The sequence below is a fragment of the Isoptericola sp. BMS4 genome, assembly GCF_011634835.1.
Taxonomy (GTDB): Bacteria; Actinomycetota; Actinomycetes; order Actinomycetales; family Cellulomonadaceae; genus Isoptericola.
The window spans coordinates 455,058-512,728 of record NZ_SIRP01000001.1 but is presented as its reverse complement, the minus strand read 5'-3'; the positions used below and the strand labels follow the sequence as shown (position 1 = coordinate 512,728).

37 protein-coding genes (2 of these 37 cut by a window edge) are annotated in these 57,671 nt (G+C 72.7%); 11 read left to right on the top strand and 26 right to left on the bottom strand.

What is annotated here, in order from left to right; all coding sequences use genetic code 11:
• Window positions 1-502, top strand: partial view of a substrate-binding domain-containing protein gene (locus EYB28_RS02225; protein ID WP_166844475.1) — the final stretch only. It extends 620 nt beyond the left edge of the window; the window shows 502 of its 1,122 coding nt (coding positions 621-1,122); the start codon falls outside the window, past its left edge; its stop codon occupies window positions 500-502.
• A gap of 20 nt (window positions 503-522) precedes the next feature.
• On the opposite strand, the gene EYB28_RS02220 is transcribed toward EYB28_RS02225, so the two are convergent.
• Window positions 523-1,818, bottom strand: coding sequence for an ATP-binding protein (locus EYB28_RS02220; protein ID WP_166844474.1), 1,296 nt, complete (start codon window positions 1,816-1,818; stop codon window positions 523-525).
• A 113-nt stretch (window positions 1,819-1,931) separates the two neighbouring features.
• On the opposite strand from EYB28_RS02220, the gene hrpA reads away from it, so the two are divergent.
• Complete coding sequence (gene hrpA, locus EYB28_RS02215; RefSeq protein ID WP_166844473.1) at window positions 1,932-6,638, top strand: ATP-dependent RNA helicase HrpA; 4,707 nt, start codon at window positions 1,932-1,934, stop codon at window positions 6,636-6,638.
• 31 nt (window positions 6,639-6,669) lie between these two features.
• On the opposite strand, the gene EYB28_RS02210 is transcribed toward hrpA, so the two are convergent.
• From EYB28_RS02210 to EYB28_RS02145, 14 genes are all read right to left on the bottom strand, one after another.
• Window positions 6,670-8,061, bottom strand: a complete 1,392-nt coding sequence (locus EYB28_RS02210; protein ID WP_166844472.1) for a GH1 family beta-glucosidase — start codon at window positions 8,059-8,061, stop codon at window positions 6,670-6,672.
• A 26-nt stretch (window positions 8,062-8,087) separates the two neighbouring features.
• Window positions 8,088-9,626, bottom strand: coding sequence for an arylsulfatase (locus EYB28_RS02205; RefSeq protein ID WP_166844471.1), 1,539 nt, complete (start codon window positions 9,624-9,626; stop codon window positions 8,088-8,090).
• A 91-nt stretch (window positions 9,627-9,717) separates the two neighbouring features.
• A complete protein-coding gene (locus EYB28_RS02200) occupies window positions 9,718-11,025 on the bottom strand; it encodes a right-handed parallel beta-helix repeat-containing protein (RefSeq protein ID WP_205710816.1) in 1,308 nt (435 codons plus the stop codon).
• An 83-nt stretch (window positions 11,026-11,108) separates the two neighbouring features.
• Window positions 11,109-11,984, bottom strand: a complete 876-nt coding sequence (locus EYB28_RS02195) for a carbohydrate ABC transporter permease (protein WP_166844470.1) — start codon at window positions 11,982-11,984, stop codon at window positions 11,109-11,111.
• Window positions 11,981-12,931 (bottom strand): carbohydrate ABC transporter permease, encoded by a 951-nt coding sequence (locus EYB28_RS02190; protein ID WP_240930351.1) that lies wholly within the window; start codon window positions 12,929-12,931, stop codon window positions 11,981-11,983. The genes EYB28_RS02195 and EYB28_RS02190 overlap by 4 nt, the downstream gene beginning before the upstream one ends.
• Entirely contained in the window at window positions 12,928-14,223 is a 1,296-nt protein-coding gene (locus EYB28_RS02185) for an ABC transporter substrate-binding protein (protein ID WP_166844469.1), read from the bottom strand. The genes EYB28_RS02190 and EYB28_RS02185 overlap by 4 nt, the downstream gene beginning before the upstream one ends.
• Window positions 14,224-14,280: 57 nt before the next feature.
• Window positions 14,281-15,366 carry a Gfo/Idh/MocA family protein gene (locus EYB28_RS02180; protein WP_166844468.1) on the bottom strand — a complete coding sequence of 362 codons (1,086 nt, stop codon included), beginning with the start codon at window positions 15,364-15,366 and terminating at the stop codon, window positions 14,281-14,283.
• Between the two features lie 3 nt (window positions 15,367-15,369).
• A complete protein-coding gene (locus tag EYB28_RS02175) occupies window positions 15,370-16,104 on the bottom strand; it encodes a DUF1080 domain-containing protein (RefSeq protein ID WP_166844466.1) in 735 nt (244 codons plus the stop codon).
• Between the two features lie 69 nt (window positions 16,105-16,173).
• On the bottom strand, window positions 16,174-17,160 hold the full coding sequence (locus EYB28_RS02170) for a LacI family DNA-binding transcriptional regulator (RefSeq protein ID WP_255461441.1): 987 nt from the start codon (window positions 17,158-17,160) through the stop codon (window positions 16,174-16,176).
• Between the two features lie 200 nt (window positions 17,161-17,360).
• Window positions 17,361-18,248, bottom strand: a complete 888-nt coding sequence (locus tag EYB28_RS02165; protein WP_240930350.1) for an endo alpha-1,4 polygalactosaminidase — start codon at window positions 18,246-18,248, stop codon at window positions 17,361-17,363.
• 36 nt (window positions 18,249-18,284) lie between these two features.
• Window positions 18,285-19,517, bottom strand: coding sequence for a hypothetical protein (locus EYB28_RS02160; protein WP_166844465.1), 1,233 nt, complete (start codon window positions 19,515-19,517; stop codon window positions 18,285-18,287).
• 29 nt (window positions 19,518-19,546) lie between these two features.
• Window positions 19,547-20,245, bottom strand: a complete 699-nt coding sequence (locus EYB28_RS02155) for a hypothetical protein (protein ID WP_166844463.1) — start codon at window positions 20,243-20,245, stop codon at window positions 19,547-19,549.
• On the bottom strand, window positions 20,242-21,489 hold the full coding sequence (locus EYB28_RS02150; RefSeq protein ID WP_166844462.1) for a putative T7SS-secreted protein: 1,248 nt from the start codon (window positions 21,487-21,489) through the stop codon (window positions 20,242-20,244). Before EYB28_RS02150 ends, EYB28_RS02155 begins: the two co-directional genes overlap by 4 nt.
• A gap of 2 nt (window positions 21,490-21,491) precedes the next feature.
• Entirely contained in the window at window positions 21,492-21,782 is a 291-nt protein-coding gene (locus EYB28_RS02145) for a hypothetical protein (RefSeq protein WP_166844460.1), read from the bottom strand.
• Between the two features lie 160 nt (window positions 21,783-21,942).
• On the opposite strand from EYB28_RS02145, the gene EYB28_RS02140 reads away from it, so the two are divergent.
• Window positions 21,943-22,866: an aminoglycoside phosphotransferase family protein gene (locus EYB28_RS02140; RefSeq protein WP_166844459.1), complete on the top strand. Its 924-nt coding sequence runs from the start codon at window positions 21,943-21,945 to the stop codon at window positions 22,864-22,866.
• 27 nt (window positions 22,867-22,893) lie between these two features.
• Here the strand turns inward: EYB28_RS02140 and EYB28_RS02135 are convergent, their stop codons facing one another.
• Window positions 22,894-24,186 (bottom strand): ABC transporter substrate-binding protein, encoded by a 1,293-nt coding sequence (locus tag EYB28_RS02135; protein WP_166844458.1) that lies wholly within the window; start codon window positions 24,184-24,186, stop codon window positions 22,894-22,896.
• Window positions 24,187-24,333: 147 nt separating this feature from the next.
• On the opposite strand from EYB28_RS02135, the gene EYB28_RS02130 reads away from it, so the two are divergent.
• The 3 genes from EYB28_RS02130 (at window position 24,334) to EYB28_RS02120 (ending at window position 28,916) form a co-directional block, all read left to right on the top strand.
• The gene (locus tag EYB28_RS02130) at window positions 24,334-26,388 is read left to right on the top strand and encodes a heparinase II/III family protein (RefSeq protein WP_166844456.1); all 2,055 of its coding nucleotides are present in this window, start codon (window positions 24,334-24,336) and stop codon (window positions 26,386-26,388) included.
• Window positions 26,385-27,503, top strand: a complete 1,119-nt coding sequence (locus EYB28_RS02125; RefSeq protein WP_166844454.1) for a substrate-binding domain-containing protein — start codon at window positions 26,385-26,387, stop codon at window positions 27,501-27,503. The genes EYB28_RS02130 and EYB28_RS02125 overlap by 4 nt, the downstream gene beginning before the upstream one ends.
• Before the next feature lie 168 nt (window positions 27,504-27,671).
• Window positions 27,672-28,916, top strand: coding sequence for an ATP-binding protein (locus EYB28_RS02120; protein WP_240930349.1), 1,245 nt, complete (start codon window positions 27,672-27,674; stop codon window positions 28,914-28,916).
• 76 nt (window positions 28,917-28,992) lie between these two features.
• Here the strand turns inward: EYB28_RS02120 and EYB28_RS02115 are convergent, their stop codons facing one another.
• Together EYB28_RS02115 and EYB28_RS02110 are read right to left on the bottom strand one after the other, a co-directional pair.
• Window positions 28,993-31,791 (bottom strand): discoidin domain-containing protein, encoded by a 2,799-nt coding sequence (locus EYB28_RS02115; RefSeq protein ID WP_166844450.1) that lies wholly within the window; start codon window positions 31,789-31,791, stop codon window positions 28,993-28,995.
• Window positions 31,788-35,501 (bottom strand): Ig-like domain-containing protein, encoded by a 3,714-nt coding sequence (locus EYB28_RS02110; protein WP_166844448.1) that lies wholly within the window; start codon window positions 35,499-35,501, stop codon window positions 31,788-31,790. Before EYB28_RS02110 ends, EYB28_RS02115 begins: the two co-directional genes overlap by 4 nt.
• A 342-nt stretch (window positions 35,502-35,843) precedes the next feature.
• Between EYB28_RS02110 and EYB28_RS02105 the strand changes: the two genes are divergently transcribed.
• The 4 genes from EYB28_RS02105 (at window position 35,844) to EYB28_RS20570 (ending at window position 38,688) form a co-directional block, all read left to right on the top strand.
• Window positions 35,844-36,062 (top strand): PspC domain-containing protein, encoded by a 219-nt coding sequence (locus tag EYB28_RS02105; RefSeq protein WP_166844446.1) that lies wholly within the window; start codon window positions 35,844-35,846, stop codon window positions 36,060-36,062.
• A 10-nt stretch (window positions 36,063-36,072) separates the two neighbouring features.
• The gene (locus EYB28_RS02100; RefSeq protein ID WP_166844444.1) at window positions 36,073-36,597 is read left to right on the top strand and encodes an O-acetyl-ADP-ribose deacetylase; all 525 of its coding nucleotides are present in this window, start codon (window positions 36,073-36,075) and stop codon (window positions 36,595-36,597) included.
• A gap of 164 nt (window positions 36,598-36,761) precedes the next feature.
• Window positions 36,762-38,027 carry a beta-ketoacyl synthase gene (locus EYB28_RS02095; protein WP_370459428.1) on the top strand — a complete coding sequence of 422 codons (1,266 nt, stop codon included), beginning with the start codon at window positions 36,762-36,764 and terminating at the stop codon, window positions 38,025-38,027.
• 175 nt (window positions 38,028-38,202) lie between these two features.
• The gene (locus EYB28_RS20570; protein WP_370459427.1) at window positions 38,203-38,688 is read left to right on the top strand and encodes an excalibur calcium-binding domain-containing protein; all 486 of its coding nucleotides are present in this window, start codon (window positions 38,203-38,205) and stop codon (window positions 38,686-38,688) included.
• A gap of 79 nt (window positions 38,689-38,767) precedes the next feature.
• On the opposite strand, the gene EYB28_RS02080 is transcribed toward EYB28_RS20570, so the two are convergent.
• The 8 genes from EYB28_RS02080 to EYB28_RS02045 all read right to left on the bottom strand — a co-directional run bounded on the left by EYB28_RS02080 (window position 38,768) and on the right by EYB28_RS02045 (window position 54,119).
• Window positions 38,768-42,622, bottom strand: a complete 3,855-nt coding sequence (locus EYB28_RS02080) for a LamG-like jellyroll fold domain-containing protein (RefSeq protein WP_240930347.1) — start codon at window positions 42,620-42,622, stop codon at window positions 38,768-38,770.
• Window positions 42,623-42,770: 148 nt separating this feature from the next.
• Complete coding sequence (locus EYB28_RS02075) at window positions 42,771-45,440, bottom strand: LamG-like jellyroll fold domain-containing protein (protein WP_166844438.1); 2,670 nt, start codon at window positions 45,438-45,440, stop codon at window positions 42,771-42,773.
• A gap of 236 nt (window positions 45,441-45,676) precedes the next feature.
• Window positions 45,677-47,794, bottom strand: coding sequence for a TIM-barrel domain-containing protein (locus EYB28_RS02070; RefSeq protein ID WP_240930346.1), 2,118 nt, complete (start codon window positions 47,792-47,794; stop codon window positions 45,677-45,679).
• 54 nt (window positions 47,795-47,848) lie between these two features.
• Complete coding sequence (locus EYB28_RS02065; protein ID WP_166844436.1) at window positions 47,849-49,822, bottom strand: glycoside hydrolase family 127 protein; 1,974 nt, start codon at window positions 49,820-49,822, stop codon at window positions 47,849-47,851.
• Between the two features lie 12 nt (window positions 49,823-49,834).
• Window positions 49,835-50,653 carry a carbohydrate ABC transporter permease gene (locus EYB28_RS02060; protein ID WP_166844434.1) on the bottom strand — a complete coding sequence of 273 codons (819 nt, stop codon included), beginning with the start codon at window positions 50,651-50,653 and terminating at the stop codon, window positions 49,835-49,837.
• Complete coding sequence (locus EYB28_RS02055) at window positions 50,650-51,633, bottom strand: carbohydrate ABC transporter permease (protein ID WP_166844432.1); 984 nt, start codon at window positions 51,631-51,633, stop codon at window positions 50,650-50,652. The genes EYB28_RS02060 and EYB28_RS02055 overlap by 4 nt, the downstream gene beginning before the upstream one ends.
• Before the next feature lie 29 nt (window positions 51,634-51,662).
• Complete coding sequence (locus tag EYB28_RS02050; RefSeq protein ID WP_166844430.1) at window positions 51,663-52,922, bottom strand: extracellular solute-binding protein; 1,260 nt, start codon at window positions 52,920-52,922, stop codon at window positions 51,663-51,665.
• A gap of 174 nt (window positions 52,923-53,096) precedes the next feature.
• Window positions 53,097-54,119: a LacI family DNA-binding transcriptional regulator gene (locus tag EYB28_RS02045; protein WP_166844429.1), complete on the bottom strand. Its 1,023-nt coding sequence runs from the start codon at window positions 54,117-54,119 to the stop codon at window positions 53,097-53,099.
• 440 nt (window positions 54,120-54,559) lie between these two features.
• Here EYB28_RS02045 and EYB28_RS02040 point away from each other — a divergent pair, with 440 nt between their 5' ends.
• Window positions 54,560-57,671, top strand: the 5' portion of a protein-coding gene (locus EYB28_RS02040) for a discoidin domain-containing protein (protein ID WP_240930345.1). The gene runs 158 nt beyond the window's last position; the window shows 3,112 of its 3,270 coding nt (coding positions 1-3,112); it begins with the start codon at window positions 54,560-54,562; its stop codon lies beyond the right edge, outside the window.

Sequence of the window (57,671 nt, the reverse complement as noted above, 5' to 3'; positions counted from 1 at the left end):
GCACCTGCACGGGCAGGGGCACCGGCGGATCGGGCTGCTGTCGCTCGCCGGCACGACGACGTCCCGCGCCCTGCACCACGGCTGGCACGACGCGCTGCGCACGCTCGCGATCGCGCCGGACGAACAGGTCGTCGGGCACACCGACGGCTTCGTCAGCCCCGGCCGCACCGCCCTCATGGCCGCGGTGCTCGACGACGTGCGCCGCACCGGGACCACGGCGCTGCTGGTGCACTCGGACCCCTTCGCGCTGAGCTTCACCCAGTACTGCCACGAGGTCGGCGTCGCCGTACCGGACGACCTCGCCGTCGTCGCCTACGACGACGAGGTCGCCGACATGGGCGACCCGCCGCTCACGGCCGTCCGCCCGCCGACCTCCGAGGTGGGGCGGCTCGCTGTGGAGAACATGGTCGCCCGGCTCACCGAGGGCGCGCGCCGCCCGACCCACCGGGTGATGCTCGACCCGACGCTCACCGTGCGCGGCTCGAGCGTGCGCCGGCGGTAGGGGGCGCACACGGCCGTCACTCAGGGTCCCAGCAACGCCAGCGGAACGACGGCGATGCCGTCCTGTCGGCGCCGGTAGGCGTGCTGACCGGTCGTGATGACGACCGAGTCGAGCAGATCGTCGCCCAGCTGTTCCTTCAACCAGCGCAGATGCCTGAGGTCCTTGTCGTCCGGGACCGCTGTGAGCTTGACCTCGACCGCGACGACGCGACCGTCGCGTCGCTCGAGGACGAGGTCGACCTCTCGGTCCCCGCCCTTCGTCCTGAAGTGCCCGACCCGCGCCTCGGCCGCCTCGGCGTAGACGCGGATGCTCAACGCGGCCAGGTGCTCGAAGAGGGCGCCCAGGACGGTCCCGTCGCGGAGGTTCCCGCCCGGCCCCTCGTCACGCAGCAGCCGGTCGGCGTCGAGCCCGAGCAGCACGGCCGCCAGGGCCGGGTCCGCCAGCTGATGCTTCGGCGCCTGCGTGAGCCGGTCGAGGTGGTTGCGTGCCGGCACCCAGGCCTCGACCGGGTCGAGCTGCCACAGCTGCGCGAGCACGTCGCGGTACACCGTCGTCGTGGTCCGTCCCGGCTTGCCGCTCTCACCGGCCGTCGCGGCGTCCAGGATCTTGTTGTACGACGTCGACGACGACGTGGCCGCCGCGTAGGCGCGCAGCCACGCCTTCAGCGTCGCCGGGCGCCGGACCGGGTAGCCATGCTCGGCGAACTCCCGCTGCACGATGTTGTCCACGTAGGCGTCGAGCCGTTGTCGCCGCACCCGCGGCGACAGGCTCCGCACGCCAGGGAAGCCCGAGGCCAGGATCTCGTCGACGTACTCGGTCAGTCCGACCGCGGTCTCCCCGCCGACATCCGCGCCGCCGGCCAGCAACGACGCCGTGCTGACCGTCGTCGCGGCGATCTCGCGCTCGAACAGGCTGAGCGGACGCATCCGCACGTCGACGAACCTGCCGGCGCCGGAGTGAACCGTGACCCCGCGCGGTGTCGTGGCGCTGCCCGTCAAGAGGTACGCACCCGGCGGGGCGCCGGCGTCGACCGCGCGGCGCACGTAGTCCCAGGACTCGGGCCTGCGCTGCCACTCGTCCACGAGCAGCGGGAAGTCGAGCGAGGTCAGGAGCCCCGGATCCGCGTCCAGGCGCGCGCGGTCCGCAGGCAGGTCGAACGACACGACGGCGGCCGCCCGCTGCAGCGCCGTCGCCGTCTTGCCCACGCCCTTGGGCCCCTGGATGGCGACCGCCGGTGACTCCGGGTGGATCTCGTCGAGGACGTCGTCGACGACGCGCCGCCGATAAGGACGTTCATCAAAGCGCTGGTCACGCATCCGGCAATCCCTCCCGTGCGATCGATACGGTCCCGCTGGCCAGACTCCTACCGTACCGTTGGTCAGATCTCTACGGTACCGTTAGTCGCAAATCTACGGAACCGTTCGGCACGATGAGATTCGCCTTGCCGACCTTGGGACAATGGGCTCCCGTGAGCACCGACCACTCCCCCGCCCCGCAGCCCGCCGCCGACGACGGCAGTGCGCGCGGCGACCGTCCGCAGGGCCGGCGTCGGCGCGGACGCGGCAAGGGCCGGCAGCTCGGTGCCCGCCGGCCGGCGCGGGTGAGCCGGGAGCAGCTCGCGCGGGCCGCGGAGGCGCGCGCCGCCGTCGAGGTCCCGCCGATCACGTACCCGGAGCAGCTGCCCGTCTCCGCGCGGCGCGACGACATCGCCGCCGCGATCCGCGACCACCAGGTGGTCGTCGTCGCGGGTGAGACCGGGTCCGGCAAGACCACGCAGCTGCCGAAGATCCTGCTGGAGCTGGGGCGCGGGCGCGCGGGCCAGATCGGGCACACGCAGCCGCGCCGGATCGCCGCGCGCTCGGTGGCGGAACGCGTGGCCGAGGAGCTCGGCACCGAGCTCGGCGGCGTCGTCGGCTACCAGGTGCGGTTCACGGACACGTCGTCCGAGGACACCCTGGTCAAGGTCATGACCGACGGCATCCTGCTGGCCCAGATCCAGCGGGACCCGGACCTGCTCGCGTACGACACGATCGTCATCGACGAGGCGCACGAGCGGTCGCTCAACATCGACTTCCTGCTCGGCTACCTGTCGCGGCTGCTGCCGCGCCGCCCGGACCTCAAGCTCGTCATCACGTCCGCGACGATCGACTCCGAGCGGTTCGCGGCCCACTTCTCGCCGTCCCACCTCGCCGAGGTCGGCGGGGCGCCAGCCGACGTCGTCGACGTCCTCCCGGACGCCGCGCCCGTCGTCGAGGTCTCCGGGCGCACCTACCCCGTGGAGATCCGCTACCGCCCGCTCTCCCCGGACACCGACCCGGACCGGCCGAAGAAGGCCAAGGGCGAGGAGAAGGACCTCGTCACCGGCATCGTCGAGGCCTGCGACGAGCTGATGCGCGAGGGCCAGGGCGACATCCTCGTCTTCCTCTCCGGCGAGCGGGAGATCCACGACGCGTACGACGCCCTCGAGGGGCACCTCAAGGAGCGCGTCCGCGACCCGAAGCACCCGCAGCACGTGGAGATCCTGCCGCTGTACTCGCGGCTGTCGTCCGCCGAGCAGCACCGCGTCTTCCAGCCGCACCCCGGGCGACGCATCGTGCTCTCGACGAACGTCGCGGAGACGTCGCTGACGGTGCCCGGCATCCACTACGTCGTCGACCCGGGCACCGCGCGCATCTCGCGCTACTCCAAGGCGACCAAGGTGCAGCGCCTGCCGATCGAGCCCATCAGCCAGGCGAGCGCCAACCAGCGCTCCGGCCGGTCCGGGCGTCTCGCCGACGGCGTCGCGATCCGCCTGTACTCCGAGGACGATTTCCTCGGCCGCCCCGAGTTCACCGAGCCCGAGATCCTGCGCACCTCGCTCGCGTCCGTGCTGCTGCAGATGATCTCCGTCGGCGTCGTCACCACGCCCGACGACGTCGCGAGGTTCCCGTTCGTCGAGCCCCCGGACACCCGCGCCGTGCGCGACGGCGTCCAGCTCCTCACCGAGCTCGGCGCCCTGTCGACGGGCGGAGCCACCCGCGACGGCGCCGCCCGCCTCACCGACGTCGGCCGCACCCTCGCGCAGCTCCCCATGGACCCGCGCCTGGCCCGCATGATCATCGAGGGCGCGAAGCACGGCGTCGCGCGCGAGGTCGCCATCATCGCCGCCGCCCTGTCCATCCAGGACCCGCGCGAGCGCCCCGCCGAGCTCCGCGCCCAGGCCGACCAGCAGCACGCCCGCTTCACCGACCCGACGTCCGACTTCCTCAGCTACCTCAACCTGTGGGAGTACGTGCGCTCCCAGCAGCACGAGATGGGCTCCTCCGCCTTCCGCCGCCTCTGCAAGGCCGAGTACCTCAACTTCCTGCGCATCCGCGAATGGCAGGACGTCGTCGCCCAGCTCCGCGAGATGTCCAAGCCGCTCGGCATCGACATGCGCTACCAGCCCTCCACCCCGGGCCAGGAACGCGGCAACGGCGGCCCGACGCACGAGGCCGGCGCGGCGACGTCGGATGCGAAGAGCGTGGTGGGTCTGGCAGGCGCGAGCGAGGAACGAGCGAGTGCGGGTAGCTCGAGCACCGACGTCGCCGCGCCGGGCGCCGCAACCACGGACGCCGACCTGAAACGAGCCTGGGACGGCGACACCATTCATCGCTCGTTGCTCGCCGGGCTGCTGTCGCAGCTCGGGATGCAGGAGACGGCAGAGATCAAGGCCTCGTCCGTGGCGCACCTGCGCGGCGAGGCGCGCGCCCGCGCGCTGCGGCAGGCGGCCAAGCGCGCCCGCAACGAGTACCTCGGCGCCCGCGGCGCCCGGTTCGCGATCTTCCCCGGCTCGCCGCTGAGCAAGAAGCCGCCGGCGTGGATCATGGCCGGCGAGCTCGTGGAGACGTCCCGCCTGTGGGCGCGCGACGTCGCCCGCATCAAGCCCGAGTGGGCCGAGGACCTCGCGGGGGACCTCGCCAAGCGGACCTACTCCGAGCCGCACTGGTCCACCAAGCAGGGTGCGGCCATGGCGACCGAGAAGGTGCTGCTGTACGGCGTCCCCATCGTCGCGGACCGCAAGGTCCTGTACGCCAAGGTCGACCCGGAGGCCGCGCGCGAGATGTTCGTCCGCCACGCCCTCGTCGAGGGCGAGTGGACCACCCACCACCGGTTCTTCGCCGAGAACCGGCGCCTCCTCGCCGAGGCCGAGGAGCTGGAGGCCCGCTCCCGGCAGCGTGGCCTCGTCGCCTCCGAGGACGACCTGTACGCCTTCTACGACGAGCGCGTCCCCGCGTCCGTCGTCAGCGCCCGCCACTTCGACACGTGGTGGAAGCAGGCGCGGCGCGAGACGCCCGACCTGCTGACGTTCAGCCTCGACCAGCTCGTCGACACGTCCGCCGTCGACACCGACGAGTTCCCCGAGACCTGGACGCAGGGCGAGGTCACGCTGCCGCTCACGTACCAGTTCTCCCCCGGGACGGCGGCCGACGGCGTCACCGTCCACATCCCCCTGTCGATCCTCAACCGCGTCACTCCCGACGGGTTCGACTGGATGGTGCCCGGCCTCCTCGACGAGCTGTGCGTCGCCACCATCCGCTCCCTGCCCAAGGCCGTGCGCCGCGAGCTCGTCCCCGCGCCCGACGTCGGCGCCGCCGTCGCCGCCTGGCTGCGGGAGCACACGCCCGCCTGGGAGGACATGACCCGCGCCGGGGACATGGCCGAGCCGTTCCACGTCGCGTTCACCCGCGCCGTCCGGGCACTGCGTGACGTCGACATCCCCGACGACGTGTGGGACGCCGAGCGCGTCGAGCGCCTGCCCGCGCACCTGCGCATGACGTTCCGCGTCGAGGACCCTGCCCCCGCCCCGTCCAAGAGCAAGGGCAAGGGCAGCCGCCGCGGTCGCCCCGCGGAGCCCACACCGCTCGACGAGTCCAAGGACCTCCTGTCGCTCCAGAGGCGTCTGGCCCCCCAGGCCGAAGCGGCTGTCCGTGCCGCGGTCAAGGGTGCAGTGGGGATCGCGCTGGAGGAGGCTGCTCGGACCGCAACCGGCTCGGCGTCGGGAGAGGGGACGGGGCCGGGCACGCCCAGGCGTCCATCCGCCTCGGTCGTTCCTCCCTCGGCTCCCGCCAGTCCCAGCCAGCCTGGGCTTTCGCCCGGCCCCGTCCCCTCACCCTCGTCTGCCTCGTCACGGCCTGGGTCCGGCGGCGCCTCCGCGCCTTCCGTCGTCGCCGAGCAGGTGGGGCTGAGCACCTGGCCGTCGTCACTGGCCGACGGCGGCCTGCCGCGGGCCGTGTCGACGGACCTCGGAGGCGGCGTCGTGGTGCAGGGGTACCCGGCGCTGGTGGAGGAGCGCGCCGCGAAGGGGGCGCCGACGGTGGCGCTGCGGGTGCTGGCGGACAAGGCCGAGCAGGACGTGGCGCACGCGCGCGGGGTGCGGCGGCTGCTGCTGTCGGAGACGGCGCTGCAGCCGGGGCGGGTGACGTCGCGGTGGACGTCGTCGCAGTCGCTGACGCTCGCCGCCGCGCCGTACCGGAACACCGACGCGCTCGTGGCCGACCTGCAGCTCGCCGCCGTCATGGCGCTGACCAGCCCCGACGGGGAGAGGGCGCCGGGCACGCCGACCGGCGGGCCGGTCGCCGTGCAGATTCGCGACGCCGACTCGTACGCGGCCGCGGTGGAGTTCGTGCGGCGCCACCTGGAAGACGAGGTGCACCGGATCGTCGGGCACCTCGTCGCGGCGCTGTCGGCCTGGCGCACCGTCGAGGGCGAGGTCCGGGCGTCGTCGTCGCTCGCCCTGCTCAACACGCTGCAGGACGTGCGCGACCACGTGGCCGGGCTGATCCACGACGGCTTCGTCTCGGCCACGCCGCCGCGGCGGGTGCCGCACCTGGTGCGCTACCTGCGGGCGGCGTCGTACCGCCTGGAGAAGGCGCAGACCAATCCCGCGCGGGACGCCGAGCTCGCCTGGCGCGTGCACGACGTCACCGAGGCCTACGACAAGGCACGCGCCGCGTACGCCGCCGGGCCCGCCGATCCCGCCCGCGCGGCGGAGCTCGCCGAGGTGCGCTGGCTCCTGGAGGAGCTGCGCGTCTCCCTGTTCGCCCAGCAGCTCGGCACCGACGGCCCTGTGTCGGAGAAGCGCATCCGCAAGATCCTCAGCCCCGGCGGCTGGTGACGGTCGGTCGCGGCGGCCCGGCCGCGGCGGCTCAGGCGCCGCGGCCGGCAGCGGACGCGTGGAGCACGGCCCGGTAGAGCTCCCCGCTCCGCTTGATCGTGCGACGCTGCGTGGCGTAGTCCACGCGGACGAGTCCGAACCGCTTCCCGTACCCCTCGGCCCACTCGAAGTTGTCCAGCAACGACCAGGCGAAGTACCCGTCCAGCGAGACGCCCCGCTCGACGCACGCCGCCGCGCTCTCCAGGTGCGCGGCGAGGTACTCGGTCCGGTCGTGGTCCTCGACCCGCCCGTCCGGGCCGGCCTCGTCGTCCCACGCCGAGCCGTTCTCCGTGACGTAGATCGAGCGCGGCGCGTACCGGTCGTGCAGCTGCGCCAGGATCTCCTCCAGGCCGGCCGGGTACACCTCCCAGCCCATGGCCGTGTAGGTGCCGGGCGGCGCGGTCTCCCGCGCCCGGGACAGCGGCACCGCGTCGTCCTCGACGACGACGCTGCGGTGGTAGTAGTTCACCCCGACGAAGTCGACCGGCGCCGAGATCACGGCCAGGTCGTCGCCGACGACCGGGGGCTCCGCGCCCAGCAGCTCCCGCGTCCCCTCGCGGTACGCCCCGCGCAGGATCGGGTGGCAGAAGAGCCAGTTGCGGTACAGGTCGTGCCGGGCCGCCGCCGCGACGTCCTCCGGGCGGTCCGTGGCCGGCATCGTCGGCATCATGTCGAGCGCGACCCCGACCCGGGCGTCGGCGGGCAGGGCCTCGCGCAGCACGCGCACCCCCTGCCCGTGCGCGAGGAGCGCGTGGTGCATGGCCCGCACCGCCGCGTCCGGGTCGCGGAGGCCGGGTGCGTGCGCGCCCTCGAGGTGGCCGGCGAACACGAAGACCCACGGCTCGTTCAGCGTGGTCCAGTGCCGCACCCGGTCGCCCAGCCGGGCGGCGACGTGCCCCGCGTACTCGGCGAACAGCTCCGCGGTGTCACGGGCGGGCCAGCCGCCGCGGTCCTGCACCCACTGCGGCAGGTCCCAGTGGTACAGCGTGACGAACGGCTCGATGCCGCGGGCCAGCAGCGCGTCGACCAGGCGGTCGTAGAAGTCGAGCCCGCGCGGCTCGACGCGGCCGTCGGCCGCCGGCACGATGCGCGGCCACGCCAGCGAGAACCGGTACGCCTGCAGGCCGAGCTCCCCCATCAGGTCGACGTCGGACCGCCACCGCCGGTAGTGGTCGTCCGCCGTGGACGGCGTCTCGCCGCCGCGCACCGTCCCGGGGCGGCCCGCGAACGTGTCCCAGATGCTGTCGGCGCGCCCGTCCAGCCGGCGTCCGCCCTCGATCTGCGGGGCCGCCGTCCCGGCACCCCACAGGAAGGACGGGGGCACCCGCCGCGCGATGGCGGCCGCACGCTCGGCGGCCGTGACCTGCGATGTCGACATGCTCATCCTCCGCTCCGTCGCTCCGTCGTCCATCACCCCGCCCGCCTCGCTGCCGCGACCTGCGCCCAGGGGATGACCCCCACCTCGTCGGCCCACGCGTCCCAGCGGCCCGCGAGCTCGTCGGCGAGACCCGGGAAGACGGCCGCCAGGTCGTACCGCTCGCCGCGGTCGACCGTGAGGTTGTACAGCTCCCAGGGGCGGTCGAAGTCCCGCACCGCCTTCCACTGGCCGAGCCGGACCGCCGCGTTGCCCATGTGCTCCCAGAACAGCGGGCGGGGCCCGCCTGCCGGCCCCGACACCAGCGAGACCCCGGTCAGCGACGGGTCGCCCGGGACTCCGGCCACCTCCAGGACCGTGGGCAGGATGTCGGTCAGCTGCCCCGGCTCGTGCCCGATGCTCCCCGCCTCGACCGGGCCGCCCGGCCAGGACACGATCAGGGGCGTGGCGATCCCGCCCTCGTGGACCCAGCGCTTGTACCGCCGGAACGGGGTGTTCGACAGGGTGGCCCAGTCCTCGCCGTAGCTCGCGAAGCTGTTCGGCGGCCCCGGGACGATCTCCGGCTCGTTGCCCAGCAGCATCGGCTCCCCGTCGACCGTCGTCGTCGGGTGCCGCTCGCGGAACCTCGGCGCGTCGTGCGGGGGCAGCTCCTCCGCGCTCGCGCCGTTGTCCGAGAGCACGAGGATCAGGGTGTCGTCCTCGGCCCCCGCCTCGCGCAGCGCCCCGAGGATCCTGCCCACCGCGGCGTCGAGGAGCTCGACCTGCGCCGCGTACACCGCCATGCGCTCGATCTGCCAGTCACGGTCCGGCGCCGAGTCCCAGGGCTGCAGCTGGTCGTCGCCGCCCAGCTCGGCCCCGTAGGGCACCAGCCCCTCGTCGACGAGGCGCCCGAGACGCTCGAGGCGCGCGGCGTCCCACCCGCGGGCGTAGACCTCGCGGTAGCGCTCTACCGTCTCGGCGGGTGCGTGGAGCGGCCAGTGCGGGGCGGTGAAGGCCGCGAACAGGAAGAACGGCTCGTCCTGGGCCGAAGCCTTCGCGACGAAGTCCGCGGCGCGCTCCCCGATCTCCGTGGTCAGGTAGTAGCCCTCCCCGGGCACGGGGCACCTCGTCTCGTTCTCCCACAGCCCGCGGGGGTGGAAGTAGTCGTCCGCACCCCCGAGGATGCCGTAGAACTCGTCGAAGCCGCGGCGGGTCGGCCAGCTCTCGTCCGGTGCGGCCGTCCCGGCGGAGAGATGCCACTTGCCGATGAGGGCGGTCGAGTACCCGGCGCCCTTGAGATGCTCGGCGATGGTCGGGACCGACGTCGACAGCGTGCCCGGGTACCCCCACGGGCGCTGGTCGTCGGTGAGCACGGCGACCCCGGTCTCGTGCGGGTGGCGGCCGGTGAGCATGCTCGCCCGGGACGGCGAGCAGCGCGCGGTGTTGTAGAAGGCGGACGACCGGCGCCCGGAGGCCGCGAGCGAGTCGATGTGCGGTGTGCTGATCTCGCCGCCGTAGCAGTGCAGGTCGGAGAAGCCGAGGTCGTCGGCCAGGACGAGGACGACGTTCGTCCTCCCGGGCGCCGCTGATTCCATGGTGTTCCTTACGTGGTCGTCGAGACTGCCCGGTCGTGCACCGGGCCGGCCCGTCCAGCGAACGGGCCGGCCCGGGGCCTGTCCCGGGGCCCTAGATCCCGGAGCTCACGGTCACGTTCGCGTTGATCTGCTGCGGCGTGCTCACCTTCGCCACAGCGTTCCCGGAGGACGTCACCGTCAGCGACTGGCCCGAGGCGCCGTTGTTGTAGTGGAAGGCGGTGCCGACGGCCGGGTCGCGCCCGACGATCGAGTTGCCGACGACGTTGAGGAAGCCGGTGCCGTAGTTGACCTTGCCCACCGAGATGAACCGGTACGTCGAGCCCTCCACGTAGGGGTGCAGGTGCAGGACGCGGTTGTTCGCGATCGTCGACTCGGCGTTGCCCTGCACGGTGACGAAGATCCCGTGCCACGTGCCGCCGTCGGGGTCGTTGCCGAAGCCCTCGATGTAGTTGTCGCTGATGCTGGTGCCGAAGACCCGGTTGGCCCAGATGGCGTTACCGTTAACGCCATAGATGTGGTTGTTCTTCACGTACCAGCCGGCGGCGTTCTCCAGGCGGACGCTGTCCGCGCCGGAGCTCGCGATGTAGTTGCCGACGAGCTGCCAGTCCGTCACCGAGTTCCCGATCTGGGCGGGGCCGGTCAGGCCGGTCGTCGGCCCGGTGCCGTCGTCCTCCCGCTCGACGAACGGCTCGGCCTCGCCGCCCTTGTCCTCGACGTACACGCCGTAGCGGCCCGAGTGCTCGATGAAGTTGTTGCGGATGACGCCGTTGACCTGCGTGTTGTTGAGACGGGTGCCGTCCGCGCTGAGGTTCGTGACGCGGATGCCGTCGCCCGGCATGCTGAAGACGTGCAGGTCCTGGAAGAAGCTCTGCCAGGACCGGGCGATGATGCCCGCCGTCGACGCGCCGGCGTTGTTCGCCACGTTGCCGTTGATGGCGATGTTCTGCACCGTGATCGGCAGGCCGGTCGTCGAGGAGTTGTCGACCCAGCTGTCCGAGGCGAGGATCGCCGGGAGCCCCGCCCCGTCCGCCTGGACCAGCACCGTGCCGCGGCTGTCGCCCTCGTACGTGCGCCCGCCGGCCAGGCGGACGACCTCGTTGATGCTGCAGGTGCCGTGGATGCGGATGCGGCTGTCCTCGGGGCTGTTCTCGATCGCCGTGTTGATCACGGCGGCGTCGTCGACGGCGTCCTTGCAGGCGACGTCGACCGTCGCGGTCTGCTCGCCCCCGACCGTGTACGACAGCTGGTTCTTCCCCGACGTCGGGTCCGACGGTGACGTCGCCTTCGCGACGACCTGCCCTTCGGCGACGGCACCCGTCGCGACGGCGGACCCGCCGACCACCGTGCTGGTGGCGACGGCTGCCGCCGCGACGGTCTTCCAGATGGATGTGCGAATCATGCGGAACTACCTCTCTCTCCGTTGAAAGCGGACGCAGGCCCATGAGGTCGTCATGGGAGAGGAAGGGACGGACCGGCGCGTCCTTACTTGATGCCGGTCGTCGAGACGCCGTCGAGGATCCACCGCTGGAAGACCGCGAAGAACGCGACGACCGGGATCAGGGAGACGACGGACATGGACAGGAGCTGACCCCAGGAGGACGACGTCGTCGCGTCGATGAACGAGGCGAGTGCGACGGGCACCGTGAAGAGGCCCTGGTTGGACCCCAGGTAGAGGAGCTGGGAGAAGAAGTCGCTCCACGTCCACAGGAAGGTGAAGATCGCCGTGGTGACCAGCGCCGGGACCATCAGCGGCACGATGATCCGGGAGAAGGTCCGGAACGGGCCGCACCCGTCGATGCTCGCCGCGTCGTCGAGCTCCCGCGGCAAGGACCGCATGAACTGCACCATGAGGTACACGAAGAAGGCGTCGACGGCGAGCAGCTTCGGCACGATCAGCGGCAGGAACGTCCCGACCCAGCCGAGCTGGTTGAAGACGATGTACTGCGGCAGGATCGTCACGTGCAGCGGCAGCATGATCGTCATCAGCATCAACGGGAACCACAGCCAGCGCAGCGGGAGCTCCATCCGCGCGAACGCATAGGCGGTCACGAGGCACGAGGCACAGTTCGCCACGACGGAGACCACGCACACCACGAGCGAGTTCCACAGGAACACCCCGAACGGCATCCCCAGGCCGGTCCAGCCCTCGGTGTAGTTGTCCAGCGTGACCTCTGACGGGACCAGGCTGAGGTTGTTGAAGATCTCCGCCTCGGGCTTGAGCGAGGACGAGAGCATCCACAGCACCGGGTAGGCCATCAGCAGCGCGCCCGCGATGAGCGCGACGTGCGAGACGATCACCCGCGGCCGGGGAGCCCGGCGGATCGTCGACGACCCGCGGGTCGATGTCAGTGCGGTCATGTGTCCTCCCCCGCGTAGAACACCCAGCGTCGGGACGTGGCGAAGATCCCGGCGGTGAGCAGTGCGATGCCGATCAGCAGCACCCAGGCCATGGCCGCGGCGTATCCCATGTGCAGCGACCCCCAGCCCTGCTGGTACAGGTACAGGGTGTAGAAGAGGGTGCCGTCGAGCGGCCCCCCGGTCCCGCCGGAGATCACGTACGCCGGCGCGAACGCCTGGAACGACCCGATCACCTGCAGCACGAGGTTGAAGAGCACGATGGGGCTCAGCAGCGGCCAGGTGATCTTCCAGAACTGCATCCAGCGGGATGCGCCGTCGACGCGCGCCGCCTCGTACAGCTCGAGCGGCACCTGCCGCAGGCCCGCCAGGAAGATGATCATCGGTGCGCCGAACTCCCACACGGCCAGGAAGATCAGTGTCCAGATGCTTGCCGACGGGTCGCTCAACCACGACGGCGGATCGCTCATCCCGAGCCCGCGCAGGACGGTGTTCACCACGCCGTCCTCCGTGAACAGCTGCCGCCACACGATCGCCATCGCGACGCTCGCGCCGATCAGCGACGGCAGGTAGTAGATCGCCCGGTACGTGTTCGCGCTGCGGATGCCGCGGTTGAGCACCACCGCGACGAAGAGCGCGAACGCCAGCTTGAGCGGCACGGAGATCAGCACGAACGTGAGGGTGACCTTCACGGACTGCAGGTACCGCGGGTCGCTGAACAGGTCGCGATAGTTCTCCCACCCCACCCACGTCGGGTCGCTCAGCACGTCGTACTCGGTGAACGACAGGTAGAGCGAGATCGCCATCGGCAGGAGCGTCATGCCGAAGAAGCCGATCAGCCACGGCGACAGGAAGACGTACGACAGCCAGCGCTCCTTGCGCCGCCGCGGCCGCCGCACCACCGGCACGGGCGCACGAACCGGCTTCTTCGGCTGGACGGCGATACTCACGCGGACACTGCCTCGTTCGCCTCGTCGAAGAACGCCGCGGCGGCCGCCTGGGGTGCGGTGTCCCCGAGCGTCACGGACTGCGCTGCGCGGATGAAGGCGCCGTCCACGTCGTTGGCCGTCGAGGGCTCCTGCACACTCTTGTCGCGGGTGAGCGGCAGGAGCTGGTCGTAGAAGTCGAGCTGCGCGACGTCGTGCTCCGGCAGGCCCATGTCCTTCAGCTCGGCGCGAGCCGCGGCGGCGACGGGCACGCCGCGCTGCACGCCGAGCGTCTCGAGCGAGGCGGTGTCCGTGAGGAGGAAGGTGATGAGGTTCGCCGTCTCCTGGGCGACCTCGCTGTTCGCCGCGATCGAGGCGAGCACGGAGGCGTGCGCCCAGTCCCCGGCCTGCCCGTCGCCCTGGGGGACCCGGGCGAGGGCGACAGTGTCGTCCATCAGTGTCTGAAACTGGCCGATGAGGTTGGTCCAGTTGAGGGCGAACACGGCCTTGCCCGTCGCCAGCGGCGCCGCGGCGTTCGTGCCCACCTGCTTGGCCTCCGCGACGACCTCCGGCGGCACGAGGATGCCGGCGGTGCGCAGGTCGGCCCAGTACCGGAACCAGTCGGCGACGTCCTGTTCGGTGAACGCGAGCTTGCCGTCGTCGGTCCAGGCCTCGTCGTGGCGCTGGCGGACCCACACCTCGAACGTGCCGAACAGGCTGCTGCCGTCGTCGACGGCGTACATCCCGGACGGGAGCTTCTTCGCGAGCTTCCCGGTGAAGGTGGCGAACGAGTCCCACGTGAGGTCGTCGGGCACCATCCCGCCGCCGGAGTCGGTCACGGCGGTCTGGTTGTACAGCATCGCCTGGATGTTGCCGCCGAGCGACAGGCCCACGAGGGTCCCGTCGACGGTGCCCTGGGCGAGCTGGCCCTGGTCGAACCCCTCGAGGTCGGCATCGGAGACCAGGCTCGACAGGTCCGCCAGCTGGCCGTTGCGGGCGTAGCTCGCGATGTTCAGGGTGTTCATCTCGACGAGGTCGGGCAGCGACTTGCTCGCGACCAGCGTCGTCAGGCGCTCCCAGTAGTGGGGGAACGACTGGAACTGGCTCGTCACGGTGACACCCTGGTTGGCCTCCTCGAAGGCCGTGAGCGCGGCCTTCGTCCGCTCCATGATGTCGCCGGCGCCCCACCACATCGTCTCTACCGTGGCGCCCCCGGCGGCCCCGCCCGTGGCCCCGCCCGAGCAGCCCGCGAGGGCGGCCAGGGCGACCGTGGCGAAGCTTCCGCCCAGGAACTCACGTCTTCCGATCGCAGTCATCGTCGACTCCTTTTCTCCGCTGTGGCGCGGAGCTCTCGGTGGTTGGTGAGCCGCGCTTCAGTGCGCGGCGGTGGTCGTGCGTGTCGGGGCTGCGCCGGCCGCGGGGAGCACGACGGTCTCCCCGGTCTCGGCCGACCGGTAGGCGGCGTCGACGACCCGCAGCGCGGCGAGGCCGTCGGCGCCGGTGGCGCTCTGGTGCTCGTCGAGCCGGACGTCGTCGACGAAGCGCTGGTGGTGGAAGAGCCCCTTGGGCTCGTCCGGGACCTCGAGGTACTGCCAGGCTCCGGGCTCGGGCGCCTCGGGGTCCGAGAGGGCCAGGGCGAGCAGGCTCGGCGCGTGGTCCGCGCGGACGGAGATCGCCCCGTGCGTGCCGTACAGCTCGGTACGCCACGGCGGCACCCCGCCCTGGGACGTCCACTGCACCTCGTGGCTGACGACGACGCCGGACTCGGTCGTGTAGTTCATCGCCGCGACCAGGTCGACGGGCCAGCCGCGAGGGCCGGTCGCGGGCCGGTCACCGCCCGCCCCGAACCCGTCCATCCGGCACTGGACCGCCAGGATGCGCTCACCGAGCAGGTGCTCGATCATGGCGACGCCGTGCGGCCCGATGTCCCAGGTCGCCCCGCCGAGGCGGACGGCGCCGGCGACCTTGTTGCGGGTCGCGTTGCGCTGCCGGTACCCGACCACGTCGCCGATCCGGCCCTGGGTGAGCAGCTCCCGCGCCAGGCGGGTCTCGGGGAAATAGTTGTGCATGAAGCTGGGGACGAACCGCACCCCGCGCCGCTCGGCGAGGGTGACGAGCTCCTCGGCGTCCGCGACGCTCCCCGCCAGGGGCTTCTGGGTGAAGACGTGCGTCCCGGCGTCGATCGCGTCCGCGATGATCTGCTTCTTCGGGTGGTAGGTGGTGAGGACCACCACGGCGTCGACGTCGGGCGACGCGAGCAAGGACTCGTGGCTGCGGTGCACCCGGGGGACGTCGAACTCCGCGGCGACGCCGCGCGCGGCGTCCTCGTCGACGTCGGCCACCGCGACCAGTCGCGCGCCCGTGGCCCGGGCCAGCGCGGGCAGGTGGTAGTTGCGCGCGATCTTGCCGGCGCCGACGACGCCGATCCCGACCGTGTCCGTTCCCGTGTCCCGGCCCATCTGCTACGCCCCCTCGATCGCGGGCGACCGCTCGGCGGTGGCCGCCGGCCACACGTCGCCGCGGATGCGGAGGTTCCGGAACGCGACCGGCCCGTGGTCGCCCTGCAGCCGCACCGGGCCGAGCGCCACGTCGTCGGGGTCGATGGCGCCGCCGGTCGGCGCGACGCAGACGACGTCCTGGTGGACCAGCTCGCCGTTGTAACGGATGCTCTCGAACACCGCGTCTGCGACCTTCGCGCCCGACTCGTCGAAGCGCGGGGCGCGGAAGACGATGTCGAAGGACTGCCACTCACCGGGGTCCTTCGAGGCCCGCAGGAGCGGCGCCTTGCCGTCGAACGGCTCGCCCTCGGAGTCGCGCCGGGCGTAGATGCCGCCGCTCGCCCGGTAGGTGACCTCCTCGTCGGTGCGGTCGTCGCGGATCTGCACCTCGTACTGACCCTGGACGTACACGCCCGAGTTCGACCCCTCGGAGACGAGGAACTCGACGTGCAGCTCGCAGTCGCCGTGGACGACCGGGGTGCACAGGTCGGCGGTGTTGCCCGCGGGGCCGTTGACGATGACGTCGCCGTCTCCCTCCGTGTACACGAGCCGGCTCGCGTCGTCGGGATCGAGCCCGACGTTCGAGACGGTCACCCACTCGTGGCCGACATCGGCAGTGCGCTGCTCCCGATGCCACGACGAGGTGCCCGTCCCGGACGGGCCGCTGAACAGTTCAGACCACTCTGCAAGGTTGCTCACGGCCGGAACGTTACCGTTAACGTTCTGAGTCGCGCAAGAGGTCCGCTCATGTCGGTCCGGCGGGTGCGGTCAGGCCCCGCGGGCCAGGAGCCGCGGGTGGATGGTGACCGTCGTGACCTGGGCGTCCCGGTCCCCCGCGTCGAGCCCCTGCAGCAGCAGCTGGGACGCCTGCTCGGCGATCGCGTGCGGGTCCTGGCTGATCGCGCTCACCGGCGGGGTGAGCAGGTCCGCCGTGTCGAAGTCGTCGAAGCTCACCACCTCGACGTGCCGCCCGCTGTCGCGGATCGCCCGGAGGGTGCCGACGGTGAGGAGGTAGTTGGTGCACAGGATCCCTGTCGGCGCCCCCGGCGCGTCGAGGAGCGAACGGCCCGCGCGGTAGCCGCCCTCGGTGGTGATCTCGGTCGTCACGACCTGGACCTCGGCGGGTGCCAGGTCGCCCATCGCCTCGCGCGCACCGGCCACCCGTTCGGACGCCTGATAGGTGGCCTCGCTGCCGACGACGGCGATCCGGCGGTGCCCGCGCCGCGCCAGCAGCCCGAGCGCGTCGACGGCCCCGGCGCGGTTGTCGACGAGGACGGACGGCGCGCGGACGTTCCGCGGCGGGCTCCCGAGGAAGACGATCGACTTGCCCCGGTCCAGCTCGGGCTGGAGGTAGGCGTGGTCGTCGTCCTCGGAGAACAGCAGGAGACCCTCGAAGCCCATGGCCAGGAACCCGCGCGCCAGGGAGCGTTCCCGCTCCGCGTTCCGGCCGGAGCTCGCCATCACCGTGGTCAGGCCGGCCGAGGCGATCCGCTCGTCGATCTCCGCCGCGAGGGACGAGAAGAGCGGCGGGTCCGCGCGGGGGATGATCATGCCGACGGAACCGAGGAGCCGGCCCTGGCGGAACCCCACGGCGAGGGCGCTGGGACGGAACCCGAGCTCCTCGACGGCCTCCTCGATCCGCTTCCGCGTCTGCTTGCCCACCCCCGGACGCCCGTTGAGGACTCTCGAGACCGACATCGCGCTGACGTTCGCCGCCCGCGCGACATCGTTGATGGTGACGCGATCACGAGCCACTGGTGGCTGCCCCTATGTCGTTGCGTGAGTACTCGGCCGACGGTCCGCGGGGCTGAGGCGGAGGGGATCGCCGAGTCGGCCGACGTCGCTCGCGGGCCCTCGGCGTCCGCACCTCTGCCCAGCGATCAGGCTGCCCGTTCGCCCCGTGCGCGTCAACCGGACACGCACGAACCGGCTCGGGCGCGCACGGCGGACGACCGTCAGCAGGCGTCACGGACGTACCCGGGCTCCCCCGCGGCGACGAGGCCCCGGTCCCGCAGGACCGTGAGAGGCGCCCGGTCGTCACGGGCGCAGACGTCGTCGAACGTCGTGCCGGCCTCGGCCAGGGCGTCCGGGTACTCCACCTGCAGCACGTGGTCGCCGTAGACGTCCGTGTACGCGGCGCACTCGTCCCACACGGCGCACTCTTCGGTGACGGCGAGGTCGAACCCGAGGTCGTCGTGGGCGGTCCGGGTGATCTCCGCGGCGTTCTTCTGAGCGGCCGCCAGCCCGGCGTCGTGGGCCAGGTCGACGTAGGCGCGCGCGAGCGCGTGCGCCCCGTCCTCGGCGATCCGGTCGAACCGCGTCCACGTGTCGAGGTTGTCGATCTCCACAGCGTCGAAGCCGGCGTCCGCGCACCCCGACACGACGGGCCCGAGCACCTCCAGGATCCCCGCGCGCTGCTCGGGCGTCGACGGGTCGAGCACGTACTCGTCCGGCCAGTCCGGGTCGACGACGAGCTCACCGCCGGCGTCGTGCAGCAGCAGGTCCTCGCGCTCCCCCGTCCACAGGTCCGCGTCGCCCGGCTGCGTCTGGAACCCGTTGACGTAGCAGACGGAGTACGCGCCCGGGAGCGGGTCGGCCGTCGCGTCGCGCACGACGACGTCGATCGGCGTCGCCGCGCCGCCGGCGTCCAGCACGTCGTACGCGCCGCCGAGCTGGTAGTCGAGGACCCCGCTCGTCGGTGGCAGGGCGACGTCGGTGGCCGCGATCTCACCCTGGTTCGAGGGAGCCGAAGGATCTGCGACACCCTCGGCGGCGGGCCCGGTGCACGAGCTCGCGAGGAGGAGGGCGAGGCCGGCCGCCGCCGTCATGATCAGGCGTCTCACGGACGAACTTTGTCACGAGACCGGCGGGCGCGCAGGTCAGAGCACCCGCAGCCCCGCAGCATCCGCACGACCACGTAACCGCCGCACGTCCGCACACGCCAACGGCACCTGAGACTCGTCCGCGAGCACCACCCAGTGCCGCCGCGCCGCGAACATCCGCGGCTGACCACTGATCAACGCCGCACCGTCCAGACCGACCGGCACACCCGACCCGGGACGCAGCACCGGCCGCTCCCCCAGATCGAGCACCGCGCGCCCCGGATCGACCGTCACCGGCCCCTGCGCCGGCACGTCGTCCACCAGCACCCGCACCGCGACCTCACGGCCGCTCGCCCGCACACGCCCGGCCAGCAGCCGCACCACGAAGCTGCCGTAGACCACCAGGATCGGCACCACCACGATCCCGACGCCGATCACCACACCGTCGACCCGCACACCGCCCGACGTCACCCGCGCCAGCAGGACGATCAGGCCACCACCGGCCACGGGAAGCATCGCCAGGTTCAACCGACGCCACCACGGGCGAGGCTCCGCAGCATCATCGACACCTCGAAGAACACGCCAGCCTGTCCACCGAGCCACGTCGTCTCGCTCGAGTCCCCCCGCAGCAAGCGTGCTCCCGAACCGCCACCACGCACGGACCGTCGCCGTAGCTCCGACGACGACCAGCGGGATCGCAGGCATGAGAACGGCCATACGGTCCGGCAGGTCGTCCTGATCGACCGCAACCGCACAGAGCAGGACGCCGACACCCAGCACGACGGGGTAGAGAGCGAAACGCAGGAAGTCGAGAAACCCGCTGACGCCGTCGACCGCGACGAATCCGTGCGTCTGCACGAGTGCCGTCTCGTACCTTGATCGGTAGATGCTCTGCCGTTCCGGATCCACGCCGGACGGCGACGGCGTTCCCCGGTCTGGGAGCACGAGCACCGCCGGTCTCCGGAGGGCTCTCGACCACGCGTGCCTCAAGCGCCGCACGTGCGTCCAGTCTCGCCGATACCAGAACCACCACGACAGCGTGCCCAGCAGGACGACGGCGCCGACGACGATCCCTGCCACATCCGCTCGCTCGCCGCTTCGTCCGCCCCCGAGAAGGACGCTCGCGGGTTCGGACATCAGGGAGAGCCCCACAACGGCACCGGCGAGCATCATGAGACCGGCGAACATGCGCCGCACACTGCTGTCCCGTCGTTCCGCGATTCCGAGGTTCACCGCAGCCAGGTCGTGCCAGTCACCGAAAGTCGCGGGCAATGGAACGTCATCGGGCATCGGCGGAAGGGGCCTTCTTCTTGCACGTTTCATCGCTCACCCTCCGCTGGTGTCTCTCGGTCGGCCGGAACGATGGTGGCCGGCCCAGCGATCCGCGCCAGCAGCATGCCCAACCCGTCCCGCTGCGTAGGGTCGCGCGACAGTCCGCCGAGCACGAGGCTCGGACCGCCCTCCGGAGGCATGGCCACCACCAAGGCCAGGCCCACCGTGCTGGTCACGGGCGGCTGATCGTCCACGCCGGGTTGCTGCAGCATCAGTTCATGGTTCACCGTCATCCCGATCGCGGGTCCGATTCCGGTATGAAAGAGCTCGGTGTACGCCTCGTCTACGGCAACCCCCAACTTGGCAGCGACAACCCGGCGGAGAGCCTCCATCGGCGACAGAGCTCCTTCGAATGCCGAGATGTCCGTGACGAATCCGGTGACCGTCCAGAAGACCTCCGAACCGATCGCGGACTGCCCCGAATACTCGCGCCCCTGGTAGACGAGACCGTGGACAAGAAGGCCGTTGTCCCTCGAGAACCTGTGCCACGCCTCGAGGCCAGAGCGCAGAAGCCTTTGCTCGTGCTTTGTCACCTCGATACCGACGTCTTCGAGGGCAGACGTGACCACGCCGACGGCTTCGGACGGCGAGGTCGTCCCCGCGAGATCGATCCAGTCGTCGGGAATCTGGGTACGCAGCCGCCAGCGTGCCGGGTTGTCCGCGTTGGTCGGCGCCGACGAGATCACAGGGCTCCCCTCTTCTGTGCCTGAGTCCGGGTCAGCGCGTTCGGGCTCCCCTCGACGTCCCACGCCATGTTGAAGACACCGATCGGATTGGTGACGAACCACGTGGCCTGGTCGAAGGTCACGTCGAGGGCACGCCATCCCAGCTCCGCGGTCGTCTCGATCGCCGTCCCACGAGCGGCCATGGAGAAGAAGCCCGGGAACGCCGCCGTCGCAGTTCGCCCGGCCTCGGACAACGGGTTCATGAACTGGCCGAACGTCGGCGCGACACGACCCGCAGCCGTGGCCGAGGCAGATACCGCTCGGAACGTCGCGAACACCGCGCCCGCACCCAAGGCGGTGCCGATCGCTCCAGCGATGACGCCTGGTGTGAAACCTGCGGACCAACTGCCGCCCTCGCCTGCAGCGGCAAGAAAGCCCGACAGGGTGCTGGCCACGCCGAGCCCGACGCTCAGACCCGCGAGGAACGGCGACCACGGCCCTGGAATCAATGACGCGAATCCGAAGACCATGCTCCCGAGCGACAGCCAGTTGGACAGTTCGTTGAGGAACCCGGCATTCTCGGCCGCCCACTCGAGAAGCAGGTCGCCGACTTCGGCGAAGAGGTCGCCCACATCCTCGAGCTCGTCGCCGACCCAGTCCACGGCCCGCTCGAAGAGCGACGGGTCGTCCGGCGCCATCGCGGCGGCGGTCTCGAAGGCGCCCAGGAGCGCGCGGGAAGCGGCACCGTACTCCTCGACGAGCAGGCGGATCTGGTCCCAGACGCCGTTGACGACGCCCTGGGCGTCGTCCATCGACTCCTGCGCGACGAGCCGGGCGCGCTCGCCCTCCTGGTAGTCGTCCCAGGCGTGCGCCGGGGCGTCGTCCTGCGGCCGGGGCGCCTCGGGCATGCCGTAGTAGTTCGACTCCGCGGCGCCGAGGGCTTCCTTGGCCTCGCCGAGCTCGCGGTTGAGCGCGTCGGCGCGGTCGCGGAAGGTCCGGAGGTCGCCGGCCCAGGTCTCGAGCGCGTCCGCCGCCCGGCGGAAGGCGTCCTCGGCCTCGATCACCTTCGGCTCGAACCCGTCGTGCAGCATCGAGCGGAACGCGATGGCGGTCTCGCCCACCCACTCGCCCTCGTCCACGCTGCCGAGCAGGAAACGCACGCGCTCGAGGGTCTCGTGCCCGCTCGTCAGACCCGCGGCGAGCCCGCCGGTGACCTCGTGGTTCCCGGGCGCGGGGTCGTAGCCGATGTGCTCGTAGTGGACCACCGTCACTCCTCCCGGAGGGCAGCGGCGAGGTCGGCGTCGATCTGGGCGAACCCGTCACGGATCTTCTGCAGCTGCTCCCGGGCGTTGCCGGTCGCCTCGCACATCTCGTCGATGCTGCGGTCCCACCGGTCACGGAAGTGGGAGACGACGTCCACGAGCCCCGGCTCGCCGACGGCGGACGGGTCGGCCGACCTGATCGCGTCGAGCGGCTCGTACAGGCGCTCCTTCATCCGGTCCAGGTCGTTCTCGACCCGCGACAGGAGCTCGTCGTTCATGACGATGTCGCCGGACATGCGCTGTTTTCTCCCCGGGAAGCTCGACGACGGACCGGCCCCAGGGTGCCACAGGCGACTCACCGGATCTCGGGACCGTCCACAGGGGCCGCTGTCGCGCCCTCGCAGGTGGCGCCGGAATTCCCTGGCCCGGTATCCGGGGCCTCCGTACGGTCGGGGCATGCTCCTGCACGACGACGAGGTCCAGGTCACCGCGGACGACGTCCGCCGCCTGGTGGCGGCGCAGCACCCCCGCTGGGCGGGGCTCCCGGTGACGCCCGTGGCGGAGTCCGGCACCGACCACCGGCTGTTCCGGCTCGGCGACGATCTCGTGGCCCGCATGCCGAAGGTCGCGTGGTCCGCGGAGCACGCCCTCGCCGACGCGCTCTGGCTGCCCCGGCTCGCGCCGCACCTGCCGCTCGACGTGCCGGCACCGCTGGCCGTCGGCGAGCCGGACGAGCGCTACCCGTTCCACTGGTCCGTGGTGCCCTGGGTCCCTGGGACGGCCGCCGCCGACCCCCTGGACCCGGACGCCGCGCCGAACCTCGACCCGGCACGGGCCGCCGCGGGCCTCGGCGCGTTCGTCGCCGCGCTGCGCGCCGTCGACCCGGCCGGCGGTCCGGTCGCGGACGGCACGGCCCGCGGAGTGCCGCTCGCCCGCCTGGACGACGACGTGCGCCGCGCGACGGCGGAGTCCGGCGACCGCGTGGACGGCGCCGCCGTCCTCAAGGCCTGGGACCGCGCGCTGGAGGCGGCTGCCGACCCCGTGCCGGGCACGTGGCTGCACGGCGACCTCATGCCCGGCAACCTCATCGCGGACGCGGGCCGGCTCACCGCCGTCATCGACTGGGGCGCGCTCGGCGTCGGGGACCCGGCCGCCGACCTGCCGCCCGCGTGGTGGCTGTTCGACGGCCGGGACCGCGACGCCTTCCGTGAGGCCGCGGGCGCCGGTCCGGGCGGCGCGCTGGACGACGGCGCGTGGGAGCGCGGGCGCGGGTGGACGCTCGTGCAGGGGATCGTCGCGCTCCCCTACTACTGGGACCGCTGGCCCGCGTTCGCCCGGGCGTCGCAGCGCCGGGTCGCGGCCGCCGTCGCCGGCCCCTGAGAGCTGGGCCGGCGACGGTCGACGGTCTCAGCCGATCTCGGACGCCGCCCGGTCCTCCGCCTCGGCCAGCGCGTCGGCGACCGAGGCCGACTCCGACATGATCGCCGTGTGGGCGTCGCCGAGGATGTTCTGGAGCGGCGCCGTGGCCGGGTCGACCGGGTTCTCCGGGCGGGTGTCGTGGGTGGCGAACGCGAACCGCGACAGGTCGTCCGTCGGCACGCCGTCGAGGGCGAAGTAGGCGTCGACGACGCCGTCGCTCAGCAGGGCCGGGGTGATGCCGATCTCGGCGAGCGCCTCGGCGCCGCCCTCCCCGGCCGCGAAGGCGAGGAACTCCTTGGCGGCCGCCACCTTGCTCTCGTCGATGGCCGGGTTGATGCCCAGGCCGGTGGGGTCGCCGAAGGTGACCGGGGTGGCGTCCGTGCCCGTCGTGGAGGCGTCGGCCTGCGGAATCGGCGCCATGCCCCAGGCGAAGTCGTCCGCGTCGCCGGAGTCCTGCTGCGCCACGAGCGTCGCCACGTACCAGGAGCCCATGGGCATCATCGCGGCCTTCTGGGTGCCGAACTGGGCCTGGTACGTCAGGGAGTTCGTCGTCATGGTGCCGAAGTCCACCTGCGCGCCGGCGTCCTGCAGCGCGAGGGCGCGGTCGTAGTAGGGCTCGAGGTAGCCGAAGTCGCCGCTGGTCAGGTCGGCGCCCTCGGTCTGCGCGAGCGCGAAGCCCTGCAGGGTCGACTGCCAGCTGTGCTGGTAGGTGCCCTCCGCGTCGCCGCCCAGGCCGGCCGTCAGCTCCTCGGCGGCCTCGGCGTAGTCGTCCCAGGTCCACGAGCCGTCCGGCGCGTCGACGCCCGCCTTCTCGAAGAGGTCCTTGTTGTAGTAGAGCACCCAGGAGTCCTGGCGGTACGGGACCGCGTAGGTCGCGCCGTCGACCTCGTAGGCGTCGACACCACCCGTTGCCGGGTCCAGGTCCCCGGCGACGTCGGAGACGTCCATGAGCTGCCCGCCCGAGGAGTAGGTGAAGAAGTTCTTGAGGTTCTTCTGCACGTAGAGGTCCGGCGCGGAGCCCGCCGCGAGGTCGGCGGTCATCTGGGTGTCGTAGTCGTCGGCGCTGTACTCCTGCAGCTCGACGGTGACGTCGGGGTTCTCCTCGTGGAACGCGTCCGCGAGCGTCTGGAACTCCGGCGTGGTGTCGAGGCTCCAGCCGGCAAGGGACAGGGTGACGGGCCCGTCGGCCTCGGCGGGCGCCTCGTCGCCGCCGCCGCACGCCGTCAGGGTCAGGGCGACCGCGACGGACGTGCCGATCGCGGCCGGGATCGTGCGCTTCATCCGGGCTCTCCTTCGAGTGGGGGTGCTCCTCAACGAACAGGAACGCATTCAAACGGTCGATTTCTCGCGCCGTCAAGAGTGTTGCTGTACCGTGATGATCGTTTTAGATCGTTTACAGCCTGTTCCGCGAGCTCTCGGCGAGGAGAGATGGATACCGACGCCCCGTTCACCGGCCCGCTGGCCGCCGCCCTCGAACCTGCGCTCCCGGCCGGGCGGGAGGCACGCACGGCCGCGCTCGCCGACCTGCTGCGCTCCCCCGGATCCGCGCTGCCCGTCCCGCCCACCGACGCGGGCACGCTCTGGGGCCCGGGCGGCGACCTCGCCGCCGACCCCGCCGCCCGGCCCGTCCTCGACGCGCTCGTCGGGGCCGCCACCGCCGACCTGGGCACGCCCTGGCCGCACCCGCTCGCCAGCACCGCCGCGGCCCTGCACCGCGACGGTGACCGCACCGCGCACGAGGACCTCGTGTTCTCCCGCCAGCACCGCCTGACCCGCGCCGCCGTCGCCGCCGCGGTCACGGGAGAGGAGCGCCTCGTCGACGAGGTCGCCGACGGCGTGTGGCAGCTCTGCGAGCAGAGCACCTGGTGCTGGCCGGCCCACGACGACGCCCGCGCCACCCGCGGCTGGGTACTGCCGTCGGTGACGGACCCGTACCTCGACCTCGGCGCGGGCGAGGCGGTCGGCCAGCTCGCGTGGCTCGACCACCTGCTCGGCACCCGGCTCGACGAGCGCTGGCCGGGCCTGCGCGCCCGGATCCGGCACGAGGCGCGCCTGCGGGTCGTCGAGCCGTTCCTGCGCCGCCGGGACTGGCACTGGCTCGGCCTCGACGGCCACGTGCACAACTGGAGCCCGTGGATCCACGGGAACGTGCTCGTCGCCGCGCTGCGCCTGCTCGACGGCGACGACGAGGCCGCCACCCGCGCCCGCGTCGTCGCGCTCGCCGTCGAGGGCCTCGACCGGTACGTGGCGGCGCTGCCCACCGACGGCGCGATCGACGAGGGCGTCGCCTACTGGTGGAACGGCGCCTGCCGGGCCCTGGAGGCGCTCGACGTCCTCGCGCACGCCACCGGCGGCGCGCTCGACGCGCTCGACCCTCGGGTCGCCCCGCCCGCGCTCACCGCCACGGTGGCGTTCCCGCACCGCATGCACCTGGGCGGCGACTGGTACGTCAACCTCGCCGACGCCCAGGCGCGGCTCGCCCGCCCGCACCCGTGGCGCGCCCTGCACCGGGCGGCCGTCCGGCTCGGCGACGCCGACGCCGCCGCGTACGCCGCGAGCCGCGTCGGGCCCGGCGGCCCCCTCGCGCACGCCGAGGACGGGCTCGGCAGGACGCTGCGCGCGCTCGCCGACGACGCGTGGCGCCGGGACGCGACGGGCCCCGCCGACCCGCCGCTGCCGGGCCGGACCTGGCTCGCCTCCACGCAGGTGCTCGTGGCCCGCGAGCGCCCCGGCACGAGCGCCGGGCTCGCGCTGGCCGTCAAGGGCGGCCACAACGGCGAGGCGCACAACCACGACGACGTCGGCTCCGTCGTGGTCGCCTCCGACGGCGTCCCCACCGTGGTCGACGCGGGCCGGCCCACCTACACCGCGCGGACGTTCGGCCCCGACCGGTACGACATCTGGTGCATGCAGTCGTCGTGGCACTCCGTGCCCGAGGTCGCCGGCACCCCGCAGGGCGCGGGCCGCGGGTTCGGCGCCCGCGACGTCGTCCCGACGCTCCCCGCCGGCGAGGAGCAGGCTGCCGGGCTGGCCCTGGACCTCGCCGGCGCCTACCCCGTAGCCGGTCTGCGCCGGTGGCGCCGCGACGCGCGCCTCGCCCCCGGCGTCGAGGGCGGCGCCGGCTGGGTCGTCGTCACCGACGAGTGGGACTGGGCCGACGACGGCCCCGGAGGCGGGCGGGCCCCGACGACCGTGCGCTGGCTGCTCGCCGGCACCGTCGAGCTCGGCCCCGGGCACGCTCGCGTCCGCCCGCTCGACGGCGCGACCCCGCTGCTGCTGTCCTGGCCGTCCGGCGTCCGCGCCACCCTCGTCGACCGCGAGCTCGACGACCCGATGCACACCGAGGTGTGGGGCTCCCGCCTCACGCGTCTCGACCTCGACGTCACCGGCCTCCGCGCCGTCCGGCTCGAGGTCACGCCCGACCCGGACGGCACCCCGCCGGGTGCCACCCGTCCCGCCACGCAGGAGGCTGACACGCCATGACGAGCGAACCCCAGCGGTCGCCGCTGCCCGCCGAGCGCCGCGCCCACCTGCTCGCCGCGCTCGAGCGGGACGGCGTCGTGCGCGTCGCCGACCTCACCGCCGACCTCGGGGTGACGCCGGTGACCGTGCGGCGCGACATCACCCAGCTCGAGCACGAGGGCCTGCTCACCCGCGTGCACGGCGGCGCCGTCCCGGCCGGGGAGGGCGCCGGCGGATCGGCCGTGCCCGCGTCGGCACCGGGCGACCCCGACGAGGTCATCGCGTCGGTCGGCGTGCTCGTGCCCTCCCTGGACTACTACTGGCCCGGCGTGGTGCGGGGGATGCAGGCCGAGGCGCGGCGCCACGGCCTGCGGATCGTGCTGCGCGGCTCCTCGTACACGGCCGACGACGAGCGCCCGGCGCTGCAGCGGTTCCTGGAGACCGACCGGGTGAGCGGCCTGATCCTGGCGCCCCGCACGGACGGCACCCGCGCGCAGGACGTCACCGCCTGGCTGGAGCGCTCGGGGGTCCCGCACGTGCTCGTGGAGCGGGAGGCGGCGCTCGCGCCGTACCGGGACGTCCTGGAGTCCGTCGTCTCGGACCACGCCCTCGGCGCGCTCATGGCCGTGCACCACCTCGCGGGCCTGGGGCACCGCCGGGTCGGGCTCGTCCTCTCCCGCGACTCGCCCACCTCGCGCAAGGTCGCCGCAGGGTGGCGGGCGGCCTGCGCCGAGCTCGGCCTGTCCTCCGAGGAGCACTTCGAGCGCTTCGCCCCGGACCGCCACACCCCCGAGTTCCCCACGGTGGTCGACGAGGTCATCGGCACGGCCCGCTCGTCGGGCACCACCGGCCTGCTGGTGCACTCCGACCCCGAGGCGTCCGCGATCGTGCAGCGCGCCATCGACCGGGGCCTGAGCGTGCCCGGCGACCTGTCCGTGGTGTCGTACGACGACGAGGTCGCCGGGCTGCTCAGCCCCGCGCTGACCGCGGTGCGCCCCCCGCGCGACGCGGTCGGGCACGCCGCCGTCGACCTGCTCGCCAAGCGGCTCGCGGACCCCGGCCGGCCCGTGCACCGCATGGCGATCAGCCCGCAGCTCGTCGTGCGCGAGTCCACCGGGCCGGTGCGCGCGTCGTAGGGCACGGGGTCAGGCCGAGCTCGCGCACGCCATGAGTTCGCAGGCGTCCGCGTGCTCTTGCGTCCCGAGAGGCGCGCTCTGGACCAGTAGACATCTGCGAAATCGACCAGTAGACCGCCGCTTTTTGGTATGATAGATGCTGTGACCAGCGGATATGAACCACGCATCGTGGATGAACTGCTGGACGAGGTGCAGCCGCACCTCCCCGCCCTCGCGCTGCAGGGCGCCAAAGGAGTGGGCAAGACGGCCACTGCCCTGCAGCGCGTACGCACACGGTTCGACCTGAGCGACGACGTCGTCCGCGGCATCGTCGCCGCCGACCCGGCCGAGCTGTCGTCCGCCCCGGGTCCTGTCCTGGTCGACGAGTGGCAGCGCCTACCGCAAGTGTGGGACGCGGTGAGAAGAGCGGTCGACGACGGCGCACCAGACGGCCGTTTCATCATCGCGGGTTCCGCTGCACCTCGTGGCGCGGTCGTGCATTCCGGAGCGGGCCGGATCGTTCCGATGCGCCTGCGGCCGCTGAGCCTCGCCGAGCGGGGGATCGAGATACCGACGGTGAGCCTGGCGGGCCTCCTGAACCAGGACGCCGACCTCGGCGGTCGCACGACGCTCACACTGCGGAACTACGTCGAGGAGATCACGGCGTCCGGGTTCCCGGGTATCCGCCGCCGCCCACGGCCGGTACGCGACCTCACGCTGGACGCCTACCTCGACAATGTCGTGGAGCGCGAGTTCCCGGAGCAGGGCTATCCCGTGCGCAAGCCGGAGACGTTGCGGTCGTGGCTCCGCGCGTACGCAGCCGCCACCGCGTCACCCACCACGTACGTGAAGATCCTCGCTCACGCCAACGAGGCCAAGGGCGAGAGCCCCGCCAAGACCACCACGTTGACCTACCGCGACGCTCTGAGCGGGCTGTTCCTCCTGGACCCCGTGGCCGCATGGAACAGGGAGGGATCGGGCATCGCGCGGCTGACCGACCTCCCGAAGCACCACCTTGCCGACCCCGCTCTGGCAGCGCGGCTCCTGGGTCTCGACGAGTCCGCGCTCATGCGGGGCGAGCGGGGCACGGTCAGCATCGACCACGGCCGTATTCTCGGCGCGTTGTTCGAGGGCCTCGTCACCCTGAGCGTCCAGACCTATGCCCAGGCCGCCCAGGCGCGCGTCTTCCATCTGCGGACCGTGGGCGGCGAACGTGAGATCGACCTGATCGTCGAGCGTCCCGACGGGCGCATGGTCGCCATCGAGATCAAGCTCGCGGCAACAGTCGAAGCAGATGATGCCAAGCACTTGCGATGGATCAAGGCGACGCTCGGCGACGCCGTCGTGGACACGATCGTCGTCCACTGCGGACCGCAGGCCTACCGCCGCGATGACGGCGTCGGCGTCGTCCCGGCGGCACTTCTGGGCGCCTGACGGAGCCAGACGCGACAGGGGGCCGCGACGAGACCGAGGGGCGATCGTGCTGCCCCTCGGCCACGTCTCGCGCAGGTCAGCCGCAGGCGGCGGCCGGGTAGCCCACCGCGACCGCGGGCCCGTCGTCCGCCGCGACGGTGACGCTGCCGGCCGGGGCGGCGGACGTGCGGGTGTCGGCGACGGCCTGGCCGGAGCCGCCGGGCGCGACGTCCCGCACGACCCGTGAGCCGAACGGGGTGTCCACGGCCACGTCGGCGGGGGCGTCGGCCGTGCTGCGCACTGTCGTCACGACCTGCAGGCGGTCGTTCCCGACGCAGCGCGTGGCCACCGCGGGCTCGACCGTCACGTCCTCGGTACCCACGGCCAGCACGGGGATCTTGAGGTACGAGCCCGGCGTGGCGAACGTCAGGCGCAGGGCGGACGCCCGGACGGGGTCGAACCCGATCGAGGTGGTCGACCCGTTCGCGGCGGGGGCGACGTCCTGCGCCGTCGTCGGGTGCCACGCACCCTGGTCGTCGCGGTACTCGACCCCCACGCCGGTGATCGTGCCCTCGACGTTGGTGAAGCCGACCTGGTCGACGACCTGGGCCGCCGCGGGCTCGACGGTGAACGTCGCCTCGTCGTGCTTCGTCCCGCCCGTCCACGTGGACCACGCGGTGGCGGCGTCGCCGTCGCAGGCTTTCTGGGCGGGCAGGGTCTCCCACTCGGTCTGGTGGAAGCTGGCCGACACGGTCGTGCCGTCCGCGGCGCACAGGTCCTCGACGCCGTCGGCGCCCCAGACCTGCACCTCGGAGACCGACTGCCACGTGCGCGTCTCGGTGGTGAGGTGCAGGCGCAGGCCGGTCGTCGCGGGCAGCGCGGACACGTCGAGCACCCCGACCGGCGCGGGCGAGCCGGCGTCCTGCGCGAGCTCGACCCGCACGTCCGACGTCACCCACGCACCCGAGGCGTCACGGTACTCGGCCTCGATCGCCGACGGCCACGTCGCGCCCGCGCCGTCCTTGTAGGTGTGCACCGCTACCTGATCGAGGTCCTGAGCGAGCGGCCAGGAGAACGTCAGCCGGCTGTCCAGCGGGTAGGCGCCGCCCGACGCCCAGTCGTCCCAGCCCTTGCCCTTCACGTTCCCGTCGACGACGGTCGGCGCGAGCTCCGGCCGGCTCGACGCCGTCACGGACGACGCGGGCGCGAGGTTCACCACGCCGTCACGGTGCACGTCGACCGTGCGGGTGAACGTGCGACCGGCGGTGAACCCGCCTCCCGCGGCGAGCGTGCCGGTGATCGTGTGCTCGCCGAGCGCGTCATAGGCGGTCGCGTCCCAGGTGACGGCGACGTCGGTCACGGCACCGCCCGCCTCCACGGGCACCGTGGACGGGAGCCGGTCGCCGAAGTCCTCGCCGGGCGCCACCCGGTCGGGCAGGCGGTCGTCGACCACCCGCCAGATCTCCGCGCCCGCGCCCTGGTCGTCCCAGTAGCTCTCGTCCCAGCCGTCCGCCCAGCGGGCGGGGTCCTCGGTGGCGGGGTTGCGCATCGCCGCGCGGCCGTCCTCACCGATCGTGATCGGCAGCCACACGTACGTCGAGTCGGCGTTGCCCGAGTTCCAGCGGTCGCCCATGTACACGAACCGGCCGCCGCCGAGGTCGAGCACGTTCGTGGCCTGCGACCCGAACGTCGAGCGCCGCGTGTCCCCCACCGCGAGCAGCCCGTCGCCACCGTCGGGGATGGTGTCGTAGCGGACGTTCTCGTACTCGTCGTCCGGGTCCACGCCACGGATCCACGATCCCAGGATGCTGTCGGCCGTGTAGTACGTCTGCGGGTTCGGCGCCCAGCCCGTCGCCCCGGACGCGACGACGTAGTACCGGCCGCCGTGCCGGAACAGCGCGGGCGCCTCGAGCATCCCGCACTCCCGGACGATCTGGAAGTCCTCGCCGCGCACGGGCGCCTGCGCGGTGCCGTCCGCGAAGAGGTACGGGTACCGGCCGTCCTCGGAGTACTGGCCGGCGTCGGCCATGTCGACGTCGGTCGTGTGCGTGACGTTCGTGTAGGTGTCGTCGAGCTCGGCGACGTACAGCGACCGGTTCTCCTCGGACGAGTACGCGATGTACGCGGTGCCGTCGTCCTCCTGGAACACGGTCATGTCGCGCGCCTGACCGGGTACCGCCGCGGAGATGCAGTCCTGGTAGTTCGTCCGGTTCGGCATCCGGTACACGCCCGTCATGCGGAACGGGCCGGTCGGGCTGTCCGCCACCGCGACGCCGACCATGGACCGGGCGTAGTTGCTGCCGCCCGGCGTCGTCCGCCCGTCGGAGTGCCACCACAGCACCCACTTCCCGGTGGCCTCGTTGTGCAGCACCTTCGGTCGCTCGAAGATCGCGGTGAGCTCGGCCGCCTCGTTCGTGTCGAGGTGGTGGTCCAGCTCCGCGATCCGGTCGGGGCGCGGGTTCCCCGCGTCGTCGACCGTGTCGTAGAGGGCGTCGAAGTAGTCCGACTCCAGCTCGGCCGGGTCGGACACCGAGCGCAGCACGACACCCATGTCGACCCAGTTCTTCGTGTCGTACGACCGGTACGCGTGCACGCCCGGGCTGCCGTAGTAGCCGTTGCTGCGGTCCTCGCCGTACCAGTAGTAGACGGTCCGCCCGTCCTCCTCGGTCTCGACGACCTGGCCGCCGTGCGCCTGGACGTGCTCGCCGCCGTCGTCCGGCCACGGCGGCGAGATGTAATCGTCGGCGCCGGTGCCCGGGTCGAGGACCGGCGGGTACACCGTGGACGTCGTCGGGTCGCCGGCGGGCACGGCCGCCTGCGCCGCGGGCGCGACCATCCCGGCCGCGGCGACGGCCGCCCCCGCCGACACGGCGACGAGCCTGCTCCGGAGCCTCATGCGTTCCCTCCCTCGGCGTCGTGGGCGACGGCCGCAGCCCACGAGAGCATCGGCGACTGGCTGTTCGTCGCCCGCAGCGTGATCGTCACGGGCCCGGCAGCAGCGAGGTCGACGTCGGACGACAGGACCTCGCTCGGGCTGCCCCGGTCGAGGGTGACGCTCCCGGCCGCGTGCTCCTCGCCGTCGTACGTGACCACCACGTCGGCGCTGCGGCTGTTGCCCGGCCACCACGAGTGCGACCCGGCCACGACCGTGTGCCGCCCGGCGGGGAGGGTGAAGGTGTACGACACCTCGGCCCCCACCTGGTTCGCGGTGTACATCCCGGTGGTCGTGGTCTTGTCGTAGTCGCCGGCGACGATCCCCTTGTACTGCGTGTCCCGCGCACCGGACGCGTCCTGCGCCCAGTGGCCCCAGGCGGCGCCCTCCGCGCGCACCTGGTCGGGGGCGTCGTTGACGAGCCCCCCGACCAGGCCGTCGATCGCCAGGTAGGACGGCGAGTCGTGCCCGAGCGCGCCGGCCGCGGTGGCGTTGACGTCCGCGAAGGCCTCGGTGCCCGCCGGCACGACCTCGACGTGCGCCGTCGTCGTCACCGGTCCGTACGCGCCCGTCACGGCGACGGTGGCCCACGCCTGGTCGAAGCCGGCGTCGTCGAGCGACCAGGTGACCGGGACCTCGCGGGTGCTGCCGTCGGTCAGCTCGGCCGTGAGCGTCTCCGGCAGGTCGGGCGCCTGCCCGGCGTAGGTCGCCGCACGCACGTCCTCGACGTCGACGATCCGGTTCGCGACCGGGTCGGACGCCGTCGCCAGCCGCGACACCAGGGCCGCGGCGCCCTGACCGTCGAGCCGGTAGGGCCGCGGGTGCCGCACAGCCGCGCGCGCGTCGGCGACAGTGCGCTGCAGCACCGCCCAGTCGGTGTCGGTGAAGTCGTCGCTGCGCTCCACCGCCTCGGCCTCCGCGAGCGCCGCGGAGAGCTCGGTCGTGTCCGTGGGCCGGGACGCGCGCGCCGAGACCACGCCGACCGCGTCGACGTCGAGCGTGCCCGACGCGACGGTGAGCGTGACCGTGTGCTTCCCCCAGGGCAGGCCCCGCAGCTCGAACGCCTGCTGGTAGTGGCCGGACTTCCGGGTGCGGGCGTTCGTCGCCACGAGGTCCCCGTCGACGCTCACGTCCAGGCGGGCCGAGCCGTCGTTGGGCCCGAGCACGTCGAGCCCGGAGCCGGTGAATGTGTAGCTCACCGACGCGCCGGCGCCCTGGCTGACCGACGACGTGCGCCCGTACTCGTACATGCTCCGGCCGTTGTCGTGCGCCCAGTCGCCGTCGTAGACGAGCTTCGCGCGGGGCACCTCGGCGAGGTCGGTCATCTCCATGCCGTCCAGGTACTCGCCGTAGTACGGCACCTCGTCGGCCACGCGCTCCACGACGAGGTCGTCGAACTGCGTCCAGTGGAAGCCGCTCGCCAGGTCGACCCAGCCGGAGAGCACCGGGGCGTCGTCGGTCCAGGCGACGACCTCGGTGCCGTCCACCGAGGCGGTGACCCGGTCGCCCGCCACCTGCACGGACAGCTCGTGCCACGCGGCCGGGTCCCACCCGTCGCCGGCGACCGAGCCGGAGTCGATCTCCGCGCCGTACCGCAGGAGCTGCCAGTCGCCCGCGGAGCCCAGCTTGAGGGCGTATGGCGTGCCGTCCAGGCTGTTCGAGCTGCCCCCGCCGCTCGACCGCGCGCCGAGCGCGGCGTAGTTGTCCGCCGCGGGCCCCCGCTCGAAGCGGACGTCCACGGTGGCGCGGTAGTTGGTCCAGCGCCGGTCGCCGACCGCCGTGATCGGGTCGCCACCGTTCCACGCGCCGCCGACGCCGGTACCCTCGCGGTCCACCTGCTGGCGCAGCACACGCTCGCCGTCGTCGGCGAGGTACGCCTCGAAGGAGCCGTTGCGGTCCCAGGTGTAGAGCGGGATCGCCCCGGTGTCGCCGCCGCGGGACTCCACGAAGTCCTCCCGGCCCCGGAGCGTGCCACCGGGCCCCACGACGGGCACCGTCCTGCGGGTGTAGTCGAAGTCGTCGGACCAGAGCACGCCGCGCCCGGGATTCTTGTCGAGCACGGTCCGCTCGCCCTCCACGGGCAGCGGCGTCGTCAAACCCTCGTCGCCGGTGACGTCGAGGGACGTGACGGTGGTGACGGAGAACGGCGCGACGGTCACCGCGTAGGCGCCGTCGGCGCCGGCCGTCAGGTCCGCGACGTGCTGCTTGTAGTGCGCCGCGAAGAACTCGCCGTCCTCGGCCGCGCGGGTCTCCCAGACGGCGAGGGACGGGTCGGTACCGAGGTCGAGGTCCTCCGGCGTGATCCGGTAGGTGCGCGGGCGCTCGGAGTCGTTGACCAGCACGGTCGAGAAGTCCGAGCGGTCCGGGGCCGCCATCGTCAGGTAGTTCGGGCCGCCGTCCCGCCCGACGACCGGGTTGGTGCCCGTGGCCGTCGAGCCGGAGGCCTCCGGCACCGCCCGCCAGACGCCGGCCGTGTTGTCCGGGTTCTCCCAGCCGGTCACCGCGAAGCTCGAGAAGTGCTGCAGGACGGCGAGCCCGGCGTCGTAGTGCATCCACCCCGACCACGGGTCGCGGGCGCCGACGAGCTCCTTGTACGAGTACTGCCCGCCCTCGTAGAACGAGCCGATCGCCGGCTGGTACACGAAGTGGGTGCGGCGCGAGTTCACGAAGCCCTTGACGATGGTGTTGGCCATCTCGAGCGAGCTGCCCGTCCCACCGAGGCCCGTGCCCTCCACGGTCGGGTCGGCGGTGTTGTTGTGCGGCCGGAACGACGAGCTGCTGAACGTGGCCTGCGCCTCGCTGTTCCAGATCTGCTCGTCGAGCTCGTCGGCCAGGCGCGTGAAGCTCCCCTGGCGGTCGTCGTCGGTGTTGTAGTGGAACCCGGCGGCACCGACGGCGTCGCGCAGGGAGGCGTCGGCGACCATCTCGTCACCGAAGGTGCCCGTGCCCACCTCGTCGGAGATCACGACCTGGATGTCGTGGAACTTCTCCGCCTCGCCAGGGCGGAACCCGGCGAGCGCCGGGTCGTCGCTGACGTAGCCCGTGTCGTCCGTGCGCACACGTTCGGCGTACTCCTTGGTCCAGGCGAGGTCGGCGGCGTGCTCGTTCACGCCGGGGTTCACGTAGTCGACCATGTAGCCGTAGTCCCGGTACGCGGCGAGGATCGTGTTCTTGTACCAGTCGTAGACCTCGTCGTTCGTGTCCGCCCACGGCACCGCGTTCCACCGCAGGATCGACACCTGGACGTCGGGGTTGACCTTCTTCGCGTCGGCGGCGAGCTGGAACCCCGGGTGGCGGCGCACGTTCGCCGGCTCGTCCGGGGTGCGCATCGTCGCGACGTCGGACCCGGTGGAGTTGTTGCGGTCGTCGCCCATCTCGATCTTCACGTGCCGCATGATCGGGTGGTCACCGCCGAAGAGGACCCGGAGCAGCTCCGCGTATCTCTTCGGGTGCTGGGCCTTGTAGTCCATGAGGACGGCGCTCGTGCTGTTCGCGCTGAGCACGCCGAATCCCTTGAAGGTCAGCCCGTTGACGTTGTCCGCGCGCACGTCGTCGCCGTCCACGGTGATCGACGTGACCTCGGCGGCGGGCGCCGGCGCCGCGGCGGCGGTCACCCCGGCCACCAGGGTCGAGGCGACGAGCGCCCCGGCGAGCGTCCCCGCCACGGCTCGCACGGGCGTCCGTCGGCGGCGCGGAACCTCTCGTGGTTGGCTCGGCGGCCCGTCGGACCGTCGACGGGCACCTTCGACCTGGTCGAGCACGGCAATCTCCTTCGATCGCTCGATGTGGGCGTCCGCCCACCTGCTGATCACGTACGTTCGTTTGTGATCATGTTTGCGCACACATTATTGATGTGATGGAGCCGAGCGTACGAAACGGCCCCCATTGCCTCAACAAAAGGCCACCGCCGCCGGTAAAGCGATCACTGGCGATCACGAGCACCCCATCCTGAGTCAGGGTCGGAACCGGGGAGTCACCCGATACCGAGCGGCGTCCGCCGCTCGTACGGTCGAGTCATGACCACCACGAACCCGACCGCCCGCACGTTCTTCCGACCGAGCCACGGCCGCGTCATCGGCGGCGTGTGCGCGGGGATCGCCGACTACTTCGGGTGGAACAGGACCCTCGTCCGCGTCCTCACGGTCGCGTCGATCTTCATCCCGGGCCCGCAGGTCCTGGCCTACGTCCTGTTCTGGATCTTCATGCCGAGCGAGCGCAAGGCCCTGGGGCGCTGAGAGGAGCATCGTGAGACTCGTCGTCGAGCACGGAGACATCACGACCGCGACCACCGACGCCGTCGTCAACGCCGCGAACTCGACGCTGCTGGGCGGCGGTGGCGTCGACGGCGCGATCCACGCCGCCGCGGGCCCGCAGCTGCTCGAGGCCTGCCACGAGCTGCGCCGCACCACCCTCCCCGACGGGCTCCCGACCGGCGACGCCGTCGCCACGCCCGGCTTCGGCCTGCCGGCGACGTGGGTGATCCACACCGTCGGACCGGACCGGCACCGCGGGCAGACCGACCCCGCCCTGCTCGTCTCCTGCTTCGCCCGCAGCCTCGACGTGGCCGCCGACGTGCGCGCCCGCACGGTCGCGTTCCCCGCCGTCAGCGCGGGCGTCTACGGCTGGGACGCCGACGAGGTCGCGCGCACCGCCGTCGCGACCGCCCGGTCGTGGGCCGACGCCAACCCGGCCGCCATGGACGAGGTCCGCTTCGTCCTGTTCAACGCACCGGTGCGGGCCGCGTTCGAGGACGCCCTCGCCACGGTGTGACCCCACCGCGCGGCGCGTGCGCCCGACGTCCGCAGATTTCACCCGCTCGACTCCCGGCGGCCCCCACCGCGCCCTCGTGCCGGAAAGCCACCCCACCTGCGGCTCCACGCCCGGCAGGACGCCGCCTTCCCTCGGCGCGGCGGGCGCCGATGCGGCACAGTCTGGTGCACGGGTCTTGCACCGTGCGAGGGCAGGGGGCGCTCGGACGTGGGAGGGACGACGACGTGCGACGAACGGTGGTGACAGGGACGGGCGCCGTGACCCCCCTCGGGGCCACGGTCGACGAGACCTGGTCGGCGCTGCTCGCGGGGCGCAGCGGCGCACGCCCGATCGAGGCGGACTGGGCGGAGTCCCTCCCGGTCCGGATCGCCGCCCGTGCCGACGACCGCTTCGCCCACGGGCTGGCCGTGCCCGAGCGACGCGCCCGCGACCGCGCCGAGCAGCTGGCCCTGGTCGCCGGGCGCGAGGCCTGGGCCGCCGCCGGGTCGCCCGAGGTGGACCCGACCCGGCTCGGCGTAGCCGTCGGGACCGCGCACGGCGGTATCGCCACCACGCTGGCCATGCACGACACGCTCATGGCGGACGGCTACCGGCGGGTCTCGCCCCACACGGTCACGATGGCGATGGCGAACGGCCCCGCCGCATGGCTGTCGATCGACCTGGGCGCGAAGGCGGGAGCCCGGGCCCCGGTCAGCGCGTGCGCCGCGGGGGCGGAGGCGATCATCGCGGGGCGGGACCTCATCCGCTCGGGCGGCGCCGACGTCGTGGTGTGCGGGGGCGTCGAGGCCAGCCTGGTGCCGCTGTCGCTCACCGGGTTCGCGCGGGTGCGGGCCCTGTCGACCCGCAACGACGACCCGTCCCGCGCCTCCCGGCCGTTCGACGCCGGCCGCGACGGGTTCGTCATGGGCGAGGGCGCGGTGCTGCTGGTGCTGGAGGCCGAGGAGCACGCCCGCGCCCGTCGCGCCCCCGTGCTGGGGGCGGTCGACGGCGGTGCCCTCACGTCGGACGCCTTCGACATCGTCGGCGGCGACCCGGAGAACCAGGCCCGCACGATCGGCATGGCGCTGCGCTCGGCGGAGATCGAGCCCGCCGACGTCGGGCTGGTGCACGCCCACGCGACGTCGACGCCCGTCGGCGACGTCAACGAGGCGGTGGCGCTCCGCTCCGCCCTGGGGCCGCCGCCGCCGGTGACCGCGACGAAGGCGTCGACCGGGCACCTCCTGGGGGCCTCCGGCGCGCTCGGCGCCCTGGTCGCCCTCCTCGCGCTGAGCCGGGGCACGCTCCCGCCCACCATCAACCTGGACGACCCCGACCCGGGCATCGACCTCGACGTCGTCACCGAGGCCCGGCCGACGACGGCCCGCCACGCCCTCGTCGACGCCTTCGGCTTCGGCGGGCACAGCGCCGCCCTGGTCGTCTCCCAGGGCTGAGCCGAGGGAATTTCGGGGTGAAGTTCTCCCGGGACGCGTACGGCGCCGGGGAACGCAGGGGCGGTCGGCCGACTTCATCCTGCCGCGCGGACAGCCGCTCGCTCACCATCGGAAGGAGCGGGCAGCCCTCGTCGGGCCGCATCGCATCGGCTCAGGTCCCCACGGGAGGTTGACCATGGCGACGACGACACGATCGATGCCTGACGGCACGACCACCGATCGACCCCGCTCTCGGGCTCTCCGGCGGATCGGAACCAGCGCTCTCGTCCTGCTGGTGCTGATCCAAGGCGTGACGCTGATCGTCCAGGGCGGGCGGATCGACGACCTGGAGGAGGCCGCTGCGTCCAGCCGCGTGGGTCCCCCCGGCCCCGCCGGCGAGCAGGGGCCCCGCGGTGAGCCAGGCCCCCGAGGCCAGGAGGGGCCTGCCGGCGAACGGGGACCGCGCGGCAAGCAGGGTCCCCAGGGCGAGCGTGGTCCCCGCGGCGAACCCGGATCCACGACGACGTCGTCGGACTCCGGTGGAGTCGACTCCGCCCCGACGAACACGTACTTCGAGAACTGCGACGCCGCCCGCGCTGCCGGAGCGGCGCCGGTGTACGTCGGTGATCCCGGCTACGGCGGCCACCTCGATCGCGACGGCGACGGCGTGGCTTGCGAATGACGCCACCCGGCGACGTAGCGCCCGCTGTCACATCCCGTGCGGGAAGTGACAGCGGGCGCTACGTCGGTACGGCAACCCGTCAGCCGCAGCTGGTGGCGTCGTACGGGTGCGTCGTCGTGACACCGCCCGCGGTGACGGTCACCTTCCCCGCGTCGAGCGTGCGGACGCCGGCGCCGAACGGCTGCCGCCACGACTTGCCGGGCTGAAGCACGTCCCGCTCCCGCGTGTCGCCGAGCGCCTCGACGGAGACCGCGACCCGCTCGCCGGTCACGTTGGTCGCGCGCACGACCACGAACGACGTCTTGCCGCGGCACTGCGTGCCGACCTCGACGTCCACCGGGCTGGTCGGCGCCCGCAGTGGCGACACCGTGATCCGGTCGACGATCGGCGCCTCGTCGGCCTCCAGGTTGTAGTCGGCCGGCCAGGTCTCGGAGGCGTAGGTCTCGCCGTCCCAGTTGGTGGCCTCCTCGGACCGCAGGGTGACGGTGTTCTCCCCCGCAGCGAGGTCGAGCACCACGGTGCGCTCCCAGAAGTTGTTCGCGTGGAACGTCGGGACGAACATCTCCCGCTGCGGCTCGCCGCCGTTGACGGCGATGTCCGCGTGCCGTGCGACCGGGTTCGGGTTGTAGTGCGTGCCGTCCACCTGCTCCGGGTTGGAGTACCGGAAGACGACCGCGTGCGGGCCCGCCTCGGCGGCGTCGACGCGGAACGTGAGCGCCGCGTCGTTGCCCGGCTCGCCGCCGACGCCGGAGACGGCCTTGCCGCCCTCCGCGAGCGAGAGCTCCGTGACCGTGGCCGCGCCCGCGAGCTCCGCGTGCTCCGCCTGGTAGGCGGTGGCCGCGAGCGCCCCGGTCCCGGCCGCGACGGTGAGGCGGTCGACGACGACGCCGCCCGCGCCACCGGTGACGACGACCTTGTTGACGCCGCCGGCGAGGTGGGCGGCCACCCGCGAGGACCCGTCGAGGTCGAGCACGTCGTGACCGTTGACGGCCACGGTGCCCGCACCGGCGCCGAGCACGTCGACGCCGAGCGTCTTCTCGGCGTCGGTGTCGCCGTACACCCAGAAGGTGGCCGACTCGCCCTCGGCGAGCCGGACGCCGCCGGCGCCGGACACGGTGGCCGCGTCCACGCCGTCGGGCGCCGCGTAGACGGCGCTCCCGCCGGCCAGCGACGCGTGCTCCGCCTCGTAGACGTCCGCCTCGGCGTCGGGGTTCGGCAGCGACAGGGTGATCCGGTCGACGATGGCGTCTCCCTGGGTGGCGCCGCCGTCCAGACCCTGGGCCGCGAGGGAGATCGTGTGCGTGCCGGCGGTCAGCTCGACGGTGGTGTCGGCGTGGTCCCAGACCACCCACTTGTAGCCGAGCGGCAGGTGGATCTCCTGCTCGGCACCGCCGTCGACGCGCACGAAGACGTTGGTCGGGCCCTGCTCGGCCACGGCGTCGAACGTGTTGAGGCTGTTCGCGAAGACGGACAGGTCGTAGGTGCCGTCCTCGGGGACCGTCACCTCGAAGTCGAGCACGACGTCGGAGCCGGTGCGCAGGCCGCCGACGTCGTACCCGCCGGAGGTGTAGAACTTGCCGACGTCGGACGGCGAGCCCTCCGGCCCGTTCTTCGAGTACCCGGAGCCGGTGTGGACGGCGTCCTCGGCCTCGTAGCTGCCGTCCCACAGCGTGGGCGCGGCGGCGGTCGTGTCCCCGGCGCCGGCCGGGGTCACGACGATCTCGTACGCCGACGACTCGCGCAGCAGCGGCAGGTCCTCGCCGTCGAACTCGACGGCGACCTTCCCGTCCGCCACCGGCGCGGTGTACTCGGCGAGGTGCCACGGCTGGGCGGAGTCGCCGAGCTGGCCGGTCCACGGGATCTCCCGCACGGTGACGCGGACGTCGTCGCCGAAGACGTCGGCGGGCACGTTCACCAGCTCCACGGGCGCCGCGCCGTCGGCGCCGCCGACGATGGTGCGCGACAGGGCGCGGTCCTCGTCGAGCGTCGACACGCCCTGCAGCGTGTAGTTCTGGCCCGGGAACGGCGGCGTCACCTCGACGGTGCGGCCGGACATCCGCGAGTACGCGTTGTAGAGCCACCACTGGCCGTTGCCGCGGTTGGACTGCACCGCGGAGTCGGACAGGTTCCCGTTGATGTTCCAGAACGCGATCATCGCGTCGACCTTGGAGTCCTCGATGGCGGACATCCACTGGATCATCTGGCCGGGCACGGACGTGTGGTAGTTGAACGCGTACTCGTTGACGTTGACCGGCAGCTCGGTGCCCTCGTGCTCGGTGCCGGCGAAGACGTCGGCCTCCCAGGTGCGGTACCGCTCCACGGACTGGCGGATCCGCTGCGGGTGGCTGAGCTCGTGCCAGGTGATGATGTCGGGCACGGTCCCGGCCTCGACGGTGTGGGCCAGGAAGCCCTTCACCTGGTCGTAGAGGATGCTCGTGTTCGGCCCGGCGATGCGCGCCTCCGGCATCCGGTCCTTGATGAGTCCGTACACCCGGTCCCAGGCGGCGAGGTAGTCGGTGGGGTCGTCCAGCCACGACGTCCTGTCGTAGCTCCACTCGCCGGTGCCGAACATGTTGCCCTCGGGCTCGTTGAACGGCACGAAGACGATGTTGTCCCGGTACTCGGCCGGCAGCTCGAGCACCTGGTCCACCTGGGTGGCGATCTTGTCGACGAAGCCGTCGAGCTTCTCGTCGGGGGTGTCCCCGGGCCACTGGTAGGGGAACCCGCGGTGGATGTCGGTCATGTAGATGTACACGTCGCCGTCGGTGGCGTCGGCGAGGGGCCGCACCACCTCGAGCGCGTCGGCGCCCGGGTGCTGCGGACCGTCCTGCGCCTTGGTGGACACCGTGCGCACGCCCATGCCCTCGAGGAGGTTGTCGCTGGGCAGCCCGTCGCCGTACAGGCCGTAGAGGGTGCCCGACGCCCCGCCGTGGAAGTCGCCGGTGTCGGTGCCGAGGTCGACGCGGATCTCCCCGCGGTGCACGGTGACCTGTGCGGTCACGACGGCGCCGGCGGCATCGCCGGTCACGGTGAGCTCGCCCGGCTCGGCGTACCGCGCCGGGTCGACGTCCTCCCAGACGATCGGGACGTCACGGTCGTAGCCGTCGGAGTACGTCGCCCGCACGGCCTCGGGCAGGTCCGGTGCGGCCTGGACCATGGTGCGGACCTCGAAGGTGTCCTGCGTGAGTCCCGTCATGGCGGGAGTCTCCCCCACGAGGCCCGCCACCTGCTCCGCGCTCAGCGCGGCGCGGTAGATGCGGAAGTCCGCGATCGCGCCGTCGAGCAGCGGGTCCGGGTAGAACGACCTGCCGAGGTACCCGGCCGCGGCCGCCCCGTCGGTGAGCAGCTCGCCGGCGCTCACCGGGGTCGCGGCCGAGGCGACGGCGACGCCGTCGAGGTAGGTGGTGACCCGGTCGGCGTCGGTGTCGAGGGTCGTGGTGAGGGTGACCCAGTCGCCCTCCCGCAGCGCGCCGTGCCCGGTCACCTGGGACTCGCCGCCCCCACCGTCCGTCGTGACCGCGGTGCGCAGGTCGCCGTCGCCGTTCGACGGCGTGGTGAACAGGTAGCGCGACGTGTCGGTACCGAGGTCGTAGACACGCTGCCAGGCGCCGCCGCCGTCCCAGCGCACGCGCGCCGACACGGTGAGGTCGGCGGCGCCCTCGAGGGCGCCGCGCGGGATCGTCACGTACCCGCCGTCGGCGCCACCGGCCAGGTCGAGCGCGGAGCCGCCGCCCTCGGCGTCGTCCAGGTCGATGACGCTCGCGTCCCCGGAGATCGTCCCGTCGAGGCCGTGGCCGGACGTGTCGGGCACCGTGGTGCCGTCGACGTCGTCCATCGTGTAGTGCAGGTCGGGCGCCGGGACCTCGTCAGCCGCGGCGGGCGGGGCAAGAGCTCCCCCACCGGCCGCCAGAGCCAACGCCGTGGGTAGTGCCACCGCGACCCACCGCGGTCTGCGTCGTGAACGTGTCGTCCTCATCGTCGAGTCCTTTCTCTCTGTTCGGTGATCTCGCGCACGAGGCGGTCGGTCGCCGTCTGCCCTGTGCCAGGGCAGACGGCGACCGACCGCCGGGTCCAGGCGCTTCTCAGCTGCAGCTGATGCCCTCGTACGCGTGGGTCGTCTCGACGCCGTCTGCCACGACCGTCACCGACCCGGAACCGAGCGCTGAAGCGTCTGCTGCGAACGGCGTCCGCCAGGACTGGCCAGGCTTCAGCACGTCTCGTTCCCTCGACTCACCGAGAGCGGTCACGGTCGTGTCGGTGCGGGCGCTCGTGAGGTTGGTCGCCTCGACCACGACGAACGCCTGCGTCCCTCGGCACTCGGTCGCGACCTCGACGCCCAGCGGGCTCGCCGGCGTCAGGGTCCAGAACCGGTCGGCGGTCTCCTCGTCCGTCGCGGTCGTGTCGCCGGTGCCACCCGACCGGACCGTGAGCGTGCCGTCGTGCCCGTTGCCCGAGGAGTCGACCACGGTGGTGCCGCCGTCGGCCTCGTCGAAGGCGTAGCCGACCACGTCGCCGTCGGCGGGCTGCCCGGCGGCCAGGCCGGAGACCTCGGCCGCGGACAGGGCACGGCTGTAGATCGCGACGTCGTCCAACGCGCCGTCGAAGGCCGGGTCGGCCCCGTACTGCGACCTGCCGAGCCAGTTCCGCCCGGTGGAGGCGCCGAGGTCGGCCGGCGAGATCGTGATTCCCTCGTTGGATGCGACAGCCTCGCCGTTCACGTACAGCGTGCCGGTGGTGCCCGACACCGTGACGGTGACCTGCGACCACTCGCCGAGCGGAAGGTTCTGCCCCGGGTAGTCGAGGCGCTGCTCGCCACCGGCTCCGCTCGTGGTGATGGCGAAGCGCGGACCGCTCCCCGCGTTGAGCGTGAGGAACATGCTCGATCCGGACCCGGAGCCGATGTCGAACACCCGGGCCCACGTGGGCAGCGCAGCCGGCTTCACCCACGCGGTGAACGACCAGTCGCCGTCGAGCCCGTCGACGACGCCGTCCGGCAGCGTGACGTACGAGTCGGTGCCGCACAGGTCGAGCGCCGTCCCGATCCTCCCGACCTGGCGCGGTCCGTCCGGGGTGCAGCCCGCCGACGTCGAGCCGTCGGTCCACTGAACCACGGAGGCGCCGGGTTCGGTGCTCATCTGCTCGACGCCGAGCGTGAGGCCCGTCGCATAGTTGGCCAGGCGGACGTTGCCCTTGCCGTCCGGGACGAGCTGCCACAGCTGGCGATCGCTCCCGTCCTCGGGTCCGACGACGGCGGGTGCTCCGTTGCCGGTGGTCTCCGGCTGCGCGCCGAGGAGCTGTCCGCTCGCCGTGTCCACCACCGTGTGGAGGCCGGCGCCGGCGTCTCGAACCTCCCACGTGCGTCCCTCGCCCGCCGCGGCCTGCACGACGCCGTCGTCCGCGATGCCGAGCGGCAGGCCGGAGTTCACGTTGTCGAGCGTGTAGGTGCCGGCCAGGCTCCGGGCCTCCCCCGCCTCGGACACGACGACGTGGTAGCCGTACGCAGGATTCATCACGACGGGCACGGTGATCGACCCGTCGTCGCCGACGGTGTACGTCGTCTCCGAGACGGTGATCGGCCCGTCGGTCGGCGTCGTGCGCCCGTACGACGGCGTGACCTCGAGCTTGACGTTGACGTCGTCGCCGAGGGCGAGCTGATCGAGGCCGTTGACCTCGATCGAGGTCGGCCCGCTCTGGCCGCCCGCGATGATCCGCACCTCGTCCTTGGTGTCGTTCACCGAGGCCGCGCCGTCCAGCGGGCTCTCGTTCGACGGTGGGGTCGTGGTGACCATGTCCCCGACCATGTCGGCGTACCAGGTGTACAGCCAGTAGGCGCCGTTGGGCGCCCCTCCACGCTCCACGAGCAGGTCGCCCAGTGTTCCGGACTGGTTCCAGAAGGCGAGCTCGGCGCGGTCGATGCCGAACCGCTCGAACTTGGAGATGTACCCGACCAGCGGGCCCGGCAGGCCCACCTCGCCCGGGGACGCGTACTCGGCGATGTCGATCGGGAGATCGGGCAGGCCCAGCTCGTCGAGCATGGCACGCACCGACTCGACGTCGCCCTGGATCTTCGACGACCGGATGAGCTCGTGCCACTCGAGCACGTCGGGGACGGTGTCCGTCTCCTTCGCGAACTCGAGGAACTGGCGCATGTCGGAGATGTTGTCCGAGAAGCTCGGCCCCTGGATCGGGACGTCCGGCCCGAGCTCCTCACGGAGCACGCGGTAGCTGAACTCCCACAGCTCCTCGAAGGTGCCGTTCTCCTCCAGCCAGGTGTTGTCGGACTCGTTCCACGGGGCGTAGGCCACGATGTTGGTCGCCCCGGAGGCCTTCACGTCGGCCACGACGTCCCGGATGACGTCCTCCCACGCCTTGCGGTCGTCGGTGTTCTCCCAGCTGAACCGGTACGGCCAGCCCGGGTAGTAGTCGCAGAGCCGGATGACGATGCCGGCGTCGTGCCGCGCGGCGGTCTGCCACGCGTCGAGGGCGTCGCCCGTGGGCTGCTGCCGGCCCCCGGGCGGCATCTGCACGAACGTGTTCGGCTTGATCGGGGCGATGAGGTCGTCGGACGGCACACCCTCGTCGGCGATGCCGTACAGCGACCCGGTCGCCACGTGGGAGACCTCGCGGAACGGCTGGTCGGCCTCGACGACCAGGGTCGACTCCGGGCCCGGTTCGGCCGCCGCCGTCGTCGTGCTCACGGCGGCGCCCACGGTGCCGAGCGCCACGGCGCTCACGGCCGTGACGGCCGTCATCGCGACCCGCCGACGCGGGACCGGCGACGGTGATCTTCTCGTCAGAGACATCTTCGTACTCCTCGTGTGAGGCGGACGACACTGCGTCGTGCCCTCCGCGGACGTGATCGTGCGAATGTCGTGGATCTGCCCCGGCAGGCCGGGGTGTCTCGTCCGCCCTCCTCTCTCGTCACGCTCCACCACCTGCCGAACCGGTTCGACGACCGCCGTCGAGCAACCGCCGCCCCATCGGGTGGTCAGGTCGCCGGCCCGCCGTCGCTCCCGGCGCCGACATCTCCCGCGGTCCGCCCCACCAGGTGGCCCAGCGCGCCGTCCCGCAGGAACACGGGCACGACGTCGAGCGGGGCGGCCGCACGGACCGTCGTGCCGCCGTCGTGCACCCGGCCGGTGGCCGCGTCCGTCCAGGACGCGCCGTCCGGCAGGTGGACGTCGCGCTCGCGCGCCCCGGGCGTGATCACCGGCGCGACGAGCACGTCCGGACCGAGCAGGAACTGGTCGTCGACCTCCCAGGCCCGAGGGTCGTGGGGGAAGTCGTGGAAGAGGCCGCGCATCACGGGCTGGCCGTCGGTGTGCGCGGCACGCATCACCTCGCGCACGTACGGGCGCAGCGACTCGCGCAGGTGCACGTAGCGCTCCAGCACCCGGTACACCTCGTCGCCGAAGCTCCACAGCTCGTTGGGGCCGCCCGAGCGCAGGCGCCGCGACCCGTCCGCGGCGGTGACCTCCTCGTACGGGAGCCGGTCGCCGTGCAGCCGCATCACCGGGCTGAACGCGCCGAGCTGGAACCAGCGCACCAGCAGCTCGTGGAACGCGGGGTCGCGCACGTCGCCGCGGTGGAAGCCGCCGATGTCGGTGGTGAACCAGGGGATCCCGGCGACGCCCATGTGGATGCCGGCGGTGACCTGGCGGGCCAGGTCCTCCCAGGTGGAGGAGACGTCGCCCGACCAGGCCAGGGCGCCGTACCGCTGGCTCCCCGCCCAGGCGCAGCGCACGAGGTTGACGACCTCGGTCTCGCCGGCCGCCCGCTGCGCCTCGTGGACGGCGCGGGAGAACGCCTGCGGGTAGAGGTTGCCGACGCGCTGGTAGGGGCCGGCGTGGGTGCGGTAGGCGTCGTGGTCGTAGACGCCGAACTCCGGCTCGGCCTCGTCCAGCCAGTACGTGCGGATGCCGTGCGCGCCGTAGTTCCGCGCCAGGGTGTCGGCCAGCCAGGTGCGCGCCTCGGGGTTCGTGACGTCGAGGAAGACGCTCGGGCCCTCGAACGACATCTGCACGTCGACGCCGCGGTCGGCACGGACGAGCAGGTTGTTCCGCCGCAGCTCCGCGAAGTTCTCCGACTCCAGCGAGACCTGCGGCCAGACGGAGACCATGAGCTCGACGCCGAGCTCGCGCAGCTCGGCGACCATCGCCGCCGGGTCGGGCCAGAACTCCTCCTCGAACCGGTAGTCGCCCATGCGGGGCCAGTGGAAGAAGTCGGCCACGATCACGTCGAGCGGCAGGCCGCGGCGCTTGTGCTCCCGCGCCACCTCGAGGAGCTGCCCCTGGTTCCAGTACCGCAGCTTGCACTGCCAGAACCCGAGGCCGCGCTCCGGCATCATCGGGGCGTGCCCGGTCGCGTCGGCGTAGTTGCGGGCGATCGCCGGCGGCGTGGCCCCGGCCGTCACCCAGTAGTCGAGCTGGCGCGTGGACTCCGCGTGCCACTCGGTGCGGTTGCGGGCGAACGTGGCCCGCCCGATCGCCGGGTCGTGCCACAGGAACCCGTACCCGGCGCTGGAGACGACGAACGGCACGGATGCCTGCGAGTTGCGGTGCGCCAGCTCGAAGGTCGAGCCCTTGAGGTCCAGCACGTGCTGCTGGTACTGCCCCATCCCGGCGAGCCGCTCGCGCGGGTCGGCCTCGAACGACGCCGTGAGGGTGTGCCCGTCGTCCCCCGGCCGGGGGCGGAAGCGCCGGGCCCGCAGGTCCAGCGACCCGCCGCGGCCGAGCTCGCGGAACAGCAGGCGACCGTCGGCGTCGTAGAACGCCAGCTCGCACCGGGACACCTCGTGGCCCACGGGCTCGTGGAACCACGACGATGCGGTGAGCTCGACGCGGATCGCGCCGTGGCGCAGTGTGGCGCCGTCGTCGCGGAGCTCGACGCTCGCGCCGGCGTGCGCTGCCGGGTCGGGCGGCAGCAGCGCCCAGTCCGTGTCCTCGACGTCGCCCATGACGGTGGCGCGCACGCGCACGCTGTCGCGGCCCCACGGCTCGACGACGAGTGTCTCGCCGCCGCCGCGCCAGGTCAGGCGGGCGCCGTCGGCGCGGATCGGCGAGGCGGCGCCGGACGGCGCGGGGCTCGGAGTGGTCGTGTCGGTCACCGGGTCTCCTTCGACGGTCACGGGGTGCGGTGGGTGCGGTGGGTGCGGCCCGGGTCAGGTGGTGGGGACGAGGACGCGCATGGTGGACGGGCCACGCTCGGCCCAGCGGTGGTACGGCACGAGCGGGACCTCGAAGGCCTCCGGTGTGCCGCCGTCCGGCGCGGGGACCGGAGGGCCGGAGGTGAACGGCGGGGCTCCGGTGCCACCGCCGGGCAGCGGCACGGTGCGCACCCGCACGAGGGCACCGTCGCCGTGCGCGCGGACCTCCGCCCGGGCGTCGAGGCGGACCTCCTCCAGCGCGACGCCGTCCGGCAGGTCGACGGACTCCAGCGCGAGCACCAGCGGCCCGCGCTCGACCGCGACGGTCCCCCGCGCCGCGTCGACCCGCGGGTCGGGCCAGGTCAGGCGCGGCCCCACGGGCAGGCGCAGGGTCAGCACGTCCCCGGCGGCGAGGGCCGCGCCGGCGTCGGCCCAGCCGGGCGCGACCGGTCGCGCGTCGGCGTCGGGCCCGCCCCGGGCGAGCGTGGCGCCGTCGGCCCAGTGCGGCACGCGCAGGCGCAGGCGCACGGGCCGCGCGGGCGCCTCGACCACCTCGACGCGCACCTCGCCGTCGTCCGGGTAGCGCGTGTCGACACGCAGGGCGAGGACGTCGCCGTCGTCGAGCGCGACCCGCACGTCCCCGGCGGCGTACTGCGCGAGCGTCACGACGGCCGGCTCGTCGTCCGCCGGCGCGTCGACGAACGCCGCGTACGCCTGCCACGACGCGAGCGTGCGCGCCACGTTGGTGGGGCAGCAGGAGACGTCGAACCACGGCGCGCGGGCACTCCCCTCCGCGCGCGGGTTGACGGCGTCGGGCCGCATCGGGGCGCCCTTCTCGCGCTGCTGCAGCGGGTTGGCGTAGAAGAACGCCCGGCCGTCGGCGCGCGGCGACGTGGCGACGACGTTGAACAGGGTGCGCTCGATGAGGTCCGCATACCGCACGTCGCCGGTGGCGAGCAGCAGCCGCCACGACACCATGACGGACGCGACGCCCGCGCAGGTCTCGCAGTAGGCGCGGTCCGGCGGCAGCTCCCAGTCGTCACCGAAGCCCTCGTCCTGGTGCCGCGAGCCCATGCCGCCGGTGAGGTAGGTGCGGCGCTCCACCGTGCGCGCCCACTGCCGCTCGACGGCGGCGCGGAGGCCGTCGTCGTGCGTGTCGACGGCGACGTCGACCGCGCCGGCGGCGAGGTACAGCGCGCGCACCGCGTGTCCCCGCCAGACGTCCGCCTCCCGCACCGCGACGTCGTCCTGGAAGTACGCGGGGCTGAGCAGGGCGATCGGCGAGAGCGTGCCGTGGCCACGCCGCTCCACGAACAGCCGGGCCTGCGCGGTGTAGCGCGGCTCGCCGAGGGCGCGGCCCAGCTCGGCCAGGCCGACCTCGATCTCGGGGTGGCCGCAGATCCCCGCGCGGCCGGCGGGCCCGAACTCCCGGCAGACGTGGTCGGCAGCCCTCCGGGCGACGTCGACGAGGCGGTCGTCGGCGCCGACGGTGCGCACCCGAGCCACGGCGGCCTGCAGCAGGTGGCCGGTGCAGTACAGCTCGTGGCCGGACGACAGGTCGGTGTACCGGCCCGGCCGCCCGGGGTGCCCGAAGCACGTGTTGAGGTAGCCGTCGTCGTCCTGCGCGGCCGCGACGCGGTCGACCACCGCGGCGAGCATCTTCTCCACGGCGGGGTCGCCCGTGCGCCCCTGCTCCCAGGCGAGCGCCTCGAGGAGCTTGTACACCTCCGAGTCGGAGAACTGCCAGCCCGGCCGGTCGCGGCCGGTGGTGCCCGCGGCGGCGCGGTCGAAGTTGCCGAGCCAGCCGAGGCGCTCCATCCAGTCGAGGCAGTGCTGGAACGTCGCGCGGGCGTTGGTGGCCTGCAGGCGCCCCCAGAACCCGCCGTCGAGCGTCAGCTCGCCGAGGCCCAGGCCCCGGCGCGGGCCGGGCGGGACGACCGGACGGGCGAGCGTCGGGGTCGGTGCGGGGCGTGTCGAGGTGTCGGTCATGTGCTTCTCTCGTCAGTCCTTGACGGCGCCCGCGGTGACGCCCGCGGCCACGTAGCGCTGCGCGACGACGAGCAGGATCGCCGCCGGCACGGACGCGACGACGGCGGTCGCCATGATCGCGTTCCACTGCGTGGTGTTGTTGCCGATGTAGTGGTAGATGCCGAGCGTGATCGGGATCAGGTCGCCGTTGCGGTTGAGCGTCGAGGCGAAGATGAAGTCCGACCAGGCCCACAGGAACGCGAACAGGGACACGGTGAGCATCGAGTTGCGGCTCACCGGCAGCACGATCGAGGTGAACGTGCGCCAGGGCCCGGCGCCGTCGACCCGGGCGGCGGACAGCAGCTCGCGCGGGATGCCGGACATGAACGCCGTGAACAGCAGCACGCCGAACGGCACCGCCACGGTGGAGTCCGCGACGATCAGCCCGGGGATGGTGTTGAGCAGCCCGAGGTTGTTGTAGACGGCGTAGAAGCCCATCGCCATGACGACGGCGGGGATCATCTGGGCGACCAGCAACAGGAAGTTGAGCGTCCGGCCTCCGCGCAGGTGCAGCAGCGCGAGCGCGTACCCGGCGGGCGCGGCGATGACCACCGTCAGGAGCACGCAGCCGAGCCCCACCAGCAGGCTCGTGGCCAGGGCGGGCAGCTGCTGGGCGAAAACGGCCTGGTAGCCCTCGACCGTCGGGTCCCACGGGAACCAGTGCGGCGGGTCGGCCCGCAGGTCGCCGGTCTGCGTGAACGAGACGTTCACCATCCAGTAGACGGGGAACAGCATGACGAGGGTGAAGAAGACGCCGAGGGCGGTCTTCCACCACACCGTGCGGCCGGTCATGACGTGGCCTCCTGTCGGCGCTGGAGCTGCAGGTGCAGGAACCCGAAGACGAGGGCGATGACGATGAGCAGGTTGCCGACCGCCGCCGCCGGCGAGAAGTCGGGCTGCCCGGTGCCGAAGGCCTCCCGGTAGGACCAGATCGCGAGCGTCGTGGACGAGTCGCCCGGGCCGCCCGTGGTCATCACCCAGATCACGTCGACGACCTTGAGCGTGTAGATGAGGCCGAGCAGGATCGTGATGGCGGAGACGGGTCGCAGCAGCGGGAACGTGACGCTCCAGAACTGCCGCCAGGCGCCCGCGCCGTCCAGCGACGCGGCCTCGTAGACCTCGCCCGGGATGTTCTGCAGGCCGGAGTAGAGGATCACGAGGTTGAACGGGATGCCGAGCCAGACGTTGGCGATCGTCACCGACAGCAGGGCCGTGTCCGGCGAGGTGAGCCAGTTGATCTGGTCGCCGCCGAACGCCGTGATCACCGAGTTGACGATGCCGTTCTCGCTGTTGAGCATCCACGCCCACGTCGAGGCGGAGACGATGAGGGGCAGCAGCCACGGCACGAGGAACAACGCCCGCAGCAGGTTCGAGAGGCGGAAGCTCGACCGGAAGAACACCGCGAGCGCCAGCCCGATCGAGAACTGGAACGCGATCGAGCCGAACGTGAACAGTGCCGTGTTGAGCAGCGCCGTCGGGAACGTCGACGAGGCGAACACGTCGGCGTAGTTCTCCAAGCCCACGAACTCGGCGTCGCCCTGCACGAACGCGCGGATCGTGTAGTCGTGGATCGACAGGTCGATGTTGCGCCACAACGGGTACGCGTAGAAGACCACGAGGTACACGAGAAGCGGCGCGGCGAAGCCGACGGCGGCCCACTGGCTCGGGTTCAGCGTCCGTCGGCGCCGCCGGACGGGCGGCACGGCGGGCGTGGTGCCCGCCGCGCCGCGCGTCCCTGCGCGCTGCCCGACGACGGCCGGGTTGCTGGTCATGAGGTGTCCTTCGTCGGGGTGGCCCTGCGTCAGCTGGTGGCGGCCTCGGCGTCGGCCTGGGCGGCCTCGAGCGCCTCGGCCGGGGTGGCGGCGCCGGAGAGCGCGTTCTGCACCGCCGTCCACAGGGCCTCGGAGATCCCGGGGTAGTCGGTGCCGAGGCCGTCGCTGGTGCGGCCCTTGGCGTTCTGCACGGCCTCGACCCACGGCTCGAGGTCCTCGTTCTCGCTCAGGAGCTGCTCCTGGCCCTCCGCCGTCGGCGGGACGTAGTAGGCGAAGGTGTTCGCCGTCTCGACGAAGCCCTCGGGCGTCGTCATGCACTCGACGATCTGGCGGGTCACGTCGTAGCGGGCGGTGTCCTCCTGCACCGGGGCGACGATGAACTCTCCGCCGGTCGGCGCCGGCGCGACGCCGCCGTCCTTGGCGGGGAGCTGGACGATCCCGGTCTCGAACTCCGCCTCGGCGGCGCTGTTGACCTGCCAGGTGCCGTTCTCCGCGAAGGCGAAGTCGCCGGTGAGGAACTCCTCCCAGACCGTGTTCTGCGAGTTGTTGATGACCGTGTTGGGCGCGTAGCCCTCGTCGAGCCAGCCCTTCCACAGCTCGAGGGCCTCGACGGCCTCCGGCGAGTCGAGGTCGGTCAGCTCGGCGCCGGAGCCCCAGAACCAGGGCAGGAATTGGAACGAGCCCTCCTCGGTGCCGATGCCGGCGAAGGTGATGCCCTTGCTCCCCGCGTCGGTGACCTTCTTCAGGGCGGCGGTGAGCGAGTCCCAGTCGGTGATCGACGCCGGGTCGACCTTCGCCTTCTTCAGCACGTCCGCGTTGTAGTAGAGCGAGAGCGTGTTGGCGCCGATCGGGATGCCGTAGGCCTCGCCGTCGACGACGCCCGCGTCGAGGAGGTTCTGGTCGATCGACGAGGTGTCGACGCCGAACTCGTCGACGGTCGTGAGGATGCCGGTGTCCGCCAGGGTGGACACGGCCGGGTTGTCGATGAGGATGACGTCCGGCGACGTGCCCTCCTGCGCCGACAGCAGCGCCTGGTTGGTCAGGGCGGTGGTGTCGTAGGCCGTCCGCTCGATGGTGACGCCGGCCTCCTCGCCGCACGCCTGGACGCGCCCGGCCCAGTCGGACGACTCGTCGTGCTGCGGGTACGGGTCCCACCAGGTGTAGGTGCCGGACCCGGCGGTCGACTCCGACCCGCCGTCGCCGCCGGACGAGCAGGCCGCGAGCCCGCCGGTGGCGGCGAGCGCGGTGAGGGCGGCGAGCGTGCGCCGTGTACGCGGTGTCGTGTGCATCTGCGGTTCCTCCTTGAACGGTGGCCGGCGACGTCGTCGTGGCCGTGTGCTGCGTTGGTGGGGCCGGCGTGGCCTGCGGTCTCTCGTCGAGCCGTGGGACCGCCGAACGGGCTGTCGAACCGGTTCGCTACGAGGGTGGCGGAAGGGCCCGCCGGCCGGCTGTGCGTTCGTCGATCAGCCCTCTCGCGGTGCTCCGGTGCTGCCCCGGTCGACGAGCTCGGGCGAGACGAACCGCACCACGTGCGGCTCGCCGTGTCCCACCTCCCCCTCGATGCGGCGCACCAGCTCCCGCACGGCCATGCGGCCGAGGCGGTCGGGGGCGCTCTCGATCGAGGAGTACGGCAGGGAGAACGTGCGGGCGAACTCGTCCGAGTAGCGCCCGACGACGGAGAGGTCCGCCGGCGCGACCAGGCCGCGCTCGTGCAGCACGGTCGGCAGCGCCGCCGCGGCGGCCTCGTTGTTGATGAGCAGGCCGGTCGCACCCGGGTAGGCGTCCAGCAGGGCGTGGAGCTCGCGCCCCACCTCCGGCTGCCGCGACGACCCGAACACCGGGTGCAGCGTGACGCCGCGGGTGCGCGCGGCCTCGACCGCGGCGTTCTGCAGGCGCCACACGTACGCGCCGCCCCGCTCGACCACGTGCTCCGGCTGGGAGACGAGCACCAGCTCGCGGTGCCCGAGGCGGTGGAGGTGGTCGACCATGAGGCGGCCGGCCTCCTCGAAGTCCAGGTCGAAGACGTCGACGCCGGTGCAGTCGGCCGGGAGCCCGACGAGCGCGCCCGGCTGGGGCGCCTCGCGCAGGATCGGCAGCCGGTCGTCGTGCTCGGCGACGTTGAGCAGCACGATCCCGTCGACCATGCGGGAGTCGGTCATGCGCCGCAGCGCGTTGCGCCCGTCGGCCTCGGTGGCCAGCAGGATGTCGTAGCCGAGCTCGCGGGCCGTGTTCGAGATGCCGAGCATGTACTGCAGCATCGCCGGGGCGAACTCGTCCTCCAGGAACTGCGCGAGGAGGCCGATGACCCGGGTCTGCGAGGTGGCCAGCGCCCGGGCGCCGGCGTTCGGCGTGTACCCGAGCTCGCGGACGGCGTCCTCGACACGGCGGCGCACCTCGGCGGAGATCGCACGCTTGCCCGTGAGCGCGTACGACGCCGTGCTGCGCGAGACGCCCGCGACCCGGGCGACGTCCCCGATGGTGGCCACCGCGTCACGCTCCCTCGTTCTCGACCTTGCGAACCGGTTCGACGGTAGCGCCTTGCCGGCAGAACGCGCAAGGGCCTGGTTCTCGCGGCCCGATCCATACGTCCTCGATCAATCATCGAACCGATTCACATGCCACCACCGCATGGGCGGGCTCTTTCTCGCCCTGCTCGCGCCGGCGGCTCTTGACGACCCCCGATGGCCTCAGTAGCGTCTCGAACAAAGCACGGCGCAAAAACTGGACAAGACCTTGTTGTGAAGTCGCGTCGATGCTGCAACTCGGGAACTCATTCGCCAGCCACCCCCGGGTGGCCCGACCGCTGTCGACGTCGACAGGAGATCGAGGGACACCGATGTCAGCTCGCACCGCACCCACGCCACCCACCCGCGCGAGACAGGCTTGGCGGACGGCGGTCACGGCCTCGACCGCGACCGCCCTGCTGGTGCCTCTCGCCGCGGCGTCGAGCGCCGACGAGGGCGCCACCGTCCTGTCGGCCGGGCGTCCTACCGCCGCGAGCAGCGACAACGCGCCGTACCTGTCGGAGAACCTGACGGACGGCGACCCGAGCACGTACTGGGAGTCCACCAACGGCGCGCTCCCCCAGTGGGCCCAGGTCGACCTGGGCGACAGCGCGACGGTCGAGGACCTCGTGCTCCGACTGCCCGGCCCCTGGGAGGAGCGCAGCCAGACGATCGCCGTCCGGACGAGCACCGACGGCACGAGCTTCACCGACCTCGCCGGCCCGGAGGAGCACAGCTTCGACCCCGCGGACGGCAACACCGTCACGATCGACGTCCCCGACACCGAGGCGCGGTACGTCCGGGTGCGGATCACCGCGAACACCGGGTGGCCCGCCGGCCAGCTCTCCGAGCTCGAGGTCCGGGGTTCCACCGGCGACCAGGCCCCGGGTGAGGACCCCGACCCGCCCACGGGCGGCAACCTCGCGGTCGGCCGACCGGTCGAGGCCTCGTCGGTCACACAGACGTACGTGGCGAGCAACGCCGTCGACGACGACCCCGGCACCTACTGGGAGGGGGCTCCGGGCCGCTACCCCAGCACCCTCGGGGTGACGCTCGACGCCCGCACGGAGGTCAGCGACGTCGTCGTCGCGCTGCCGCCGTCCACCGCGTGGGGCCCGCGGACCCAGACCTTCGCCGTCGAGGGCCGGGACGGCCCCGACGGCGACTGGCAGGTGCTCGCCCCCGCGGCGCAGCACGCGTTCTCGCCCGCGACAGGCAACGCTGTGACGATCCCCGTCACGGGCACGGCCGCCGACCTCCGGCTGCGCTTCACGGCGAACACCGGGGCCGGGAACGGTCAGGTCGCCGAGCTTCAGGTGTTCGGCAGCCCGGCGCCCGACCCCGACCTCGTCGTCACCGCCGTCACCGCGACGCCCGGCTCCCCCGTGGAGACGGACGCCGTCACGCTCGCCGCCACCGTGAAGAACATCGGCACCGAACCGTCGGCCGCGACCGACGTCGCCCTCACGGTCGACGGCGAGACCGCGGGCACCGCACAGCTCGGCGCGCTCGAGGCGGGCGCGCAGGCCACGGTCACGGCCGACGTCGGGACGCTCCCCGCCGGGTCGTACGGCCTGGGCGCCGAGGCGGACCCGTCCGGCGTCGTCGTCGAGCAGGACGAGGGGAACAACACGCACGAGAGCGCCACGCCGCTCGTCGTCACGGAGGTGCCGAGCGCGGACCTGGTGCCGACGCTCACGTGGACGCCCACCAGCCCGGCCGCGGGCGACACGGTGACCTTCTCCGCCACCGTCTCCAACCGGGGAACCCTGGCGTCCGGCGACGCCGCCCACGACCTCACCGCGACCGTGACCGACCAGGAGACGGGCGACGTCGTGGCCACCCTCACCGGGTCCGCGGACGGCGGTCTCGCCGCCGGCGCGACCGGCGAGAGCGTCGAGCTCGGCACCTGGACGGCTGCCGACGGGAGCTACGACGTCGAGGCCGCGGTCGCGCCCGACAGCGAGGAGGTCCCGCCGAAGCGGGAGAACAACGCCGCCACGCGGCCCCTGTTCGTGGGACGCGGCGCGCACCTGCCCTTCGACACCTACGAGGCCGAGGACGGGGTCACCGGCGGCGGTGCGACCGTCCTGGAGCCCAACCGCGTCGTCGGCGACCTCGCGGGCGAGGCGTCGGGTCGTCAGGCCGTGACCCTCGACGAGACCGGCGCCTACGTGGAGTGGACCACGAAGGCCCCCACCAACACGCTCGTCACCCGGTTCTCCATGCCCGACGCCCCGGGCGGCGGCGGCACCGAGTCGACCCTCGGCGTCTTCGTCGACGGCGAGCTCCTGAAGCACGTCGACCTCACGTCCCGGTACGCGTGGCTGTACGGGAACGAGGCGAGCCCCGGCAACCAGCCGGGCGCCGGAGCGCCCCGCCACCTCTACGACGAGGCGAGCACGCTGCTCGGCAGGACCGTCCCGGCCGGCTCGACGATCCGGCTGCAGAAGACCGCGCAGAACGACTCCCGGTACACCATCGACTTCGTGGATCTCGAGCTGGCGACGCCGCAGGAGAACCCGGACCCGGCCCGCTACGTCGAGCCGGACGGCTTCTCCCACGCCGCCGTGCAGGCCGCCCTGGACGAGGCGCGCCAGGACGCGTCGGTCGACGGCGTCTACCTGCCGGCCGGCGACTACGCGACGTCGCGCAAGTTCCAGGTGTACGGGCGCGCCGTCGACGTCGTCGGCGCCGGCCCGTGGTTCACCCGCTTCGTCGCCCCGCAGGACCAGCAGAACACCGATGTCGGGTTCCGCGCCGAGAGCTCGGCCGACGGCTCGACGTTCCGCGACTTCGCGTTCTTCGGCAACTACGTCACGCGCATCGACGGGCCCGGCAAGGTCTTCGACTTCGCGAACGTCACGGACATGACGATCGACGACATCTGGGTCGAGCACATGATCTGCATGTTCTGGGCGTCCAACATGGACTCGTCGGAGATCACGAACTCACGCATCCGCAACACGTTCGCCGACGCCCTCAACATGACCAACGGGTCGGCGGACAACCACGTGCACAACAACCAGGCGCGGGGCACCGGCGACGACTCGTTCGCGCTCTTCGCCGCCACCGACAACGGCGGCAGCGGGCAGCGCGGCAACGTCTACGAGAACCTCACCTCGACGAACACCTGGCGGGCCGCCGGGCTCGCGGTCTACGGCGGGCAGGACAACACGTTCCGCGACATCTACGTGGCGGACACCCTCGTGTACTCGGGCGTGACGATCAGCTCGCTCGACTTCGGGTACCCGATGGAGGGCTTCGGCCCGGCCCCGACCGTGTTCGACGGCCTCACCGTGGTCCGCTCCGGCGGGCACTTCTGGGGCGACCAGGTGTTCGGCGCCGTGTGGATGTTCTCCGCGTCCGAGCCGTTCGAGAACATCCAGGTGAAGAACCTCGACATCGTCGACCCCACGTACTCCGGGATCATGTTCCAGACCAACTACGTCGGCGGGCAGCCGGAGCACCCGATCGAGAACCCGACGTTCGAGAACGTCTCCATCACCGGGGCGACCCGCAGCGGCGACCAGT

Excerpts from the sequence above, each read along its gene's own strand:
- EYB28_RS02220 (WP_166844474.1), bottom strand. The coding sequence starts at position 1,818 with ATGCGTGACCAGCGCTTTGATGAACGTCCTTATCGGCGGCGCGTCGTC.
- hrpA (WP_166844473.1), top strand. The coding sequence starts at position 1,932 with ATGAGATTCGCCTTGCCGACCTTGGGACAATGGGCTCCCGTGAGCACC.
- EYB28_RS02210 (WP_166844472.1), bottom strand. The coding sequence starts at position 8,061 with ATGAGCATGTCGACATCGCAGGTCACGGCCGCCGAGCGTGCGGCCGCC.
- EYB28_RS02205 (WP_166844471.1), bottom strand. The coding sequence starts at position 9,626 with ATGGAATCAGCGGCGCCCGGGAGGACGAACGTCGTCCTCGTCCTGGCC.
- EYB28_RS02200 (WP_205710816.1), bottom strand. The coding sequence starts at position 11,025 with ATGATTCGCACATCCATCTGGAAGACCGTCGCGGCGGCAGCCGTCGCC.
- EYB28_RS02195 (WP_166844470.1), bottom strand. The coding sequence starts at position 11,984 with ATGACCGCACTGACATCGACCCGCGGGTCGTCGACGATCCGCCGGGCT.
- EYB28_RS02185 (WP_166844469.1), bottom strand. The coding sequence starts at position 14,223 with ATGACTGCGATCGGAAGACGTGAGTTCCTGGGCGGAAGCTTCGCCACG.
- EYB28_RS02180 (WP_166844468.1), bottom strand. The coding sequence starts at position 15,366 with ATGGGCCGGGACACGGGAACGGACACGGTCGGGATCGGCGTCGTCGGC.
- EYB28_RS02160 (WP_166844465.1), bottom strand. The coding sequence starts at position 19,517 with ATGCCCGATGACGTTCCATTGCCCGCGACTTTCGGTGACTGGCACGAC.
- EYB28_RS02145 (WP_166844460.1), bottom strand. The coding sequence starts at position 21,782 with ATGTCCGGCGACATCGTCATGAACGACGAGCTCCTGTCGCGGGTCGAG.
- EYB28_RS02140 (WP_166844459.1), top strand. The coding sequence starts at position 21,943 with ATGCTCCTGCACGACGACGAGGTCCAGGTCACCGCGGACGACGTCCGC.
- EYB28_RS02135 (WP_166844458.1), bottom strand. The coding sequence starts at position 24,186 with ATGAAGCGCACGATCCCGGCCGCGATCGGCACGTCCGTCGCGGTCGCC.
- EYB28_RS02130 (WP_166844456.1), top strand. The coding sequence starts at position 24,334 with ATGGATACCGACGCCCCGTTCACCGGCCCGCTGGCCGCCGCCCTCGAA.
- EYB28_RS02125 (WP_166844454.1), top strand. The coding sequence starts at position 26,385 with ATGACGAGCGAACCCCAGCGGTCGCCGCTGCCCGCCGAGCGCCGCGCC.
- EYB28_RS02115 (WP_166844450.1), bottom strand. The coding sequence starts at position 31,791 with ATGAGGCTCCGGAGCAGGCTCGTCGCCGTGTCGGCGGGGGCGGCCGTC.
- EYB28_RS02105 (WP_166844446.1), top strand. The coding sequence starts at position 35,844 with ATGACCACCACGAACCCGACCGCCCGCACGTTCTTCCGACCGAGCCAC.
- EYB28_RS20570 (WP_370459427.1), top strand. The coding sequence starts at position 38,203 with ATGGCGACGACGACACGATCGATGCCTGACGGCACGACCACCGATCGA.
- EYB28_RS02075 (WP_166844438.1), bottom strand. The coding sequence starts at position 45,440 with ATGACGGCCGTCACGGCCGTGAGCGCCGTGGCGCTCGGCACCGTGGGC.
- EYB28_RS02065 (WP_166844436.1), bottom strand. The coding sequence starts at position 49,822 with ATGACCGACACCTCGACACGCCCCGCACCGACCCCGACGCTCGCCCGT.
- EYB28_RS02060 (WP_166844434.1), bottom strand. The coding sequence starts at position 50,653 with ATGACCGGCCGCACGGTGTGGTGGAAGACCGCCCTCGGCGTCTTCTTC.
- EYB28_RS02055 (WP_166844432.1), bottom strand. The coding sequence starts at position 51,633 with ATGACCAGCAACCCGGCCGTCGTCGGGCAGCGCGCAGGGACGCGCGGC.
- EYB28_RS02050 (WP_166844430.1), bottom strand. The coding sequence starts at position 52,922 with ATGCACACGACACCGCGTACACGGCGCACGCTCGCCGCCCTCACCGCG.